Origin of the sequence: Parabacteroides goldsteinii (genome assembly GCF_020091425.1) — a bacterium.
Classification (GTDB): domain Bacteria; phylum Bacteroidota; class Bacteroidia; order Bacteroidales; family Tannerellaceae; genus Parabacteroides; species Parabacteroides goldsteinii.
This window is the reverse complement of record NZ_CP081906.1, coordinates 4,094,673-4,152,343: the sequence shown is the minus strand read 5'-3', so window position 1 is coordinate 4,152,343 and position 57,671 is coordinate 4,094,673. Positions and strand designations below refer to the sequence as shown.

At 41.9% G+C, this 57,671-nt stretch carries 49 protein-coding genes, 4 tRNA genes and 1 pseudogene (2 of these 54 cut by a window edge); 35 read left to right on the top strand and 19 right to left on the bottom strand.

The window, feature by feature from the left end; translation table 11 throughout:
• The 3 genes from K6V26_RS17975 to K6V26_RS17965 form a co-directional block, all read left to right on the top strand.
• Positions 1-3,176: the 3' portion of a DUF6383 domain-containing protein gene (locus K6V26_RS17975; RefSeq protein WP_224263476.1), read on the top strand. 247 nt of this gene lie to the left of the window's left edge; only the last 3,176 of its 3,423 coding nucleotides appear in the window; its start codon lies beyond the left edge, outside the window; its stop codon occupies positions 3,174-3,176.
• Positions 3,177-3,503: 327 nt separating this feature from the next.
• Positions 3,504-3,662 carry a hypothetical protein gene (locus tag K6V26_RS17970; protein ID WP_167754488.1) on the top strand — a complete coding sequence of 53 codons (159 nt, stop codon included), beginning with the start codon at positions 3,504-3,506 and terminating at the stop codon, positions 3,660-3,662.
• A gap of 192 nt (positions 3,663-3,854) precedes the next feature.
• The gene (locus K6V26_RS17965) at positions 3,855-4,202 is read left to right on the top strand and encodes a GNAT family N-acetyltransferase (protein WP_224263475.1); all 348 of its coding nucleotides are present in this window, start codon (positions 3,855-3,857) and stop codon (positions 4,200-4,202) included.
• Between the two features lie 7 nt (positions 4,203-4,209).
• Here K6V26_RS17965 and K6V26_RS17960 read toward each other — a convergent pair whose 3' ends face one another.
• The 3 genes from K6V26_RS17960 to prmC are packed head-to-tail and all read right to left on the bottom strand — an operon-like array spanning position 4,210 to position 6,213.
• Positions 4,210-4,896, bottom strand: coding sequence for a ComF family protein (locus K6V26_RS17960; RefSeq protein ID WP_224263474.1), 687 nt, complete (start codon positions 4,894-4,896; stop codon positions 4,210-4,212).
• Positions 4,880-5,368 carry a regulatory protein RecX gene (locus K6V26_RS17955; RefSeq protein WP_122329318.1) on the bottom strand — a complete coding sequence of 163 codons (489 nt, stop codon included), beginning with the start codon at positions 5,366-5,368 and terminating at the stop codon, positions 4,880-4,882. Before K6V26_RS17955 ends, K6V26_RS17960 begins: the two co-directional genes overlap by 17 nt.
• Entirely contained in the window at positions 5,356-6,213 is an 858-nt protein-coding gene (gene prmC / locus K6V26_RS17950) for a peptide chain release factor N(5)-glutamine methyltransferase (RefSeq protein WP_007654963.1), read from the bottom strand. The genes K6V26_RS17955 and prmC overlap by 13 nt, the downstream gene beginning before the upstream one ends.
• Before the next feature lie 54 nt (positions 6,214-6,267).
• Between prmC and ribD the strand changes: the two genes are divergently transcribed.
• The 9 genes from ribD (at position 6,268) to K6V26_RS17905 (ending at position 15,870) form a co-directional block, all read left to right on the top strand.
• On the top strand, positions 6,268-7,329 hold the full coding sequence (ribD, locus tag K6V26_RS17945) for a bifunctional diaminohydroxyphosphoribosylaminopyrimidine deaminase/5-amino-6-(5-phosphoribosylamino)uracil reductase RibD (RefSeq protein WP_224263473.1): 1,062 nt from the start codon (positions 6,268-6,270) through the stop codon (positions 7,327-7,329).
• A gap of 64 nt (positions 7,330-7,393) precedes the next feature.
• A complete protein-coding gene (locus K6V26_RS17940; RefSeq protein ID WP_224263472.1) occupies positions 7,394-8,824 on the top strand; it encodes a DUF6242 domain-containing protein in 1,431 nt (476 codons plus the stop codon).
• 79 nt (positions 8,825-8,903) lie between these two features.
• Positions 8,904-9,623 carry a type IX secretion system protein PorG gene (gene porG, locus K6V26_RS17935; protein ID WP_224263471.1) on the top strand — a complete coding sequence of 240 codons (720 nt, stop codon included), beginning with the start codon at positions 8,904-8,906 and terminating at the stop codon, positions 9,621-9,623.
• Between the two features lie 8 nt (positions 9,624-9,631).
• Positions 9,632-10,375 (top strand): isoprenyl transferase, encoded by a 744-nt coding sequence (locus K6V26_RS17930; RefSeq protein WP_007654955.1) that lies wholly within the window; start codon positions 9,632-9,634, stop codon positions 10,373-10,375.
• A 14-nt stretch (positions 10,376-10,389) separates the two neighbouring features.
• Positions 10,390-13,062, top strand: coding sequence for an outer membrane protein assembly factor BamA (bamA, locus tag K6V26_RS17925; RefSeq protein ID WP_224263470.1), 2,673 nt, complete (start codon positions 10,390-10,392; stop codon positions 13,060-13,062).
• A 124-nt stretch (positions 13,063-13,186) separates the two neighbouring features.
• Positions 13,187-13,702, top strand: a complete 516-nt coding sequence (locus K6V26_RS17920) for an OmpH family outer membrane protein (protein WP_224263469.1) — start codon at positions 13,187-13,189, stop codon at positions 13,700-13,702.
• Positions 13,703-13,771: 69 nt separating this feature from the next.
• Positions 13,772-14,275 (top strand): OmpH family outer membrane protein, encoded by a 504-nt coding sequence (locus tag K6V26_RS17915; RefSeq protein ID WP_007654948.1) that lies wholly within the window; start codon positions 13,772-13,774, stop codon positions 14,273-14,275.
• 81 nt (positions 14,276-14,356) lie between these two features.
• Positions 14,357-15,190, top strand: a complete 834-nt coding sequence (murI, locus tag K6V26_RS17910) for a glutamate racemase (RefSeq protein ID WP_224263468.1) — start codon at positions 14,357-14,359, stop codon at positions 15,188-15,190.
• A gap of 11 nt (positions 15,191-15,201) precedes the next feature.
• Positions 15,202-15,870, top strand: coding sequence for a M15 family metallopeptidase (locus K6V26_RS17905; protein ID WP_195439417.1), 669 nt, complete (start codon positions 15,202-15,204; stop codon positions 15,868-15,870).
• On the opposite strand, the gene K6V26_RS17900 is transcribed toward K6V26_RS17905, so the two are convergent.
• Together K6V26_RS17900 and K6V26_RS17895 are read right to left on the bottom strand one after the other, a co-directional pair.
• A complete protein-coding gene (locus K6V26_RS17900) occupies positions 15,867-16,235 on the bottom strand; it encodes a YccF domain-containing protein (protein WP_007654943.1) in 369 nt (122 codons plus the stop codon). The genes K6V26_RS17905 and K6V26_RS17900 overlap by 4 nt on opposite strands.
• A 131-nt stretch (positions 16,236-16,366) precedes the next feature.
• Positions 16,367-17,641 carry a peptidoglycan DD-metalloendopeptidase family protein gene (locus K6V26_RS17895; RefSeq protein WP_224263467.1) on the bottom strand — a complete coding sequence of 425 codons (1,275 nt, stop codon included), beginning with the start codon at positions 17,639-17,641 and terminating at the stop codon, positions 16,367-16,369.
• A 186-nt stretch (positions 17,642-17,827) separates the two neighbouring features.
• Here K6V26_RS17895 and K6V26_RS17890 point away from each other — a divergent pair, with 186 nt between their 5' ends.
• From K6V26_RS17890 to K6V26_RS17880, 3 genes are all read left to right on the top strand, one after another.
• Entirely contained in the window at positions 17,828-18,253 is a 426-nt protein-coding gene (locus tag K6V26_RS17890; protein WP_007654939.1) for an META domain-containing protein, read from the top strand.
• A gap of 5 nt (positions 18,254-18,258) precedes the next feature.
• Positions 18,259-18,705 carry an META domain-containing protein gene (locus tag K6V26_RS17885; RefSeq protein ID WP_122329324.1) on the top strand — a complete coding sequence of 149 codons (447 nt, stop codon included), beginning with the start codon at positions 18,259-18,261 and terminating at the stop codon, positions 18,703-18,705.
• Positions 18,706-18,807: 102 nt separating this feature from the next.
• The gene (locus K6V26_RS17880; protein WP_224263466.1) at positions 18,808-19,227 is read left to right on the top strand and encodes a hypothetical protein; all 420 of its coding nucleotides are present in this window, start codon (positions 18,808-18,810) and stop codon (positions 19,225-19,227) included.
• Positions 19,228-19,362: 135 nt separating this feature from the next.
• Here the strand turns inward: K6V26_RS17880 and K6V26_RS17875 are convergent, their stop codons facing one another.
• The 7 genes from K6V26_RS17875 to K6V26_RS17845 form a co-directional block, all read right to left on the bottom strand.
• Complete coding sequence (locus tag K6V26_RS17875; protein ID WP_224263465.1) at positions 19,363-20,010, bottom strand: hypothetical protein; 648 nt, start codon at positions 20,008-20,010, stop codon at positions 19,363-19,365.
• 84 nt (positions 20,011-20,094) lie between these two features.
• Positions 20,095-20,820, bottom strand: a complete 726-nt coding sequence (locus tag K6V26_RS17870) for a DUF5018-related domain-containing protein (protein ID WP_122329326.1) — start codon at positions 20,818-20,820, stop codon at positions 20,095-20,097.
• Positions 20,821-20,855: 35 nt separating this feature from the next.
• Positions 20,856-22,880, bottom strand: coding sequence for a RagB/SusD family nutrient uptake outer membrane protein (locus K6V26_RS17865; RefSeq protein WP_224263464.1), 2,025 nt, complete (start codon positions 22,878-22,880; stop codon positions 20,856-20,858).
• A gap of 27 nt (positions 22,881-22,907) precedes the next feature.
• Positions 22,908-26,204 carry a SusC/RagA family TonB-linked outer membrane protein gene (locus K6V26_RS17860; protein ID WP_224263463.1) on the bottom strand — a complete coding sequence of 1,099 codons (3,297 nt, stop codon included), beginning with the start codon at positions 26,202-26,204 and terminating at the stop codon, positions 22,908-22,910.
• Between the two features lie 136 nt (positions 26,205-26,340).
• The gene (locus K6V26_RS17855) at positions 26,341-27,108 is read right to left on the bottom strand and encodes a DUF4469 domain-containing protein (protein WP_122329328.1); all 768 of its coding nucleotides are present in this window, start codon (positions 27,106-27,108) and stop codon (positions 26,341-26,343) included.
• 405 nt (positions 27,109-27,513) lie between these two features.
• Complete coding sequence (locus K6V26_RS17850) at positions 27,514-29,736, bottom strand: sensor histidine kinase (protein WP_224263462.1); 2,223 nt, start codon at positions 29,734-29,736, stop codon at positions 27,514-27,516.
• A gap of 192 nt (positions 29,737-29,928) precedes the next feature.
• Positions 29,929-31,140, bottom strand: coding sequence for an exo-beta-N-acetylmuramidase NamZ family protein (locus tag K6V26_RS17845; RefSeq protein ID WP_195584227.1), 1,212 nt, complete (start codon positions 31,138-31,140; stop codon positions 29,929-29,931).
• Positions 31,141-31,294: 154 nt separating this feature from the next.
• Between K6V26_RS17845 and K6V26_RS17840 the strand changes: the two genes are divergently transcribed.
• The 3 genes from K6V26_RS17840 (at position 31,295) to K6V26_RS17830 (ending at position 35,011) form a co-directional block, all read left to right on the top strand.
• Positions 31,295-31,477: a hypothetical protein gene (locus K6V26_RS17840; RefSeq protein ID WP_007654920.1), complete on the top strand. Its 183-nt coding sequence runs from the start codon at positions 31,295-31,297 to the stop codon at positions 31,475-31,477.
• Positions 31,478-31,562: 85 nt separating this feature from the next.
• A complete protein-coding gene (locus K6V26_RS17835) occupies positions 31,563-32,105 on the top strand; it encodes an HDIG domain-containing metalloprotein (protein WP_007654918.1) in 543 nt (180 codons plus the stop codon).
• Positions 32,106-32,278: 173 nt separating this feature from the next.
• Entirely contained in the window at positions 32,279-35,011 is a 2,733-nt protein-coding gene (locus tag K6V26_RS17830; protein ID WP_224263461.1) for a putative LPS assembly protein LptD, read from the top strand.
• A 72-nt stretch (positions 35,012-35,083) separates the two neighbouring features.
• Here the strand turns inward: K6V26_RS17830 and K6V26_RS17825 are convergent, their stop codons facing one another.
• Both K6V26_RS17825 and asnA read right to left on the bottom strand, forming a co-directional pair.
• Complete coding sequence (locus K6V26_RS17825) at positions 35,084-35,746, bottom strand: uracil-DNA glycosylase (protein ID WP_007654913.1); 663 nt, start codon at positions 35,744-35,746, stop codon at positions 35,084-35,086.
• Positions 35,747-35,755: 9 nt separating this feature from the next.
• On the bottom strand, positions 35,756-36,793 hold the full coding sequence (gene asnA, locus K6V26_RS17820) for an aspartate--ammonia ligase (protein ID WP_224263460.1): 1,038 nt from the start codon (positions 36,791-36,793) through the stop codon (positions 35,756-35,758).
• Between the two features lie 228 nt (positions 36,794-37,021).
• Between asnA and K6V26_RS17815 the strand changes: the two genes are divergently transcribed.
• The 4 genes and pseudogenes from K6V26_RS17815 to K6V26_RS17800 all read left to right on the top strand — a co-directional run bounded on the left by K6V26_RS17815 (position 37,022) and on the right by K6V26_RS17800 (position 41,579).
• Positions 37,022-37,094 (top strand) — tRNA-Arg (locus K6V26_RS17815).
• 139 nt (positions 37,095-37,233) lie between these two features.
• Positions 37,234-38,499, top strand: coding sequence for a site-specific integrase (locus K6V26_RS17810; RefSeq protein WP_224263459.1), 1,266 nt, complete (start codon positions 37,234-37,236; stop codon positions 38,497-38,499).
• Between the two features lie 128 nt (positions 38,500-38,627).
• A pseudogene (locus K6V26_RS17805) lies at positions 38,628-39,038 on the top strand (tyrosine-type recombinase/integrase); the annotation flags it as partial.
• A gap of 576 nt (positions 39,039-39,614) precedes the next feature.
• Positions 39,615-41,579 carry a hypothetical protein gene (locus K6V26_RS17800; protein WP_048928140.1) on the top strand — a complete coding sequence of 655 codons (1,965 nt, stop codon included), beginning with the start codon at positions 39,615-39,617 and terminating at the stop codon, positions 41,577-41,579.
• Positions 41,580-41,796: 217 nt separating this feature from the next.
• Here the strand turns inward: K6V26_RS17800 and istB are convergent, their stop codons facing one another.
• Together istB and istA are read right to left on the bottom strand one after the other, a co-directional pair.
• On the bottom strand, positions 41,797-42,588 hold the full coding sequence (istB, locus tag K6V26_RS17795; RefSeq protein WP_224263458.1) for an IS21-like element helper ATPase IstB: 792 nt from the start codon (positions 42,586-42,588) through the stop codon (positions 41,797-41,799).
• Entirely contained in the window at positions 42,585-44,117 is a 1,533-nt protein-coding gene (gene istA, locus K6V26_RS17790) for an IS21 family transposase (protein ID WP_224263457.1), read from the bottom strand. The genes istB and istA overlap by 4 nt, the downstream gene beginning before the upstream one ends.
• Before the next feature lie 335 nt (positions 44,118-44,452).
• Between istA and K6V26_RS17785 the strand changes: the two genes are divergently transcribed.
• From K6V26_RS17785 to K6V26_RS17740, 10 genes are all read left to right on the top strand, one after another.
• Positions 44,453-45,469 carry a DUF3871 family protein gene (locus K6V26_RS17785; protein WP_122378705.1) on the top strand — a complete coding sequence of 339 codons (1,017 nt, stop codon included), beginning with the start codon at positions 44,453-44,455 and terminating at the stop codon, positions 45,467-45,469.
• A 116-nt stretch (positions 45,470-45,585) separates the two neighbouring features.
• Positions 45,586-45,876 carry a type II toxin-antitoxin system Phd/YefM family antitoxin gene (locus K6V26_RS17780; protein ID WP_048928142.1) on the top strand — a complete coding sequence of 97 codons (291 nt, stop codon included), beginning with the start codon at positions 45,586-45,588 and terminating at the stop codon, positions 45,874-45,876.
• Positions 45,864-46,139: a Txe/YoeB family addiction module toxin gene (locus tag K6V26_RS17775; protein WP_057329359.1), complete on the top strand. Its 276-nt coding sequence runs from the start codon at positions 45,864-45,866 to the stop codon at positions 46,137-46,139. The genes K6V26_RS17780 and K6V26_RS17775 overlap by 13 nt, the downstream gene beginning before the upstream one ends.
• A gap of 91 nt (positions 46,140-46,230) precedes the next feature.
• A complete protein-coding gene (locus K6V26_RS17770) occupies positions 46,231-46,506 on the top strand; it encodes a hypothetical protein (RefSeq protein WP_081024193.1) in 276 nt (91 codons plus the stop codon).
• Positions 46,507-46,595: 89 nt separating this feature from the next.
• Positions 46,596-47,270 (top strand): recombinase family protein, encoded by a 675-nt coding sequence (locus K6V26_RS17765; protein ID WP_224263456.1) that lies wholly within the window; start codon positions 46,596-46,598, stop codon positions 47,268-47,270.
• A gap of 1,168 nt (positions 47,271-48,438) precedes the next feature.
• A complete protein-coding gene (locus K6V26_RS17760; protein WP_122144012.1) occupies positions 48,439-48,882 on the top strand; it encodes a hypothetical protein in 444 nt (147 codons plus the stop codon).
• Between the two features lie 758 nt (positions 48,883-49,640).
• On the top strand, positions 49,641-50,054 hold the full coding sequence (locus K6V26_RS17755) for a lipocalin-like domain-containing protein (protein ID WP_122144009.1): 414 nt from the start codon (positions 49,641-49,643) through the stop codon (positions 50,052-50,054).
• A gap of 1,696 nt (positions 50,055-51,750) precedes the next feature.
• Positions 51,751-52,191 carry a DoxX family protein gene (locus K6V26_RS17750; protein ID WP_224263455.1) on the top strand — a complete coding sequence of 147 codons (441 nt, stop codon included), beginning with the start codon at positions 51,751-51,753 and terminating at the stop codon, positions 52,189-52,191.
• A 617-nt stretch (positions 52,192-52,808) separates the two neighbouring features.
• Positions 52,809-53,195, top strand: a complete 387-nt coding sequence (locus tag K6V26_RS17745; RefSeq protein WP_010801982.1) for a helix-turn-helix domain-containing protein — start codon at positions 52,809-52,811, stop codon at positions 53,193-53,195.
• Positions 53,196-53,555: 360 nt separating this feature from the next.
• Positions 53,556-53,723 (top strand): hypothetical protein, encoded by a 168-nt coding sequence (locus K6V26_RS17740; protein ID WP_154278419.1) that lies wholly within the window; start codon positions 53,556-53,558, stop codon positions 53,721-53,723.
• A 193-nt stretch (positions 53,724-53,916) separates the two neighbouring features.
• Here the strand turns inward: K6V26_RS17740 and K6V26_RS17735 are convergent.
• The 3 genes from K6V26_RS17735 to K6V26_RS17725 all read right to left on the bottom strand — a co-directional run bounded on the left by K6V26_RS17735 (position 53,917) and on the right by K6V26_RS17725 (position 54,195).
• Positions 53,917-53,991 (bottom strand) — tRNA-Val (locus K6V26_RS17735).
• A gap of 28 nt (positions 53,992-54,019) precedes the next feature.
• A tRNA-Val gene (locus tag K6V26_RS17730) sits at positions 54,020-54,094 on the bottom strand.
• A gap of 26 nt (positions 54,095-54,120) precedes the next feature.
• Positions 54,121-54,195: transfer RNA gene (locus K6V26_RS17725), tRNA-Val, on the bottom strand.
• Positions 54,196-54,432: 237 nt separating this feature from the next.
• Between K6V26_RS17725 and purB the strand changes: the two genes are divergently transcribed.
• The 3 genes from purB to asnS all read left to right on the top strand — a co-directional run.
• A complete protein-coding gene (gene purB, locus K6V26_RS17720) occupies positions 54,433-55,776 on the top strand; it encodes an adenylosuccinate lyase (protein ID WP_007654906.1) in 1,344 nt (447 codons plus the stop codon).
• A 60-nt stretch (positions 55,777-55,836) separates the two neighbouring features.
• Positions 55,837-57,336, top strand: coding sequence for a pseudouridine synthase (locus K6V26_RS17715; protein ID WP_048315132.1), 1,500 nt, complete (start codon positions 55,837-55,839; stop codon positions 57,334-57,336).
• 67 nt (positions 57,337-57,403) lie between these two features.
• On the top strand, positions 57,404-57,671 hold the 5' portion of the coding sequence (asnS, locus tag K6V26_RS17710; protein ID WP_048317948.1) for an asparagine--tRNA ligase. The gene runs 1,139 nt beyond the window's last position; 268 of the gene's 1,407 nt are visible here — the first part of the coding sequence; it begins with the start codon at positions 57,404-57,406; the stop codon falls past the right edge of the window.

Genomic DNA, 57,671 nt, shown 5'->3' with positions numbered 1-57,671 from the left:
ACGATTCTACTCCTATTGCTGATGTCCTGATTCAGGAACGCGATACAAAAACAGGTAAAATCTATTTGCGCGTTGTTGAAAAGAATGAAAACGGTAAGGCTCCTTTAACAGCATCTTTGTGGAAGATCAAATATACGGCTGAAGATGGTGTGAGCGGTGGTAAATTTACGTTTGTAAATAAAGAAACCGGTTATGAATTGTCTTTCGACCAGACTTTGGCTCAAGATGCTAACGTGGAATATCTGAGCAAAGGTATTAACGAATGGAACTGGTATCTGAATAATAATGGTGCTCAGGTAATGGGTTGGACCAAATTGTATTCTGTTTACACAGATCCTGCTGATGCTTCTAAAAAGTTGGTAATGACTTTGAAGAAAGCAACTTCTACTATTGATAACGATGCAATCAATGGTGCATTAAAGAATAATGGTTATGCCGTTAAGACTACTACTAATGCAGATGCAACGGTAACATCATTAGTAGCTGTTCATATTGATGCTCTTCCTTCCAATCCGAATGATGTAGATGGTTTGGAAATCAAACCGGTAGTTGCTGCTCCTTTCTTTATGACTAAAGAAGATTTCAACAATCGTTTGGATGCTGACGGTAAGGGCAACTTCAAATTTACAGTTGAGGAAGAGGATGTGATAGGTGCAGATGTTTTGGAGCAAGAATATGTTGCGGTACAAAGTTTGGTTGCTGATCCGTCTACTACTTTCGGTGTTCCTTATGCGAACTTCAATTTGTCATTCCAGTTGAAGAGTGATCCTACAAAATATTTGCAGATTAGTACTGAACGCTATGAAGAAGATAAACTCCCTAGTGTATCTCCAAGTGTGAAAGTTGTAGCAGATGTAAAACCGGGAACGACTAATAACTTGCTGGCGCGTACAATGTTCCGTGCAACTTATTTCCCGACAAATGACAGTCTGTTTATCGAACCGCTGAATGCCGGTATCATGACAGATGATGAATATAATAGAGGAATTGCGTTTGCATCATGTAAGGCTGCCAATGGATTTACAGTGAAGGGAGAAGAAACTGCCGCAGGTTCTGGTATTCGCTATATTACTTCAGCCAACTCTGTTGTTAATGCTGCTGTAAAAGATTACGACGAAAAATCAGTATCTTTCACAATAACAAAATTAGCAAATGGTAAAAATGTGATCACTGTAGCTCCGGCTTCAAAAGACGGTTTTGCTGTTAAGGCTTCTATCGAACAGAAGTTCTCTTACCTGAAACGTGCGGAATTAACTTACGATAAGCTGAATCAGATTAAGAACAAAGAAGATAAAGAATATATCGTATGTAACTTTGCTGGTAAGATGCAGTGGGATGTTCCGACAGATAATCAGAACTACGACAACATGCCTGCAACTATGTGGACATTCGGGAAGAAAGGTAACGAGCAGGTTATTATCGAGAACCGCGAATTTGATATGGCTAGTGGAGCTTCTGTATTTGATGGACAGCTTTATGTAAAAGATGGTAAATACTTCATTATCGATGAAAATTACACAGGTCTTGCTGACTCTAAATTGAATAATCGTGAAGCTTATACTATCGCTGAAGTTACAGATAAAAATGCTTTGGAAAAAGCAGAACATGGTTACTATAATGCAGGTGGTGACTTGTTGGTTAAGAAATTCACATTCGAATTGAACGACAACTTGGTAAGCGAACACTTCCTGAACGTAGATGATAAGTTCTTTGTTCCTTCTGCAGAACAGAGTAGCAGCTATGAATTTGTTGAAGTAGCTACAGTTCCATTCGGTAATAAGGTTGGTAATCTGCCTGCTTTGTCAAGAAAAGCATACAATGTAAAAGTGTTGGATAATACATTGGTAGACAACGATAAGACTTGGATCTATCAGTTGGTTGAAAGCGGTAGACCGACTTACTACAAGGCTATGACTGAAACTGAAGGTGATGCTGCCGGTTTGGAAAAAGCTGTATTCTTCTTCAAGTCAGATGAAATAATGGGTGAAGATAATACTGAAACTTATGTACTGATCAAGGCAGAAACTGTTAGTGGTACTGCTAACACAGCTGTAAGCCAGGCTTCTTTGGAATCTACAGCCAAATTGGCTTATGATGAGTTGGACAACATCCCTAGTCAGCCTAGCACAACATTTGCTATCGCTCCTCTTGATGTACAGTTGTATCGTGATCTGACAGCTGACAAGACTGTTAAGTTCTTCTTGAAGAGAGGTGCTGCTAACGAATATCTGTATGAAGGAAATGGAAATGAAACATTCGGATTCCTTGGATTAACATCTGAAGGTGTTCACCAGGCTGAAGGTTACAATCCTTCAATGGCTTCATTCAAAGTTTCTGATCATGCTGGAATTATGCCTGAGTTCTTGTTCGCTGTAGATACAGCAACTGTTGCTGATGGTTACTGGTGTGATATTCATGGTTACGAAGTAACAGATCCTTGTGGACATGCTGATCCTTATAAAGGTTATATGACAGGTCGCTTCCTGATCAATATGAAAAATTATGGTAAGGATTACAAATTTGAAAGCTATGATCGTCTGGGCTTCGTAGAAGGTATTTATCAGGATGGTAAACTTTATATCCTGTCTAACGATCCTTTGAAACAAGATGTTACTCTTGCAAGCCTGAAGGTTGCTGAAGAAAAAGGTGGTGTTATCGATCCTGCTAAGTTGGCTAAATTGACTCCTGTAACATTAGACTCACCTTATACATTCTCTTTGCGTCTGATCAACAGAGGTGACGAAGAAAACTTCTTCATCGAATCAGAACGTGCAGCAGCAGGTTCATTCACAGGTGGATGGATTAAAGTACAGAACGGTTGCCCGGTTATTGCACGCCACACTGCAACAACAGGTTCATCTGAAGATCATGAAGGAGATAAAGGTGATATCGACGAAATCATGCGTGATGCTCAGATCTTCACATTGTCTGAAGGTAATGACGTACCTACTTCAAATGATGCAATCGAAGCTGTTTCTGCTGTTAAGGTTGTAACTGTAGAAGGTGGTGTTCAGGTATTGAACGCAGCAGGTAAGACTGTAACAGTTGCTAATGTATTAGGTCAGACTGTAGCTAGTACAGTTGTTTCTTCTGATAACGCTACAATCTCTGCTCCTGCAGGTGTAGTAATCGTTACAGTTGAAGGCGAAGCTGCTGTTAAAGCTATTGTAAAATAAGATTCATATAGGGAGGCGTACTAAGCTGCGTCTCTCTTATAAGAAATATTTATAATCAAAATAATTCTAAATTTACCGCGAGGTGATATCGAACTCCAATTACCCTGTGACAGGCGAACAAGCGGTAAATATTAATACTAAAGTAATGAAATAAAGTTCTTCTGTTCTACCTCTGTGAAGAGTGAAAACAGACACAAACAAAGCCCGACGGAACGATCCGCCGGGCTTTCGTTGGTTAATAAACTTACTTTGTAACTTTAAAAGCGACGTTAATTATTCTATTCCGAAATAAAAGCATTATCTTTGCACCATAATATAGATTATGCTATGGCTAAACCAATTAAAGAAACTCCGGTTTTGACAGGGAAAGATGCTAAACATTTTTCTGAAAAGATTGCCAATATAAAACCAGAGTCTAAAGAGGAAAAGGAAGCTGCAAAAAATGCTTTCGAGAAATTCAAGGCCATTGCTTCATTTACTTTGTAGAAGATAGCTTTTGAAGATTTTAATTTTATACTGCTAAAGGTAGATACAGAGATAAAACCGTTTAAGTGCAAGGATGAGGACTTAAACGGTTTTTTATTGGATGATGCCCGAAAATATTTGGTCGACCTGATGGCGGTAACCTATTTGCTAGAAGATTTATCTACAAATAAAACTGTTGCTTATTTCAGTTGATTGAATGATAAAATATCGTCTGATCCGGAACAAAACTCAGTATGGAATAAGTTGAGCCGACGCATACCTAATCCTAAAAGGCGAAAACATTATCCAGCGGTAAAGATTGGACGATTGGCAGTGTCCCTTGAATATGCGCAACAAGGTTTGGGAAAAGATATTATACGTTTTATCAAATATTTATTCACTCATGGGAATCGGACGGGGTGTCGGTTTATTACAGTGGATGCATATGAGGATGCTATTGTTTTCTATCAAAAGTCAGGTTTTGATTTTATTACTGAGAAGGATAAGAATGACGAAACTCGTTTAATGTTTTATGATTTAAAGCGTTTTGTGAGCGAGTAGTCATTTTTTACGCCATCGCTATCGCCAGCACGCTCACCCGTACTCCCGGGATCGTCAGCAGTGCTTCGGCACATGCTCCGATCGTCGATCCGGTGGTGATGACGTCGTCGATAAGGAGGATGTGTTTTCCTGCCAGAGCTTCGCTGTCGACGACAGAGAAAATATCCTGCATATTCAGCCAACGGTCGTATGTCTGTTTGTGCGTCTGCGTTTCTGTCTCTTTGGTGCGGCGGAGGCTGGTGGTGTCGATCGGGAGTTTCAAAAGGGTGTTGAGGCCGCGGGCGATCCATTCGGACTGGTTGTAGCCGCGCTGTTTTCGCTTCTTGGGATGGAGCGGGACGGGGAGGAGGAGGTCCGGGCGGTCTGACAGGATTTCTTTCTGATACCTCAGGCCGGCCATACGTCCCAGGCGGAAACCGATCTCACGGTTGTCGTGGTATTTCAGGGAATGGATAAGCTGTTGCACATGGCCGCCTTTTTCGTAATGCAGGAAAGCAGCTGCATGGTAAACCGGGACTTTTCCACCGAACAGGTAGGTGGCGGGGTTCTCTTCCAGAAAATTGTGTCCTGTACGGGGCAGGTCGCAAAGACATTTCAGGCAGATATGCTCTTCCCCTCCGACGAGAGGTGTCTGGCACAGCATGCAGAGCTTAGGAAAAAAGAGGTGCAGCAGGTCATTAAAAATCTTCCTCATAATCGTTCCCGTTGAATAATTGTTTCAGACAACGGGATGCTTCCCGGCTTTCAAAGCCACGGCTGGCAGCAAAACGGAGGAGTTTGATGTAGATATCCCGTTCGTCCTTGCCTTTGGTCGATTTCTTTTTCGCCTTCAGCAACGATTGGAGGATATCGGCATATTCTTTTTCGTCTATCCCTTCCAGCGCTTCCGAACGGATGGGGGCAGGGATATTCCTTTTTTGAAGTTCGTATGCGATTTTGATGCGTCCCCATTTGTTGAAGCGCAGTTTGTCGTTCACGAAATAACGGGCGAAACGATGTTCGTCGATGAATTTTTCCTGGAGCAGACGTGCAATGATCCGCTCGCCTTCCTCCTGGGAGAGGCCGGCGGCTTTAATCTTTTTTTGTACATCCTGGATGCAGCGTTCGGCAGTCGAGCAGTAAGCGGCTGCGCGGCGTAGCATTTCGGGTTCGGTTATCTGTTCCATGTCTGTGCCTTTACGAAGCGGTCTTTGCCCGACAGGTCCTGTATCAGTTCCACATTCTTAAATTCCATCATGCGCAGCATATTTACCACGGCTTCGCCCATCTGTGCGTTGATCTCGAAATAGAGGTAGCCTTTCTTTTTCAGTTTCTGTTCGGCAAAGCGGGCGATGTTATTGTAAAACAACAACGGGTTGTCGTCGGGTACGAACAGTGCCAGCGAAGGTTCGTAGTCGAGCACGTTTTTCTCCATTTCCGCTTTTTCCTTCTCCATGACATAGGGAGGGTTGCTGACGATGACATCGAATTCATCTTCTATGGAATCAGCCGTTTTGGATGGCTGGAGAATATCTTTTTCGTAAAAAGTCAGCTGTACGCGGTTGATTCCGGCATTTCTTTTGGCTATTTTCAATGCCTCCGGAGAGATGTCGAGTGCTGAAACCTGTGCTTTCTTCAGTAATCTCCTTAAAGTAATGGCAATGCAGCCGCTACCGGTACCTACGTCCAGAATGTCAATACTCTTTTTGGCATAATCGTGTACGATCAATTCCACCAATTCTTCCGTTTCCGGACGGGGGATCAGCACTGACGGGTTCACTAGAAACTCAAATCCGTAAAAGTCTGTTTTACCGAAAATATATTGGATCGGCTCATATTTTACCAATCGTTCTACGATATTATAAATCTGTGTCTTCTCCTTCTCAGATAATTCTTTATCTTTGCAGAGTAAGAATTGGTGCGGCTGAATATCGCAAACGCGTTCCATTATCAAACGAATGAATGCTTTAATTTCACTTGGCGGATAATAATCTTTGAGCGTATTTTGTATATAGGCGACAGTCCCAGTCATATCAATTTAATTTTAATGCAAAAGTAATGCAAAAACCATTTATAAGCAAAGAAAATGGTCGAGGTTGAGAATAAATATATGGCTCGTTGTATTTCACTAGCCCGTGGCGGAGCGGGCAATGTGGCACCGAATCCGATGGTTGGAGCCGTGATCGTGCATCAGGGTAAAATTATCGGAGAAGGCTATCACCGGAAATATGGCGAAGCGCATGCCGAGGTGAATGCAATCGCTTCGGTTCGTGATGAGTCTTTGTTGAAAGAGGCTACGATATACGTTAGCCTGGAACCCTGTTCGCACTATGGGAAGACACCTCCCTGTGCGGAGTTGATCATAAAAAAGCGGATACCGCGTGTGGTGATCGGGTGTCTGGACCCGTTTCCGGAAGTGTCGGGAAGAGGGGTACGGATGCTGCGTGAAGCAGGTGTGGAAGTGGTAACCGGTGTGATGGAAAAGGAAGCCCGGGAGTTGAACCGGGTGTTTATGACTTTTCAGGAAAAGCGGCGGCCTTACATTTATTTGAAATGGGCGCAGAGTGCGGACGGTTTTATGGACCGCGGGCGGACGGATAATACCTCACCGGCTGTCGTATTGTCTTCACCGGAGACGATGCGCAGGGTGCATTCTTTGCGGGCGAATGTGGCGGCTATCATGGTCGGGACGCAGACGGCTTTCCTGGATAACCCTTCGTTAACGGTACGGCATTGGGCTGGAAACTCACCTGTCAGGGTGGTGCTCGACCGGACTTTACGTATCCCCTCGCATTATCATTTGTTTGACGCAACAGTGAAAACGCTGGTCTTTACCGTCGGAAAAGCGGAAAACCGGGAGAATGTGGAGTACGTCACCCTCGATTTTTCACAGCCTGTCTTGTCGCAGGTGATGCACGAATTGTATATCCGTAAATTAAATTCGTTGATGGTGGAAGGGGGAGCTGTGCTTCTTGAGCATTTTCTGGAGGAGAATTTATGGGATCAGATATTGGTTGAAACAGCCCCTGTCAATCTGGAATCGGGTGTAAAAGCACCGGATTTGAACAGGGTGGCATCTTTGTCGTTAACGGACGTGAAAAAAGTTCAGAACCACGTAATCACTGTTTTTTCACGGAAAAATCAGTGAGCGAAGTAGTTTAACGGAACTAAAATATTATAAATATTAGCCGATATTGGGAATAAAGCAAAAAATGTTTCTACTTTTGTGGCTTTATATGCAACAAACTTATTTTTGGATGAAAAATAGAATAGTACTATTTGTAGCGGGATGTATTGCATTGTTTCTGTCTTCTTGTCTGAATTCAGACGATCAGGAGTATGAGATACCTAAGGATTGTCAGATAACGGCATTCTCTGTGGATCATGATTCAATCCTGGGGGGAAAGTTGGATACAGTGAAGTTTGTGATCGATCAGGTAAACGGACGTATTTTTAACCCGGACTCCTTGCCGTTTGGCACAGAGATCGAGAAAGTTGTTTGTACAGTGTCTGTAGCAACAGGTACCTATACAATCGAAGTGAATCAGGATGCTTTGCCTGACTCTACTTTTTTCTGGAATAGGGAAGACTCTTTGGACTTCTCCAAACCTGTTAAATTTGTAACTGCCGCATACGACGGTATTACAAAGAAAACGTATATCGCTCAGGTAAATGTTCATCAGATGGTGCCTGATTCCATGAGTTGGGAACTGTATGATTCTAGCGTTTTAGGATTCCCGGTAAAAGAACAAAAAGTGGTTACATGGGGTGAAGAGAATAATGAATATTATTATATGTACGCACAGGGAACTGATGCAAGCAAAGGATATTCATTATATAGTTCTTCTGTTTCCGATGCAAAAAGCTGGACGGAAATGACATTGAACGGTCTGCCGGCTGGTGAAGTTCGTCTTTCTCAGATAACTGAGTATGATGACGCTTTATTTGTGCCTACAACCAAAGGGGCGCTCTATCGTTCTGTTAACGGACAGGATTGGACGCTTGTAGATCAAACACCGTCTGTAAATGCTTTGTTGGGAGCAATTAATAACGAAATAGGTTTAGGCCAGACTTCGTTCCTGTCTGCAATTGTAGAAGAGAACGGTACACGGAGTTTTGCTTTTATGGATAAGGATAAGAAATGGACAACCGGTGATGTTGTTCCGGATGAATTCCCAGTAAGCGGTTTTGGTTCTTTGGCTTCTTATTCAAGTAGTAGCAAGCAAAACAGTTTGACAGTGGTTGCCGGAAAAGACAAGAACGGTAAATTGCAGAATTCAGCCTGGGGCACCATGAATGGTAAACAATGGGTTTTACTGACTGATATAGAATCTGATTATTTCGATAAGAGAGAAGGTGTAATGCTTTCTGCTTATGATGATAAGTTCTGCCTGATAGGTGGTATCGGTGAATCGAATAAAGCGTTTAAAGATATTTATTTCTCCATAGACAGAGGTGTGACATGGACATTGTCAGACACGCTGACTGTGATGCCGGAAGATTATAAAGCGAGAGGTTTTGCTTCCGTTTTAGTGGATAAAGAGAATTTTATGCTAATTTTCGGCGGTAAAGAGAATAATAATGCAAATGATCTGGACCAGATCTGGAAAGGCCGTATAAACCGTTTAGGTTTTAAGGATTGAGAAAGTTCGTGGAGGAAAGTATAATTTTAGGAAGAATTTAGCGTTAGAAAAAGAGGTGTAGAACATAACAGCATTGCATATGACTTCAACTTTTTTTCGACGGATTCTTATACTGATACTGATGGCCGGCTCATTTACCGGTCTCCACGCACAGGAATATAAATATGAAATAGGCGGAATGGCCGGTGGCGCTTTCTATATGGGAGATGCCAACAAGAATGCTTTCTTTAAAGGAATGAATCCGGCAGTGGGAGCAGTATTCCGTTATAATGCCAACTTCAGATGGGCTTTCAAAGGCAATCTGATGTGGGGACAGGTTTCAGGCAGCACGGAAGGACTGGAAAATGTTTTTCCGGACAATGCGCAGGCATCGTTCAGCCGTAGCCTGGTAGAACTGGGCGGACAGATGGAGTTTAACTTCTTTCCGTACAGTGATAAATTTGCTTATGCTGGGGCGAAGCGCTTCACTCCTTATGTGTTCCTAGGATTAGGGATTACATATGGAACAGGTAATGAAGCGTTTTTCGGACCGAATATCCCGTTAGGGGTAGGCGTGAAGTACAAGATCAAGAACAGGATTAACCTGGGATGCGAGTTCTCGTTCCGTAAATTGTTCGGAGATAAATTCGATGTTACGAACGGGGATAATGCAATACTGGATAATCCGTATCAGATAAGTGGCAGTTTCTTGAAGAACAAAGATTGGTATTCATTTTTACTGCTATCTGTTACCTGGGACTTCGGTCCGCGTAACAGGCCATGTAATAGTATAAACAGCAACAGTACGTTTAGATACTGAGAAACACTATGTCATTGATAGAGGAAATAGACAAAGATCGCTTGCCGCAACATGTGGCGATTATTATGGATGGAAACGGACGTTGGGCCAAAGCGCAAGGGAAAGACCGGAGCTATGGACACCAGGAGGGCGTTGTTTCCGTGCGTAAAGTGGTAGAGGCGGCAACGACGATTGGACTGAAGTACCTGACAGTGTACACATTTTCGACAGAAAACTGGAACCGGCCTGAAGCGGAGGTGAAAGCGTTGATGAGCCTGCTTGTCTCTGCCATCCATCGTGAAACTCCGGATCTGATGAAAAATAATGTACGTCTGATGGCGATCGGTAATTTGGACCGTCTGCCGGAGGATGCGCATGCAACGTTGCTGGATTGTATTAAACAAACTTCTGCCAATACGGGAACTACCCTGGTATTGGCGCTTAGTTATTCTTCCCGCTGGGAAATAACAGAAGCTGTCAGACAGCTCGCCGTCCAAGTACTGGAAAAGAAAATAAACCCCAACGATATAACCGAGACAGTGGTCTCGGACCACCTGACGACCAAAGGCATTCCCGATCCGGATCTGCTGATTCGAACCGGAGGAGAAAAACGCATCAGTAACTTTCTGCTGTGGCAATGTTCGTATGCGGAGTTCTACTTTACCGATGTTTTTTGGCCGGCATTCAGAGAAGAAGAGTTGTATGAAGCTATATTGTATTACCAGCAACGTGAACGCCGTTTCGGTAAGACAAGTGAGCAATTAATCTTATAAACAATAGCTGTTATATGTACAAAAGAATAGTGCTGTTTTTTATTTTCCTAGGTTTTGCCTGCGGAGCATTTGCCCAGGAAAGTGACACTACCCAGGTTGAAGTACCGGCAGAAGTGCCGGTCATTAATTATTCGTCGACGCCGAAGCGGTATAAGATTGCCGATATTAAGGTGACGGGTATTAAGAATTATGATGATTTCGTGTTAATCGGTTTCTCCGGATTATCGGTAGGTGACGTGGTCACTATCCCCGACGCCGGAGGTGAGATTACAACAGCGGTAAAGCGTTTTTGGAAACACGGATTGTTCTCGGATGTAAAAATCCTGGCAACCAAGATTGAAGGTGACCAAGTTTGGCTGGAAATTCAGTTGAAACAACGTCCCCGTATATCGGAAGTAAATTATCATGGTATCAAGAAAGGAGAGAGGGAAGACCTTGAAGCCAAGTTGGGTTTGAAGAAAGGTTTTCAGGTAACTCCCAACCTGATGGACCGTGCAAAGATCGTTATTCAGAAGTTCTTTGACGGCAAAGGTTTTAAGAATGTAGACGTTGATATTGTACAGCGTGACGACTTGTCGAAAGAAGGCGAGGTGATTGTTGATATTAATATCGATAAGAACGAAAAGACAAAGATCCACCGTATTTACTTCGAAGGTAATGAAGCGCTATCAGCAAGGGACCTGAAGAAGGCGATGAAGAAGACGAATGAAAAGTTCAGTCTTCCGAACGACTGGAAAACCAGTATCCTGGAAGCATTCAGTACAAAGAAGTTTACTACTGAAGAATACGAGAATGATAAAAATAATATTATCGCTAAATACAACGAACACGGTTATCGTGATGCAGTGCTGCTATCGGACAGTGTTGTCAACTTTAATGAAAAGAAAGTCGACATCTACCTGAAGGTTGAAGAAGGTGATAAATATTATCTGAAAGATATCCGTTTCGTGGGTAATACGCAGTATGCATCTGACTTTTTGGAATCAATCCTGGGAATGAAACCGGGAGAGGTGTATAACCAGAAGAAGTTGAATGAACGTTTGACGACAGACGAAGATGCGGTTTCCAATGTGTATTATAATAATGGTTATATCTTCTTCAGTGCCGACCCGGTAGAAGTGGATGTGGATAACGACTCTATCTCTTTGGAAGTACGTATCCAGGAAGGCCCGCAGGCTACCATCAACCGTGTAATCATTAATGGTAACGACCGTTTGTATGAAGATATCGTACGTCGTGAGCTTCGTACCAAGCCAGGTATGTTGTTCAGCCGTGAAGACTTGATGCGTTCCGTTCGTGAAATTGCCCAGATGGGACATTTCGATCCGGAAAATATGGAGCCGAAGCCGATACCTGATCCGGAGAACGGAACAGTGGATATCCAATATAACCTGACATCGAAGGCGAACGACCAGATTGAGTTCTCGGCCGGTTGGGGACAAACAGGTGTGATCGGTAAGTTGAGTCTGAAGTTTACGAACTTCTCCATGAAGAACTTCCTGAATCCGAAAACTTATAAAGGTATTATCCCGCAGGGGGAAGGCCAGACATTGACATTGAGTGGACAAACTAACGGTCGCTACTATCAGGCTTATAGTATTTCATTTATGGACCCGTGGTTCGGCGGAAGACGTCCGAATACTCTTTCTGTAAGTGCTTATTTCTCCAAACAGACTGATATCAGTAGTAACTACTATAATAACAGCATGTCGAATTATTACGGTGGCTATCCTTATTATGGAAATAGCATGTATGGCGGTTACTACGGTAACTATGGCGGTTATTATAATAATAACTATGAATTGGCATACGACCCGGGTAAATCGATTATGATGTTCGGTCTTTCTGCCGGTTATGGTAAGCGTCTGAACTGGCCGGATGACTACTTCCAGTTTATGGCTACATTGAATTATCAGATGTATATCATGCATGACTGGGCATACTTCCTGGTGCAGAACGGTACTTGCCACAATGTAAACCTGGAATTGATGTTGCAGCGTAACTCTATCGACAACCCGTTGTATACTCGTAGCGGTTCGCAGTTCTCTATGTCAGTCAGTGCTACTCCTCCTTATTCTTTATGGGACGGAAAGGACTATGCTAATATGTCGGACGATAATCCTGATAAGTTTAAGTTTATCGAGTATCATAAATGGAAGTTCAAAGCAAAGATCTTCTCTCCGTTGGCTCCGAGAGCGATCAAACGTACACCGGTATTGATGACACGTGTTGAATACGGATTCCTGGGATCTTATAATAAGCACAAACGTTCTCCGTTTGAAACATTCTATATGGGGGGTGACGGTATGAGCGGATACTCCAGTACGTATGCGACTGAAACGATTGGTTTGAGAGGTTACGAAAACGGTAGTATTGCCGGTAATGGTGGATATAACTCTTATGGTTATGCTTACTCTCGTCTGGCAATGGAATTACGTTATCCGTTCCTGTTGGAACCGTCTTCTACGATTTACGGTCTTGTATTTGCTGAAGCAGGTAATGCATGGCGAGATTTGAAGAGCTTTAATCCGTTTGACTTGAAACGTTCTGCCGGTGTTGGTGTACGTATCTTCTTGCCGATGATCGGTTTGATGGGTATCGACTGGGCGTATGGTTTCGACAAGGTGGATGGTGCTCGTAGTGCAGGTGGAAGCAACTTCCACTTCATCATCGGACAGGAGTTCTAATAATAAACAATGGATTAATTTAAAATTAACAATTCATCGTCAAGCGTTAACCATAATTCGTTGGAACAAAGTAAACCCTCTGCTATATTTGCAGTCAGAGAGTGAAACTATAAAAAGAAAGCGTATGAAGAAGATTATTGTTTTGAGTTGTATGATGCTCCTTTGCTCTTTTGCCGGTATGGCACAAAAGTTTGCCTTGATAGATATGGAGTATATACTAAAAAATATTCCGGCTTATGAGATGACGAACGAACAGCTGAGCCAGGTATCGAAGAAGTGGCAGAATGAGGTGGAAGCTATCCAGCAGGAAGCACAAAACATGTATAAGACCTATCAGAGTGATTTGGTATTCCTTTCTGCCGAGATGAAAACGAAGCGTGAAGAGGAGATTGTGAAGAAGGAACAGGAAGCACAGAACCTGAAACGTCAGTATTTCGGACCGGAAGGCGAGTTGTACAAGAAGCGTGAAAGCCTGATGAAACCTATCCAGGATGAAATCTATAATGCCGTAAAGGAGATTTCGGAAGACAAGGGGTATCAACTCGTTGTTGACCGTGCTTCGGCGATGAGTATTATTTTTGCTTCTCCGAAGATAGATATCAGCAATGAAGTGCTGTTAAAGTTAGGATATTCAAAATAAATGCTTACATTTGTGCGCTTTATGCACAAAATAACATGATTGATTAATAACAATAATATTTTATAGAAAATGAAGAAACTGATTATTTTTTTGTTGATGATCCTCCCGTTAGGAGTTTTTGCTCAGGAAGCAAAGGTGGCAATTGTTAATTCGCAGGAAATTATGATGGCTATGCCGGAAATAGCAGCTATGCAGGAAACAATGAAGCAGATGAATGACAAATATGCGGGTGAGATGAAGACGATGGAGGATGAATTCCAAAAGAAATATACAGATTATATCGCTCAGCAGGATTCAATGACTGAAAATATCAAACTGAGAAGAACACAGGAATTGGAAGATATTCGTCAGCGTGTTGAAAACTTTACACAGGTTGCACAACAGGATATGAATAAAAAACAGCAGGAATTGTTGGCTCCGATCCAGGATAAGCTTAGAAATGCTATCAAAGCTGTAGGTGATGAAAAAGGCTATGCTTATATCATCGATAACAATCCTGGTATCGTTCTTTATACCGGCAATGCTGCAATCGATGCTACTCCGTTGGTAAAAGCTAAATTAGGCTTGAAATAATAGATTCTAATTAGAGATATAACAAAGGATGCCTTTCTATGGAGGGCATCCTTTGTTGTATTATATAAAGAAGGAAGAAATATGTTTTCACAAAAAGCAGGACCTATCGGGATTTTTGACTCCGGCTATGGTGGATTGACAGTCTTTGATAAGATCCGCCAGGCAATGCCTGAGTATGACTATATTTATCTGGGCGATAATGCACGTACACCTTATGGACCACGTTCATTTGAGGTGGTTTACCGTTTCACCCGCCAGGCTGTAATGAAATTGTTTTCCGAGGGGTGTCAGTTGGTGATTCTGGCGTGTAATACGGCATCGGCAAAAGCCCTGCGTACCATTCAGCAGCGTGATCTGCCGGACTGGGATCCGGTCCGCCGTGTGTTGGGAGTGATTCGTCCGACGGTGGAAATGATGGATCAGGTCAGCACTACAAAACATATAGGTATTCTGGGGACAGCCGGAACAATATCTTCACATTCCTATTCACTGGAGATTGAGAAAATGTTTCCCCATATCACTGTGACGGGAGAGTCCTGTCCGATGTGGGTTCCATTAGTTGAGAACAATGAGTTCGATTCTCCCGGAGCGGATTATTTTGTACAAAAACATCTGGATCATATTCTGTCGGTCGATCCCCGGATAGATACACTGGTACTGGGATGCACGCATTATCCGCTTTTAATCGGCAAAATCAGACAGTATTTGCCGCAGGGGATAACCGTCTTTGCGCAGGGAGAATACGTGGCAGAGAGCCTGAAAGACTATCTAAACAGGCATCCGGAAATGGACCGCCGACTTACCCGTGGCGGAGAATGCCGTTTCCTGACTACAGAGTCTGCCGCGAAATTCTCGGAAGCAGCCTCAGTCTTCCTGAATGACCCGATAGAAGTGGAGCAGATATCTATTGATTAAAAAAGAATCCGATGAAGTGGCCGAAGCATATATTCCTGTTAGCGGTACTGTTTGTTTGTGCCTGTGCTGATGCGGAAGAACTGGATACCTATCTGCGCAATAAAGGACTGGTCGATATCTCTGCACTGGATTCTACCATTCGTGTACAACTGGTTTATGCAACTCCCGATAATTTTATGGGGGAAGCTGTTTATTCCGGAATCACGCGTGCCTGGCTTCATCCGGATGCCGCCGGGAAACTTATCGCGGCTCAACGGCTATTGAAAAAAGAAAATCCCGACCTTACGCTGGTGGTTTATGATGCGGCCCGCCCAATGTCTGTACAACGTAAAATGTGGGCACTTGTTCGCGGAACCGATAAGGTGAATTATGTCAGCAATCCGGCTAACGGCGGCGGATTGCATAATTATGGAATGGCAGTAGATGTAACTATCCTTGATAAAACAGGCGCTCCCCTTCCTATGGGAACGCCATTCGATTTCTTTGGCGAAGAGGCTCATACGAATAATGAAGAGGCTTTATTGGATGCCGGGAAAATAGATCGCACAGCCTATGATAACCGACGTTTGCTTCGCCGGATCATGAGAAATGCCGGGTTCCGCATCATTCCTTATGAATGGTGGCATTTCAATGCTTGCAGCCGGGCAGAAGCCCGGCAAAGCTATCCTGTTTTGGATTAGTTGATATTCTTACCGAAAGGAGTCAGGGCAAGGGCTGCCATCTTGAAATGTTGTCTTCCCCAGGGGATACCGATGATGGTGATACACAGCAGTAACCCGAATCCCAGGTGTGTCAGGCAGATCCAGAAACCTCCGAGTATGATCCATAGAATGTTCATGATAATGCAGAGGCAACCTCCGGAATTGCCATTATCCGTAACCGTGCTACCAAAAGGCCACAAAGCCAGCAGAGCCAGTTTCAATGTCTGTAGTCCGAATGGAATGCCGATGATCGTAACCATCAGCAGGAGGCTTGAAACCAGATATTCAATACTGGTGATCAGTCCGCCGAATATTAACCAGATGATATTACCTAAAAATTTCATACTTGCGTGATTTATAGTTCCTACAAATGTAGCATAATTCTACTTAAAAGCAATAGTTATCGGAGCTGAAACCGATAGGCACCGCTTCATCCGCGGGTAGGCATCCGTTTGAAACCTTCCTGTCCGGCTATTTATTCCGTTATCAAGAGTGTATCGGCAACTTCTATATGCCGTGTTTGCATGCTGTCCAATTCGGCAAGTACCTGTTGTTTTACGATAGCAAAACTGTCGCGGAATTCCGCTTTGACAGGCAATGAAGGAGGTGCCTCCATGTTCAGGGGATTTATCGGCTGGCCGTTTTTGTGTACACGGAAATCGAGATGAGGACCAGTCGAGAGACCGGTAGAACCCACATAAGCGATCACTTCACCTTGCTGCACATGACTGCCCACCTGTATGCCTTTGGCGAACTTGCTGAGATGCATATAAGTGGTGGTATATACGGAGTTGTGTTTTACTTTCAGGAAATTTCCGCCGCCATTCTGATATCCTTTGGCAATAACGGTTCCGGCTCCGATGCTTTTAACCGGGGTACCGACCGGTGCTGCATAATCAACCCCGTGGTGAGCGCGATAACGTTTCAGAATCGGATGGAAACGGGCATTCGTAAAGCGTGACGTGATACGGAAGATATCCAGCGGGGCTTTCAGGAATGCTTTACGCAAACTGTTCCCGTCCTGGTCGAAGTATTCGAATACGCTGTCCTGGGTAAAGGGGATGGCAACAAAGTCTTTTCCCTGATGAGTAAAGATTGCTCCCTGGATACCGCTTATATTCAGTGCAGTTGTGTCGTCGATATAAGCAATATCATAGAGTACACGGAAAGAATCCCCCTCTTTTACATCATAAAAGTCTATTTGCCAGGCAAAGACATCGGCTATATTGATTGCCAACAACGGGTTTACGCCTTTCGATTGTAATACGTTCCATAAGGAGGAATTGATTGTTCCTTCTACGTACTGGCGTTTTAAAGTAATAGGCTTGTTAAACTCGTAGGCACTGATCGTATCGCCGGTAAAGTCGATCACTGCGTAATCGGTTTTCGATTTGGCAAAAGCAATGTAGCGTATCTGTGCAGTGCTGTCTTGCATGGAGAAGGTATAATAATGCATGCCCGCCTGTAGCTTTGTAGGGGCCAGAACTTCTTTGGACGATCTGCTGATACTGTCAGCCATTAAGGCAGAGAAACCGAGGTTAGAGAAGATTGCAGCCGGATTATCACCGTTTTTCATCTTATACTCTTTCAGGTCGAGTGTATCGATGCAGATACCGTATTGATATACGCGTTGGAGGCTGTCGATCCATTCGCTGTCAACTTCTTCTTCGCATTGTTTAGGGGTGTTTTTGCAGGAGATACCTACTATGAACAGTAAAATCAAAATAGGTGCAATGCCTGATCTCTTCATTATATCCTCATTTATAGTTTGTTCGTCGGGTACAAACTTACGGAAAATAATGTAAAGCATCAGGCGCATGGAAGTAGCGTAGAAGGGAAGATTTGTTAATATTGACTAAATTGAATATCTTTGGGGAACAATTTGGACGGATTTGGCGTCTTATCCTTGTAAGTGATATAACAAATAGTATAGATTATGAAAAGAGTGATTTTTTATGTATTGATGCTCCCGATGGTACTTGGGATGATGATTTCTTGTTCTGAAGCCAAAACAGACGCAAAGAAACTGGAAGGTAAATGGAATGTGGTGGAAGTAAAAGGCGAAAAGATTCTGAAAGAAGGACTGCCCTATATGGAATTCGATATGGCTCAGAATAAATTGCATGGCAATGCCGGTTGTAATATGTTCAATACAACCATTACATTAGATGCCAACGATGTTTCTTCGATCACTATTGCACCGGGTGCTGCTACAATGATGGCTTGTCCGGACATGGCAACGGAAGATGCGATCATGAAAGCGATGGGTGATGTGAAAGCGGTTAAAGCCGGTAATTCTGAAAGCGAAATGGCCCTGGTAGACCAGGACGGCAACGTATTGCTTGTTTTATCTAAAAATTAAACCGTATGAAGAAGTATTTATATCTCTGCCTGGCAGTTGTGGGGATAGCCGTATTTGCTTCCTGTAAATCACAAAAAGCTGTGGTGGCTTCCTATTCAGACCTGAATGGCGAATGGAGTGTAGTGGAACTGAACGGTAAGAAACTTGATCCGGCAGACAGCAAACAGCTTATTGTCATTGATGTTGCCCGTAACCATTTGTCAGGCAATGCCGGTTGTAACCGGATGAATGGCAATATCGAATATTCGGAAGCCCGGAAAAACATCATTAAGTTTCCGCAAGTCGCCACAACGCGCATGGCGTGTCCTGATCTGAAAGGCGAGCAGGAGTTTCTGGAAGCTCTGAATAAAGTCGTTCGTTTTGAAGCGGAAGGAAATGTAAAGCCCGTGAATACGATTGCTTTTTACGGGACCGATAATGGAAAGCTGATGGTTATCGAAAAGAAGAAATAGTTTGACAACAGGAATGGCAGTTAATTGGGATTAAACGAGTTGTTGTGTAAAGGGAATATATTATCTTTATGATAGATATTAATCTTTTAATACAATTACGTTATGAAAGCTATTTTGACTTTTTTAGTGGCTTTATTGCCATTGTGTGGATTTGCAAATCCTGTTGAAGCTGAACCTTTAGATGTTATTCTTTCTAATTCTTTGTCTCCGGGAATGCATGATGTAAATTATCCTATGCAATATGATGGGAGAGATATTAATGTTCGTGTTATTTGGGAAGTTGGAAATGATGGTCAAATTTATCAAGCACTAGGAGGAGTTGCCGGTGATTATTTGTTTACAGCAAAAGATGAATGTACTTTAGATGCATCAGGAATAGTGTATTTGACGGTATATTTAAACGATACAAAGAATAAAAAGAAAATAGTGATAACAGGTTCTGTTGACGCAAATGATCTCTATTCTGTACATTTTGAAATCATAGATCATGGTAGTGGTGTTTGGCCATGGCCATTTGAGTAGAGTATAAAAGTAAAAGAGGTGGCTGTTGAAGGACCACCTCTTTTGGGGTTAAAATTGAACATTCCTGTTTGTCGTTTTTTACTTCGCCAATAGTATAAAACCAGTATGTTCTTAAAACCACCAATGTTTCTTCTTTTATTTTTCAATAGTAAAGGCGTGATTGCAAAGCTGTACTACTTGTTCGATAGAATTGAAATCAACTTTGCTTTCATCGATGTATTTCTTTAGTTCTTCTTTTTGTTTAGGAAATAGTTTCAGGAATTGTTTTTCAGTGGTGAATCTTTTAAGGCGTTTATTTTTTTCGATATAGAACCTATGATTAATGTTTGTTACGGTTATGTTTTCGGTGTCTAAAGAAGAACTACCAGTACCAGAATGAAGGTTGGATATGACTCCCACCGAGGCAGTTTCTGTTTTTCCTCCATAAGGTAAATTTTTTGTTTTTCGAGCGTAACCATTATATTGAACTAATATTTTAGGATCAATTTGCAAGACTTCAGCCATTTCATCTCCTGTTATTGGAAGAAAAGCCCGGTCGCCGACTTTAACGGAAATAACAAGTTCCGGATCGGAAAATTCTTTTTTCTTTTTATCCTTATCTATAAAAATGAAATTACTTTCAAGTAAATTATAATTAATAGGTACTTGGAAAGCTCTTCCGTCTTTATAATGTACGATGGCTTCTGTAAATTCAGGGAAAAGGAAGGTTGATTGATTGTTTTGCGAAAAGCATTCAATGGAGCTAAAACAAACGATTAATATGGTTACAAATTGTTTTATCATATATTCATTATTAAATTATTCACAATAAAAACAGATGGAGATGGCCTACAAATAGCCATCCCCATTTGTTTACTCAACCGGCAACTATTTTAATAATTGTACGCGGACTTCATATAATCGTCTGGCCGGTTCTCCTTCCGGACGTCTGGTGATATTAACAACCATATAACGTTGCGGCTTTGAGAAATCTCCCGGTTTTCCCAGTTCCGGAGCATCGCCTACTCTTTCTACTTCACAAGCTTTGCTGTTATTCAATAAAAGAGCTACTGATAACTTCGTTGGGTCTACAGGTATACTTGCTTCTTGATATTGACCTTCATTATCGCCCGGGGTACTAAATTTAATATCTTCTCCTTGAAACTCCGATTCCACGAAAACGTGTCCTTTGTTGGGTGTTTTATATGTTGCTCTAGCTGTTGCAAAAACATTGATTACATATAATTTGCCATCAGGTGCACTTGCTTCGTCTTCGGTAGTCAGTTTGTTTTGCACCATAATTTTTTCTCCGGGCTTGATTACCTCTCCCAAAATAGTTACATCAGATCCGGTATTATTGATGTATTCGGTGTTTGATCTGTAATCAAGCCCGATGTTGCTTACCAATAACATATTATCTACCCACTGTTTGTAATTAACCTGATAAACTTTATGGGTGAAGATTTCGCGAGTTTCAACTTTACATAAGTTGGTGCTTAACGAAACGTCTTCATATACATCTGCCGGAACTTCATCATAAACCAGCCCTTTTTGACAACTGGTGAAAAGTGCAGTTCCTAAGATTGTTATAAATAATTTACTAGCTAATTTCATTCTTGTTTTTATTTTATGTGTTTATAAAAAAATGATTACCATCCCGGGTTTTGTACCAGTGCTTTTTCTGATTCCAAAACGGTTTGTGTAAATGGCAATTTGTAATAATTCCCCTTATCAAATACTTTATTGTAACGGTCGTAGTCGAAACGGCGTGTTTCCACACGTGGTGTAAAGTATTTAGGATCGCTTTTAGGTGCAGGATAACCGTTTTCGCCTACTTTTTCACTTTCTATTCCTTTTCTGAAGATTAACATTCCCTTCGGACCCCGGTTCAATTCTTCGATAGTTGTTTTACCTTCGGCTTCACTCCAGCGAAGCAAATCGTAATAACGATGTCCCGGAACTTCGTATGCAAATTCGATACGGCGTTGCAGTTTGTATTCTTCCCATAAATCATGTCCTACAACAGATGAATCGAAATTGTCCAAACCAGCACGTCTGCGTATTTGATTGATTGCATCTTCTGCTTCGCTTGTTTTGTTCAGTTTGATAGCGGCTTCAGCATAGTTCATAAGTACTTCGGCATAGCGAACCATGAAGTAGTAGGCATTGCGTTGCTCTGTCTCCAATGTCCCGTCTTCTTTGAAAATACCTTGAATGTATTTGGCCGGATAATAACTTGTGATGGTGTTGGATGAAGCATATTTAACTGGCTTAGACAGGTTTTCGGAGTCTCTGAAACCAGTATGCAGAGCACTGTATTTTTCAGATTGGGTTGGCTCTGACAGGTCGATCCATGTACCGATTAAATACATTTCTTTTTCAACGCCGGCATAATAAGAACCATCATATAAAACAGTTGCATAGAATCGTTCATCGCGGTTTTCATACATCTTGCCGTAATTTTCCGTTTCTGCTTTGTAGTTACCATCGGCATCGACAGAACCGTTCATGTCTACGGTAGCTTGTTTGGTTTTCCACCATTGTTTCCATTTGCCGTCGGCATCGTCTTTTTGGTAGTAGCAGTCAACTAAATCTTGTGTGGGATACGTTGATCCGCGAACACCCCAATCTTTGTTGAAATCATTTGTACTTCCGTAATACTTGCCGACAGGGGCATGGCAAGATGCCACATTAAAACCGGTGCGGTTGTCTTTGTTGAACATAACAGGCCAGATAGACTCGGAAGAGGTATAGCCGTCACTGCTATTGAACAGTTTGGCATAGCTTTCATCCAGTTTATATTTGCCAATGACACTCTTGGCCGCATCGTATGCTATTTGATAATAGTGTGACGAGCCTTTTTCAAAGCGATATATTGCTTTCGATTCTTCTGAACCGCTCAGGTTCTCATATAAATTGCTTTTGGCCGCATCTGCAGCACATGCTGCATATAGGGCTACACGTGATTTGATCGTCTGTACGGCATCGGCGTTCACCAATCCGAGTTGAGGTGTTTCCTCTGTTTTGCTGAAATATTCAAGTGATTTGTCGAAGTCGGCAAGTACTTTGTCGAACAACTCTTCACGGGTGATCCTAGGCAACATTGTTTCATCGAAAACATTCATAACCCTGTCTATATAAGGAACGCCACCCCAATATTGTTCCAATTCAAAGTACAACCAGCCTCTAAAGAAGTGACATTCGGCTAAAAGCTGGTTCATGACGGATTCCTGGATAGATGGTACTGTCGGGATACGCTCGATACCTAAATTAGTCGCACGGATCTTTTTGTATTGGTCACCCCAAGGACCGGAAAAACCATCTATACCGTTCAACGCATCGTAAGTTCTTTGATAAAAACTGTTTTGGCGATAACTTGTCCAGTCGGTTTCATCATTTCCGATGGCATTGTCAGACCATTGTTCAGAGGTAAAATACTGGTTTGCGGTAACCGGAGCCCAAGTATAAAACTTATAGACGTATGCGCGTGACAATTGGGCGTTTGTCCAGAAGTCATCTTCAAATACTTTGTCTGTAGGTTCTACTCCTAACGGGTCGCAGGCTGTTAATCCTACAGAAGCCATAGCAACACATAGAACGGATGTCTTTGTGATGAATCTTGCTATTTTATTTTTTGATAACAGGCTGAGGCCTGTTTTGTCAATTAATCTCATAATTAAATATTTATCAGTTGTTTTTGATTATAAAGTAACTGTTACACCGAATGTGTAAGAACGCTGGGTCGGATATGCTCCGAGTTTACCGCTGCTACCCCAGATACTTTCGGTTGGAATATATTCAGGGTCTGCCATGTTCTTTAACGGATAGTTTTTGTTTACCCAAGTGAATGCGTTTGTTACAACGAAACTCAAGTCTAAGCCTTTGATGTAAGATACGTTTTTCAATACGTCACGTTTCAAGTCATAACGAATGCTGATGTTCTTCAGTTTCAGGTAAGAAGCATCATATACCCAACGATCGATAAAGGTTGAACCATACGAGTTGTTTCCGCCATTGTTAGGCAATGGAAGTGTTGCGTCGAGATTCGGATTGCCTGGCGTGTAGCTGGTGTTGAGCAGGTATTTGGCGTATTGCCACAAATACCCCTGCTGGCTTCTTAACGGAGACGGCATTGAACCGGTAACATTGGCAGCTCCCTGGAAGAATAATTCAACATCCAATCCTTTCCAGCCACCACCGAGAGTGACACCGTAAAGAGTAAGCGGGGTTGTGCCGGGTTTGTTTACCCAATATCTGTCACCGTTGTCAATTATACCGTCGCCATTGCGGTCTGCGATTTGCATCGTACCGAGTGCATAACTCTTGTTGTAGGTGTTGCTGTTACCATTGTCTAAAACAGCGTTATACAGTTGTTCATATGAACCGAATAGACCGGTATTAATCATTGTACTGCCATAAACATTCTGCATAGCTCTTAATCCCAAGCTGTTTAATTTAGGATAATACCAGTTTGTGCTTTCTGATTCATGACGGGTAACGCGTTCGTCCCAGTAAGAATAAGTAACACCTAAACGATAGTTGAAGTCACCGATTTTATCTCTCCAATTCAAAGAGAACTCAATACCACCTTTACGGCTTGTTTCGAATGGAGCGTTTATTTTTGGTGTATTGGGCATACCTAAAATAGGGGTATAAACCAATTTTTCATTCATGTTCATGGCTTTACCATGATTCATGTATAAATAGGTGTCGAACGATCCGCTTAAACGGTTCTTTAACAAGTCGAAATCGATACCACCACTCAATTGGCGAGAACGTGACCATGACAAATCGCTGGCTACATTTGATTCAATCCAAGCAGCATTGCTACCCATATTTGCCCCAAGCAGGATCGTACCGTCTTGTTTGTATTGGTTCATAAAGCTGAAAGGACTACCGATTTCTCCACCCACGATACCGTAGCTCAAACGCAACTTAAGCATGTTGAAGATATCCGGATTGAGGATGTCTTTGATAAAGTTTTCTTCTGTCATCACCCAACCGGCTGATGCTGCCTGGAAGAATCCCCAACGTTTATCCGGACTGTAGCTCAAAGACGCATTATAGTTTGCGCTATATTGCAGCAAGTATTTGCCGGCATAATCGTAAGTGACACGGCCTACCCAGGAAGAAGAACCCCATTTCTCTTCGCCACCACCTGAACCATTATAGGTTGTTCCGGCTCCGATTTGGGGAACGAATGTGGTCGGGTATCCTTTCATGGTGATGTTGGTGTAATTGGTATTTCTCACCTGGCTTTGGTAAGTAATCATACCGCTTACGGAGTGTTTGCCGAAAGAACGGCTATAGTCTGCCTGGTAAATACCGGTAGTCAATAAATAGTTGTTCCATTTCTGGTAAACACTGGCATCTTGTGCGTTAAAATTATTAGGCATTGTAGCTGCCGGGCTGGAATAAACATTTTCCTGCGGGTGGCTGAACTTTTTATTCATGCTGTAGCTGGTACTGAAGTTTACGCTGGCACCTACGGATAAACCTTCAACCCAAGGCAAATTCCATTTCAAACCCATGTTGGCCTGCAAACGATAATCGTATACATTGTCAAATCCGGTACGGAGCAAGGCGGCCGGAGAATTGTTTCTTTCCAAGCCGGTACTCCAGCGTTCAGGTTTGTTTAGCATTTCTCCGCCTTCGAATAATGCTTTGTTGAATACATTGTCTCCTTCCGCCGGACGTTCTTTAGTTGAAACGATACCATTCAAGTTTAACGTGAACTTCAGGCTCTTGTCGTTCAGCAAAGCTGCTTCTGAGTTTAACAAAGCATTAATCTGCTCGTATCCGTAGGTGTCACTGATACCTTTTTGGTTCAGGTAGCCTAAACTTGAATAATATTTTACACGATCACCACCACCGCGCACGCTCAAGTTGGTTTGGTACATGGGTTGTACATGGTCGAAAAACTCCCATGGATCGTATGTCTGGTAATAGTCTTCAATGTTGCCTCCTTGCGTGGTGAAAGGATCGAACAAATTGTTGATGTCTTGCATGCTATATCCCATGCTGTATCTTTCGTTGACCAGATTCATGATCTCCTCGCGGCTTTTTCCTTGCTGGTTCAGATACCCCATGTAATATTTTGACATTTCCGTGTTGTTGTATTTAGGGTTCTCTTCGAAGTTGGCAGCATACAAATCGTTCATGGTCCGAGCGTAATCGTATGTGTTCATACCTTTGGAACGATAAGAAGGAGTCATGACGGATATCTTTTGGTTGAATGTGATATCCAGTTGTCCGGCAACACCTTTTTTAGTGGCAATAACTACAACACCGTCTTCGGCACGCGGACCGTAGATAGCGGTAGCAGATGCGTCTTTTAAGATAGTCATTGTTGCAATGTCGTCCGGACGTAAGCGGTTGAAGAAGATTTCTCCCTGTTCGGTTTCCATTACAACGTCGTCGATCACGTACAAAATTTTGTCACCACCACGGATCCAGATTTTGGTCGTTTCACCCGGTGCTCCGGAACCGGACTGGGTGGTAACACCTGTTACACGACCTCCCAAACCGTCACTGATAGATGTTACGGGCAGTTTGGCGATCGATTCCATTTTTACGGTAACAGCTGATGCTGTTAATGTTTTTGCTTTTTGGATACCACCATAACCGGTAATCACTACTTCTTCCAGAGCTTGTGAATCTTCTTGGAGTTTGATAGTCAAGTTAGATAGCCCTGTATACTTGATCTCCTGGGTGGTGTAACCTACAAACGAAATTTGGATAGTAGCTCCGTTTTTGACTCCTTCCAAGACTACTTTACCGTCTAAGTCGGTAACATTACCATTAGTTGTCCCTTTTACAACTACGGATGCTCCGGTAACAGGACCGAATTCATCCTCTACAATAACCGTCACTTTCCCGTTTTGCTGGGAAATGTTCACACTCGGTCTAATGGGTGTTGTGTCGGCTTTTATGCTCTCAGGAGAACATAATATGCCTGCAAACAGCATTAAACCAATTGGTTTGAAGTTTTTTAGCATAATGTGCGTTTTTAGTTTAATATTAATATGTTATAGGTAAAAAAACTCTCTGATGTTGTTTTGGTATTTTTCCATTCGTTGGAACAGTACTCTTCCTGCTATCGGAAAAGCACTGTTCCGATCACCGGAAAAAGAATTATTCAATTTCCGGTCTGTCGCTTCCTCCGACTGTCAGTATGTAAGGGAAACGGTTACGACGGGGTTCGTTTAATAAAATCTTAGCATTTCCGCTGGCTTGAGTTGCTATTTCCAGATAGTAAGTACCGGCAGCCAAAGGCGGAATGATAAAAGAAAAATAGGATGGATCGTTGCGTAGCAGTGAAGCTACCGGAACTTTTGTTTCTGTATCGTCTGTTGTAGAAACGAAATAGAAACCAACATCCTTGCCTTCTTCACCAGCGATTTTCACGCGGTTCCCTTTACCATTCAAGCCTCCGCCCGGGGTGATCTGGTTGTTTTCGCTACCTGTTGTTACGTCTGTGACGGTTGTTATGACGGGTAATCCTTCGGCTGTGCCGGAAATGATTACGGTGATATTTCCCAGATCTTTTTTCATTTCAACCAGGGGTACGCTACGAAGAACCACATTGTTTTTCGCTGGGTCGAATTTTGCATCCGGACCGATAAACGGACCATCGACACCCAAGGAGTTTGTAACGAAGCCAAATTCAACTGTAGAGGCATTGTAAAGTTCGATTTTTGCCTGTTCTTTCAAATCATTGTAGGCACTCTCTAATTCAGAAGCAGTGAATTTACTGTTTGCAGATGTTAGCTGGCAAAGGTCTTTAATAGTACGTTTTGCTTGGTAAATCACATTGCAAGTGAAATCGTCTTCGCGTTCAGTCAACTCGTTAGGAGTTAATTTTCCTGTAATACTGCGCATTTTGGGTTCTGTAGCTGCCATATTGATATTAGTTTTAATTAGTTCTTGGAGAACTAAGTACTTTTATGGTTTTTATTTGCTTTCGAAGTGGATTGAAGGTCCAAAAATGAAGTTTGATATGAATTTGCATGTACTTATAGAGATGAAATGTTAATTGGTTTAGTTAAAAAAACGATATTTCAAATAAATATTATTGTTATTTAAAATTAATCCATACTTTTGCGAGATAAAACAACCTTAGTTCTCCAAGGACTAAGGTTGTTTTGTTTTATAATTCAAATTATTCAAAGAGTCTTGTTGGATTGTTTTTTATTGGGTAAAATATTGCGTTGTGTTTATTTATATAAATAATGTTGTGGTTGTTGTGATTTTTTATATAGTAGAATAAGGATAGTCGATCAAAGAAGTGGATCGGCTATTTTTGTATTATAGCCTGGAAGTACGAACCGGTATCTTTAATGTGAACCGGCTGCCCTTGCCCTCTTCCGAGGTGATCAGGATATCCCCGTCCAGGCGTTCGGCAATTGTTTTGCAGATGGCAAGGCCCAACCCTGTTCCTTGGGCAAATTCATCCTGTTTGTAGAAACGTTCGAATACTTTTTCGAGGGCCTCTTTGGCGATTCCGATGCCGGTGTCTTCTACATAAATATAAACATATCCCTCTTTTTCTTTGTATTCATATCCCAGTTTGATATATCCTTTCCTGGTGAACTTAACTGCATTGTTGATAAAGTTCGTGATCACCTGAGTAAACCTGAAACGGTCGACGTGGACGTCGATACTCAACGACGGTATATCCTTGGTAAACTGAATATGGGGAGGTATGAGCAGATGATGGGTCTGGTAGACTTCATCGATCAGTTCGTTTAACCTGCATGTCTCAAAGCTGAATGTCATCCGGCCGGATTCAATGCGTGACAGTTCCAGAATATCATTGATCAGTTTCAAAAGCAGGTTGCAGTTTTTATTGATCGTATCTTTAAATAACTCTTTTTCCTCTGCGGTGATGTCTTCTTCTTCTTGTAGCAGATTCGAAAAACCAACGATGGCGTTCAATGGTGTCCGTATCTCATGGCTCATATTAGCCAGGAAGGCCGATTTCATTTTGTTGGCCTCTTCCGCTTTTTCCTGTAGCACCTTCAGTCTTTCTTCTTTTTCTTTAAATGCCTGGATATTCAGGCATAAACCTATAACTGTCTGTTCCGGATCCGTTTTGTCTTCTCCCTGGTTGTAACGAAGTTCCCACCAACAATAACCTTTCCCGTTGAAATTGAAACGGCATTGTATCGTCGTTTCTTCCCAGATTCCGGAATAGATATCCTGGATATGGCTGCGCAGGTGTCCCTGGTCATCCGGATGCGTGATAGACAGCAGTTCGGTAAGAGATATTTTGCGGGGAGCCATTTGATTTGCCGTAAAGAAGTCATTTTCAAAAATGAATAATTCGTTTTCCAACTTCCAGGCATATGTATTTCCACCCTCCAGCGCCAGTCTCAGGAACCGTTTCTCTTTGAACAAATTGGTTTGTATCTGTTTCTTACGTTTGAACTCCCTTCTATACATCAGGGTCAACTGTGAGATGACGTATATGATCAGCAACAGGAATAGAGCACATGTGATGATCATTGCCTTATGATAACGCTCGTAGAACGGGAGGTTATAGATAACGCTGCCCTCCGGCAAATCATTTCTACTGAGATTAAAACGTACCATTTCATTCCAGTCGAAAGCATATATTTTCGGGCTTTCAGTGATGGTATAATTTGTTGTCAGGGCACCGTTCAGAATTTCAGCTGTTCTTTCAGCTACAATGTCCGTTTGTATATCCAGGGTGGTAAAATATCCGCCGGTAATACCTTTATCATCGTTAAACCCATTATTGATAACAGTGAAATTGGGAACATTGGCCAGGCGGCCTATAGTTAGTACATCAAAATCGAGGATGATTTGCAAACATGCTGTGTATGGTTTGTTCTGGAAAATCGAGAGCAAGCCTTTGGCGGAAAGGTATGCTGTTTCAGTTGTGTATAAAACTGATTTATCGGGTTTACCCGGTAGAAGATCTTCGGGGTATTCATTTCTTTTTTGGTGATAGAGACCGATCCGCAATGCCCTGTCTGTCCCTTTTACCTCTTCCTGAATGGTCCTGAACGATTCCCGACTCATGAAACGGGCATTTTTGAAGAACAGGATCTTGGAAGGGCCATATAATTTCTCAATGAGTTCAATCGTTTTTAGGTAATTGGGTTTGTCCCAGAAACCGGTGACGTTCGGATGCTGTTCCAGTAAATCCCAGTTGGGGAAGTTTACTCCCGAAAACACCACAGGTTTGTTTTTCCCCAGCGGATGGTTGCATGCCATCAATGTATAAGTAGCCTGATCGTCGTTTGACAGGATAATATCGGGATCCCAATTCCGGATTGAGTCTAAATAATGGAACATTCGCTCATTCTCTTCCTTTTCATTATAACGCTCGCAATCCAGATAGAATGTTTTGATATTTGTTAGAATATTCTTTTTCTCCAGTTTCCCGGCAATCATGTCGCCGAATTGGGAGTAAGTGATAAGATCCTCCGTATAGGACTGGAGAATAAGTACTTTATATGGAGTATTGCCGGTAGCAGCCTCCATATTTCTTCCTGTTCCCAAAGAAATCAGAAGAAATAATAGCAATATGTGCCCAAAGCGTTCCAAAGAATTGTATCCTGTTATTGCCCTTGTAGTTATTTTCCTATTACAACAAACAGTGTTATATCCGACAATTACCAGAGATAACACTGTTTATATTAATACTATGTTATGCGGGAACAAAGATAATTAAAAGACTAGCAAAATCAACGGTTATCGATTCTTTATTGTTTTTTGTGGATAATCCGGGTATAATAAATACTTTTTTCGCATTTGTTTATATTTATCCAGTTCCGGTTGCCAGCTCTCACGTATTTCCTCTTCTGTCAGTCCTCTGACAATCTGGTAACGGAGTTCTTTGGTGCCGGCCAGCAGGTCGAACCATTGCGGACGGGAGAAAAAGAAAGCCTGTTCGTTTCCCGCCTTATTATAGAAATCCAGGAAAAAGCGCAGTGTTAATCCTCCCTCGAAAGGATATTCCCGGAGGTCGATGCCGTAGCATTCCTTGTCTTTTTGCAAAGGATTCGTATCGAAGCCCGGCAATGAAACAGGAGTGAATGCGAAATCGCCGTATTTCCGGTCCGGGTATCCGATCACCTGGAACGGATAGTAAGTACCGCGTCCGACACTGACGTTGGTTGCCTCGAAAAAGCATAACGACGGATATAGGCGGATCGACTGGTCGTTTGGCAGGTTAGGCGAAGGCTTGACCGGCAGCCAGTACGGATCGCCATGTTTCCAGTTTTCCATTTTAACGATATGCAGTTTGCAACTGTCCGGAGAGCTTTTCAACCAGCCTTCACTGTTGATCATCCAGGCCAGTTCGCCGACCGTCAGGCCGTGCAATAGTGGGATCGGATCGACACCGACAAACGATTCAAAACCTTTCTGACGGATCGGGCCGTCCACAAAATCATTGGGATTCGGACGGTCGAGTACGATAAACTCGACACCGTTTTCCGCACATGCTTCCATGACATAATGCATGGTACTTATATACGTATAGAAACGGGCTCCCACATCCTGAATATCGAATACGATAACGTCCAGTCCGTTCAACTGTTCGGCTGTCGGTTTTTTGTTTTTGCCGTAAATGGATACGATGGGAATGCCGGTTTTCAGGTCGCGGCTGTCTTTTACTTCTTCTCCGGCATCGGCTGTTCCCCGGAAACCATGTTCGGGTGCAAAAACCTTTTTCACTTGAATGCCTTTTTCAACCAGGGCATCCAGTAAATGTTTCTGTTGTTTTTCCAGAATAGAAGTCTGGTTGATAACCAGTCCCACTTGTTTGTCTTTCAGCAAGCGGGTAATCACATCCATACGCTCGGCACCTAAAACCAAAGGCCCCTGAGTTGTTGCGGCTTGTAATCCGGGCATGAGCAATATGCCGATAAACCAAAGTGTAAGCCTGAAAACTGTTTTCATAATCCGTTTCCTACTGTTTATTATCTGCAAAAGTAGCAAATGTTCGTCTCTTTAAAGCAACGAAAGGATTAAATGTGTTTCTATTTAACATGTTTGCCTTGAACCATCATACTTGATTTCGTGTTGATTTAATATAAACAAAAAGAATAATCATATGACAACAAAACTTCCAAAGATCAAAGAAAAAGCGAAAACCGAAGCATTAGTGTTGGATCACAAAGAAGATCGGTATCCGGTACAACAGGTAGCAACAGACGGGGAAGTAACAAAAAAAGAGGTGAAAGACGCCGTCAAAGAAATCAACCCCGACCTGAATAGCCTCGGAAGCAGAGGATAGCATTTTATCAGCCGTATACTGGATAGCCAATATAAAATATCTGTATCTTCGCAACCGGATTAACTTAAAACAAGGTATGGATAAAATGAATCCTATTGATATTATCTCAAAATATTATCCGGCAGAATCGGATGCTTATCATATATTGGTTACCCATAGCCGGAGTGTTGCCGACAAAGCATTGAACCTGGCCCGGATGCATCCGGAAATGAATCTGGACATTCCGTTCATAGAAGAAGCCGCCATGCTGCATGATATAGGCATTTTCCTGTGTAATGCTCCGGAGATCGGCTGTTTTGGGGATGCCGAATACATCTGTCACGGCTATCTGGGAGCCGACCTGATGCGTAAAGAAGGCTTTCCCCGCCACGCATTGGTTTGCGAACGGCATACTGGGACCGGTATAACCCGTGAAATGATAGAGGAGCGGCATCTTCCGCTTCCTTCACGTGTAATGGTGCCGGTTTCACTGGAAGAACAGCTGATCTGTTTTGCCGATAAGTTTTACAGCAAGACAAAACTGGATAAGGAAAAGTCCGTTGAGAAGGTAAAACAGGGCCTTTCAAAGTACGGAGAAGATACTGTAATACGTTTTGATAACTGGTGTAAACTCTTTTTAGGGGAATAAAAGCTATAGGGCTCATTAATTTATTATACATTTGCACGCTGTAACGATTCAGTTGACAGTTGATAGTTGACTGTTGACAGTTGGCGATTGGCAATTAGGATAATCTTAATTTTCAATTTTCAATTTTCAATCTTCAATTATCAGTTGTCAACTGTCAACTGTCAACTTAATTAATGAGACACAGAGGCTTATTTATCCTTTTATATTTTCTCGCAGGGGCTTTGATGATGTATTCGCAGGAGCTGGTTGCCCCGCGTGATACCGTATTGCCAGTCAATGGGGATACGATAGCGCTGGCAGCCACTGATAGTACAGTCCTTGTATCCGACTCTACCAAGAACAATAAGGTCGGTCTCGATGCACCGGTTGTTTACCAGGCGAAAGACTCTATGGTAATGACTGCCGGCAACTGGGCGTATCTCTATGGCGAAGGGGATGTAAAATATCAACAGATCGGATTACAGGCTGAAAATATAGAGATGAGCTTGGACAGCAGTCTGGTGTTTGCCAAGTTCGGTCTCGACTCTATCGGTGAAGAGTTCGGTTACCCGTTGTTTAAGGATGGTGATCAGGAGTACGAATCGAAAACGATGCGTTATAACTTCAATACCAAGAAAGGGTATATTACCGATGTGATCACCCAACAGGGAGAGGGTTTCGTAACTGCCGGTCGTACAAAGAAAATGGACGACGATGTACTGAATATGGTGGGCGGAAAATATACCACCTGCGACGAGCATGATCACCCTCACTTTTATATCCAGATGACCAAGGCGAAGGTCCGTCCTAAAAAGAATATCGTGACCGGTCCGGTCTATATGGTGATCGAGGATGTACCGTTATATCCGATCGGTCTACCTTTCTGCTTCTTCCCGTTTTCCAGTACTTATTCTTCCGGTGTGATTATGCCGACCTATACCGATGACTCCCAGCGGGGATTTGGTTTGCGCGATGGAGGATATTACTTTGCATTGAGCGATTATATCGATTTGGCGGTGACAGGTGAGATCTATACAAAAGGTTCCTGGGGGCTTCAGGCGCAGTCTTCTTATAAAAAGAGGTATCTTTTTTCGGGTAACTTCAATGCGGCTTACCAGGTCAGCAGGTATGGCGATAAGGGGCTCGACGACTATAGTCTGTCGAAAGACTTCCGGTTGAACTGGACGCACAGCCAGGACCCGAAAGCGAATCCGTACCGAACTTTTTCTGCCAGTGTCAATTTTGCTACCACCAGTTTCGACCGTAACAGCGCGATGGGTATTTATAACCCGAATACGACAAACAATACAAAAGGTTCCAGTATCAATATCACGCAGCGTTTTCCGAACAATCCGTTGACGCTTTCGGCAACCATGAACGTGAACCAGAATTCCAAAGACTCCATGATCTCCGTGACATTGCCTGATCTGACTATTACGCTGAGCCGTATATTCCCGTTCAAGCGTAAGAATCCGGTGGGAAAGGAACGGTGGTATGAAAAGATCTCCATGAGTTATTCGGGATATTTCAAGAATAGCATCACAACGAAGGAAAACCAGTTGTTTAAGTCGAATATCATAAAGGACTGGAAGAACTCGATGGATCATAGTATTCCGGTCAGTGCCACATTTACGGCATTCAAGTATATCAATATATCTCCGTCTTTCAATTACAAGGAAAGCTGGTATACCAGTAAGATCACCAAGCAGTTCGATCCGCACCTGAATACTTTGGTAAATCGCGATACTACTTACGGATTCTATCGTATTTACAACTACAGTGCGTCGTTATCAGCTTCGACTACGTTGTATGGTTTTTACAAGCCGCTTCCTTTCCTGGGAGATAAAGTGGAGATGATCCGCCATCGTTTCGAACCATCTGTCAGCATTAGTGCCGCTCCTGACTTTGGCGGTAGTATCTTTGGTTTTTATGATCATTATCAGTACATAGATGCAAATGGCGATCCTATCGATTATGTTTATTCTCCTTTCGCCCACAACGGGTCTATCCCGAGTGGAAAGCAGGGTAGTTTGAACTTTTCGCTGGATAATAACGTAGAAATGAAAATTAAGTCGGATAAAGATACTACCGGCTTTAAAAAGATCAGCCTGATCGATAAGTTATCCTTGGGGATGAGTTATAATATGGCAGCGGACTCTTTCAAATGGAGTGACCTCTCTGTCGGATTGCGTTTGAAGTTCTCAAAGAGTTATACGTTGAATCTGAACGGACAATTCGATACTTATACCTATGGTGCGGATAAAAACGGAAAGCCGATAAGACTGGATATCCCCCGTTGGAAAGCCGGCAAAGGTATCGGACGTCTGCGTTCAACAGGAACCAGCTTCTCCTATACTTTCAACAACGATACGTTCAAGAAGTGGTTCGGAGGTAAAACGGATAGTAATATCCCGGAAGAGAATGCAGGAGACGGCGAATTGGAAAATCTGACAGCCGAGAATGCGGATGGTGAGAATGCGGATGCGGAAGGAACTCAGGAAGGTGGCCGTTTGCGTGGCAAGAAGAAAGATACCGGAGAGTATGATTCGGATGGTTATCTGGTTTCGAAAATCCCCTGGAGCCTTTCTTTCAATTACAGTATGCAGTTACGCTATGGCGATTTCGATCCGAACCGCTTGGAGTATAAGTATAAGCTGACCCATGCACTGAGCTTTAACGGAAATATCCAGCCGACAAAGAACTGGAGTTTTAACTTCAATGCCACTTACGACGTCGAGAACAAAAAGATTTCGTTTATGACCTGTAATATAACCCGTAACCTGCACTGTTTCCAGATGTCGGCAAGTATCGTTCCGGTGGGAGCGTATAAGTCGTACACATTCTCTGTAGCAGTAAGTTCTTCCCTGTTGAAAGACTTGAAGTATAACCAGAGCAGCAGCGTTCGTTCAGGTCAGGACTGGTATTGATCTCATAGAAAAGACATAAAGAAAGGGCGATGAATATAATATATTTTCACCGCCCTTTCTTTATCTTGGTATTTACCATTCTATAGGAGTCTGTCCTGTGGCTATCAGATAATCGTTTGTCTTACTGAAATGCTTGTTCCCGAAGAATCCGCGGTAGGCGGAGAGGGGGGAAGGATGCGCTGATTTGAGTATCATATTGCGCGAAGCATCGATAAAAGCACCTTTGCGCTGTGCATATGAACCCCACAGTATATAAACAATGTGGCTGCGCTCTTCTGTCAGTTTGTGGATTACCGCATCTGTAAATGCTTCCCATCCCCGGTTCTGGTGCGAACCGGCCTGATGTGCACGGACCGTCAGTGTCGCATTCAATAATAAAACACCCTGGTCTGCCCAACGCAGCAGATTCCCGCTTTTAGGCATAGGCGTACCCAGGTCGCTTTCTATCTCTTTAAAGATGTTGATCAGGGATGGAGGATAAGGAGTCCCGTCCTGAACAGAGAAACAAAGCCCGTGAGCCTGTCCCGGTTCGTGGTAAGGATCTTGCCCCAGTATGACTACTTTTACTTTATCAAAAGGACAATGCTCGAAAGCATTAAAGATGTATGGTCCCGGAGGATAGACTGTTCCGTGACTGTATTCCTGTTTTACGAAGTTGATTAACTCTTTGAAATAATCTTTTTCAAATTCGGGGGCTAACCGTTCTTTCCAGCTTTGTTCGATCTTTACGTCCATAATTGAAAGTTAAATTAATAGCATTCCGGCAGCACGGGCTTCCTGACGCATTTCTTCCGGCCAGATGCTTGCCTGGATTTCTCCGATATGAGCTTTTCGCAGATAAAACATGCATAAACGGCTTTGTCCGATACCGCCGCCGATGCTTTGGGGCAGTTCGCCGCTCAAGAGACGTTTGTGGAAGTATAGTTCTTTCTTTTCTTCCGCATTACAAGTCTTTAGCTGGCGTAGCAGTGCTTCTTTATCCACACGGATACCCATAGAGGATAATTCCAGCGAGCGGTTCAGTACGTCGTCCCAGACAAGCAGGTCGCCGTTTAGTCCGACCTGTCCGTTTTCAGCGACAGTCGACCAGTCGTCGTAGTCCGGAGCACGTCCGTCATGTTTCTGTCCATTGCTCAGTTGGCATCCGATGCCGATGATGAATACGGCTCCGTATTCCTTGGCAATAGCGTCTTCCCGTTCTTTCGGTGTAAAGGTAGGATATTTTTGTAATAAATCCTCGGAATGTATGAAATGAATCTGCTGGGGGAGAGACGGCCTTATCTGCGGGAACATTTCGTAGACCAGGTATTCCGTACGTACCATAGCGGCGTATATACGGCGCACAATCTCTTTCAGAAATTCAATATTGCGTTCTTTAGGGCTCATAACACGTTCCCAGTCCCACTGGTCAACGTATAAGGAATGCAGGTTCCCCAGTTCTTCATCCGAACGGATAGCATTCATATCGGTATAAATACCATAACCCTCTTCTATATTATAGTCTGCTAAAGTGAGGCGTTTCCACTTAGCCAGCGAGTGGACGATCTCTGCTTTTGAATCGTCCAGGTCCTTGATAGGAAAAGTAACAGCCCGTTCGGTTCCGTTCAGGTCATCGTTGATTCCCATACCTTTCAGAACGAACAAAGGAGCCGTGACACGACGCAGGCGTAATTCGGAAGATAAGTTTTGCTGGAAAAAGTCTTTGATTTTCTTGATACCCATTTCTGTTTGAGACAGGTTAAGCAAAGCCTTATATCCCGCAGGTTTAATTAGATAGCTCATATACTTGTTGTGCTTTGTGTTTGTTAAATATGCGTGGCAAAGATAATGATTAATGGCAAAATAGCAATATAGCAGCCCTTTTTATTTGCAAAATGGCAGTATATCCGCTAAAGAGAGTTGCAAAATATCAGAAGTTATGTTTTTCGGCAGAAAAAAGAAAGAATATGAAAACTCATCCTCAATACATTTGCTTTCCTCCGATATTATATTTACTTTTGCCCCGTCTTTGGCCTGGTAGCTTAGTGAATAGAGCGTCAGATTCCGGTTCTGAAGGTCGTGGGTTTGACTCCCACCCGGGTCACAAAAAATCCTTGGTAATCAATTGATTACTGAGGATTTTTTCTTTTTATGACTCTTTGATAAGGCTCCAATTCTGTGCAGATTCTACTAATATAGCTTAGTTGTTGACCTATTGTTGACCCCTAAATTGTAGAATTAAAATGTTGACAATCAAGGCAGAAGTCCAAAGGGACAAACAGAGAAATGACGGAAGTTACAATGTGAAGATTCGTTTTACTTATGAGAGAAAGGTTAGAAGGCTGTCTTCAAGTCTGTTCGTAACAGCTAAAGATCTTACTAAGTCCTTATCCTTTAAAGATGGTACTCCCATCAAAAGGGAGATTGATGATCTGGTTCGTTATTATCAGGACAAGTGTGCTCACTTTCAAATAGAATCGAAGTGTTACACTTTAGATGAAATTATTAATTGTTTAGACGAGGAACGTGAGAGGAATAGGAGTGTAGATTTTATTCAGTTTGCTAGAGAGTGGATTGCAAATACAGAAGTTAAAGGAGTAAAGAACTACAAAAGTGCTGTGAATGCCCTAATTCGTTATGTCAATAAAGAACATCTGAATGTGAATGATATTACTGTAACCTTCTTAAATGGATTCATTAAATTTTTAAATAAAGAGAGGGAGGCTAGAATCGAGGTATTACGTTGTTCTGGTAAACGAATACCTTCTAACAGATCAGCTTCTCTTTATATAAGTAGTGTTAGGCATTTGTTTAATGAGGCTAAGAGGTTTTATAATGATTATGACAGGAATATCATCCTCATACCTAATTCTCCTTTTGAAAATTTTAAAGTACCAAAGCAAGAAGTTACACGTAAGAGAGCTATTACCCCTGTTTTATTAAAGAAGATATGGGAATTGCCCTATAGGTACACGGTTAAAGGTAATGAGGCGATTTGCCGTTATAATTTAGCGAAAGATTGTTTTATGCTTTCATTTTGTTTAATAGGAATGAATTCCGTGGACTTATTTAATGCTGCTACAAGGATTGAAGATACAATAGTTTACAATAGAACGAAGACAAAGGCACGTAGAGATGATGATGCTAAGATGATGGTTGATATTCCTATAATTATTAGATCTATAGTAAATAAATATAGTGATTGTACTGGCAAACGACTATTCAATTTTTATTTAAACTATGCGGATGAATCAACTTTTAATAAAGCCATCAATTGTGGGTTGAAGGAATTGGGGAAGGAATTAGGTGTTGAAGATTTGGAATTTTATGCAGCCCGTCACTCTTGGGCTACTATAGCCCTGAATAAGGTAGGCATAGATAAATATACTGTGCATGCAGCGTTGAATCATCTTGATGAAAGCATGAAGGTTACAGATATCTACATCGAGCGTGACTTCGTAAATGAAAATAAAGCTAATTTGAAAGTGATAGAATATGTTTTGGGTTGATGGATAAGGTAAATCCCCACTTGCAGTAATGTAGGTGGGGATAACTTGTCTATCTTTGTTGTCCTAACGTTTATATTAATGGAATTAACAGAAGATAAATTAGAATACATTGCTTTCGTTGCAAGAAGAATATTGTTGATGGCAGATTGATTTACACCAGACATAAGACCGGTAAGTTAATCAAAGCTCCCTTGCAACCGCAGGCCGTGGATCTGATCGAGAAATACAGTATCAAAGACAATACTTACCTGTTCCCTATTCTATCTAATTTTCACAAGACTGAATTGCAAAGAGCGAACAGGGTACATAAGGTAATCTCCAAGGTGAACGAACGCTTGAAAGAGATTGGCAAGGCATTGGATATTCCAATTGACCTTACGACCTATGTCGCACGCCACAGTTAAGCAACCGTAATGAAAAGGGCTGGTGTGCCTACCTCAATCATTCGTGAGTTGATGGGGCATAGTTCAGAAAGCGTAACTCAAATCTATCTGGATAGCTTCGACAATGAACAGATGGACGAGGCGATGAGGAATTAGCTCTAAATTATCATGGATTAGCTTGCTTATCTCGAAATTCTTCATACATTTGCCCCAATCTTACAAACGAGGTAAGGGAAAAGGATTAAGAACAAGGAATAATCTCCTGTTCATCACATGGCCTACGTGACAGTGCAGTATCAAAAACGATACCAAGAAAGATGGCCTTCTACAAGAAGCCTAACAGCAATAATTCTACCATAGGTAGCGGCTTCTGCAACTAAGTTACCGGGATATACTTCCCGCACTTACGTTAGACATATTACTCTTGCATCTTTATACATGGATGTAATGTGTCTATTTGTAACTATAACTTAGTCGCAGGAGCTTTTTTTGTCTTCAATCCAATTGTTAAACATTCAAACTTCGATTAAATGAACAAGAAGTTTCTGTTTTCCCGGACAATTGGCATGAGCTACCTATCGGGACTTACCAGCAAGGTAAGAGTAATCCGGCTCGCAGAGTTAATAACAATATATGCGTCTGCATCCCCAATTCCGGGAGAGGTACGAAATCCGTACCGACCATATATAAGCGATTTTACTCAAGTTTCTTACCCATTAATCCCGTCTTGCCATGAGTGAACAGAATGGATTTAAAGGGTTGGAGGTTGTCGAACTGAACATTTCCAAAGGCGAATACCTGTCAGAAGCCTTAAAAAGACAAGGCTACCCCATGCTGCCGAGCAATGCCATTATTAATAAGGTAATGACAGGTACGGGAGCTACTTACATGGAATTGAACGCGAAGTTAAGTCCAAGAAACTCTATCGTGATTGAGCCGTTCAAATCTTCGGTGGAGAACAAGGTACTGACCTTTAATGAAGCTCAAGGGGTGTTCAAAGAAGTGACCGTCAAGAAACTGATCGCTTACCTCAAGAACCCCAACATCAAGTACAAAAAGATCATAACCACCCCCGAAGGGTTTCAGAGCAAAGTCTTGAAGGTGGCAAAGGACTTGGGCTTGAATATTTATAAGGAGTTCTTCTGCCTGTTCGATGAATCCGAGCACTTGACAGAAGATACAGGCTATCGTAGAAGCATATCCGCCCCAATGAAGGAGTTCTTCAAATTCGAGGGAAAGGCTGTCGTGTCTGCCACTCCGTTAAAGCCGAGCAAGTACACCTTAACACTGTTCTTGCGTCACCAATTCAAGTGGGTAGAAATTAAGCCCGACTATGACTATCGGGAGGATATGACTTTGATAACAACCCGTAGCTTTTACAGTCGGGTGAAGCAGGAAGTAAAAAGGCTGTTGGATAACGGTTCTCCCCATGTGTGCATCTTCTATAAGACAACAGAGGGAATCTGTAGCATCGTGGAATCATTGCTGCATGACGGAATAATAAAAGAGGACGACTACAAGGTCTTCTGCTCAAAGGACAGTGCCGACAAGCTAAAGAGCCGCTTCTTGGAACATAGTACGGATAAGCTGGAACTTCCTCTAAGAAGGGTGAATCTGTTTACATCGAGGTTCTTCCCGTCAATAGACATCAATCTGAAAGAACTTTGCGATGTGCTGATACTGTCGAACTACGATCATGTGAAGCACACCCTAATCAATCCGTTCACCGAAGCCATCCAGTGTCAAGGCAGATTTAGGCATGTGTTCCCCAACGGGAAGAGATATAACTCTCTTACGGTTATAGCTTCAATTCCTAACGAGCTTGAAGTTAAACCCGAAGAAGAAATATATAAAGACATCGAGGCGAGAATCAAATGTTACCGAGCCATTCAGCAGGAAGGGATAAAAGCTGATGATCCCACATATTATGATAAGGAATTAAAACGGCTACGGCTGAATGAGGTCTTAAATTCCGAGCGGAACGGATTTGACAGGTTCTCCATAGAGCAACTATTACTTGACGAGCAGGTGAAAGGATATTATCTCTCACCCAATGCACTTAGACAGGCATACGAAGATACAGGATATTTCAATGTGGACTTCCAACCCGAAGATGAAGCGGTCGGTGAAGATGACATTTACAGAATTAAAGCCGCTAAAGCGAAGGATAAATACCAGCTTATTGTATCCACATTAGAAGCGACAAAAGACAATGCCGAGGCGATACGGTTCGTCCGGGCACAATGCGTGGAGGAAGAATGGCTTATCAACGCCTTCTTCAAGTTAGGGAAGGAGGTTATCGAACAACAACAGTACGGTAAGACTGCGATCAAGAAACTATTGAAACAGACCGAGGAGGAAGAAGCCCTACAACGAAGATTCAGCCCGGAGTTTCTTCATGATATGATCAGAGAGTTCGAGTCAGAAACAGGTAACGATTTATATATTCCCGTAAAGAATGTGCTTGACAGGATTGGATACCTGTTGGACTGTTACGGAATAACCTACTCCCGATATGGAGACGGCAAGAAAGATGCAATGTGCAAGTTGTCCGAAGCTCTCATCAAGGAATATTTCGATCCGAGGCGTAGTAACCGGGAGGGTGAGGCCAAGGTCAAGTTTGTTCGGTTTAAAGAGGAGTTGTTTAAACGGAAGGACTGTGAGGAACATATAATACCTAATGTTCTCCCCGGTTGATCCCACCCCTCATTTACTCCCCCCATGCTTGCCAGAAGGAAAATCAAAATTCAGACAGGCATGGGGGTACACCATCAATCACAAATAAAATTATACTCACCAACCAACTCCCCAATTGTAATAAGCAAATTTTAAATCGTCATTTTTCGGTAAAGTTAAATCACCATCTAATAATAGAGACTATCAGTTTATACTATTGATTACATTTTAATGTCGGTCATCTTTGGCTGGGGGTACCCCCAGCCAAAGATGTGTCTTTTTCCTCTTCAAAAATGGATTTTCGGTTTCCCATCCGGTAGCTTTGCCCGGTGAGTTTTATGACCTCGCAGTGATATAACAGCCTGTCCAGTATTGCTGAAGCCAGCACTTCGTCATCCAGCGTTTTGGCCCATTCGGTGGGTGCCTTGTTCGTGGTAATTATCAGTGAGGCTTTCTCGTGAAGCGTGTTGATCAGATTGAAGAATCCTGCGGCATCCTCTTTTTTCACCGGGAAGAGCATTATGTCATCGATGGCTACCAAGTCGGCTTTGAGCAGACGGTTGTATGCGCTCATGGCCGAAGGCATCAGCGTTTTCATCTTGATGGTGTTTATGACATCCTCCATCGTGACCATATACGCCTTGTATCCCTGCCCCACAGCTTCGTACACAAGTCCTGCGGCGATAAAGGTCTTACCTGTTCCGGAAGGTCCCATGAGTATCAGGTTGTAATTCTGTTCGAGCCACCCCAGCCGGCGCAGTTCACGCAATCTTGGTGCGGTTATACCTTGCGAGTAGTTGTGGTCGAAAAGGTCGAGGTCGTGTCTTGCCGGCAAGGCCGCCGCTTTCAGCCGCCGTTGGAAGTCCTTGCTGTCTCTTTCCTGAACCTCGCGGGAGAGTAGGTCATGCAGGAACTCGACATGGTTTTTTCCCTGCTCCTGCGCCAGATGAGCTTCTGATTCCAGCAGGCGTGGCAGAGCGTACAGGCGCAGACGCGAGCACAGGTTTTTGATTTGTTCGTTTGTTATCATACGAAAAGGGTGTTAAAGGTGGATATGTCTGTTTTCTCGGGGATCATGGCGGATGTATCAGCCCCGGGAACCGGCTCGGTTTCCGTCCGGACCTCAATGGGGGGTTCTCCTTTACGGATCCTGAGGGTCTCGGCTACCTCCATCAGGCTGCATCCGTTGAAGACACCTGCTTTAAGGCACTCGTCAAAAGCTTCGGTAAGCGTGATGTCCGAGTATGCCGCGTGGCGCCGGACTATAAACTGGAGGTTGTCGCGGTAATTACGGGCCTTATGCACACGTAGTTGTAATAAATATGTATCAATCACCGTGCTTGCGGGAAGTTCTTTGCGTACAAAAGCCTCATAATCATCCAGCGAGGCTTCGCGGTCACGCCGGTGGGAGGTATTGCTTACCAGACGCCCCTTATCTCCGCTTATTTTGTGAACGGCAAGGGTTTTGCCTGTCTCATGGCTGTAGATATATAGCCGGCCTTCTTTTTCTTCGATATAGACCAGCGTCTGATGGCCGTGGTAGGTGCCTGTGGGAACGCTGTAATAATTGCCCCGGTAGGTTATCACGTTGTCCTTTCGCACGTGATGCGGCAAGAGGGTTTCGCAAGGAACAGTCGGGACTCCCTTATAAGGCATGAGGTGTCCTTTTTCCGTCTCAAACTCCTCAGACGGGACACGACGTATGCCGTGATGTTCCGTGCCGTTGGCCGTGCGTTCCAACCAGCCAAGGACTTCCTTGTTGAGCAGGTCCATGTCAACCAACTCGCGGCCGCGAAGGAAGTTGTATTTCACATATTTGACGACATTCTCTATCTTACCTTTGCTCTGGGGATCGGATTTGCGACAGAACACGGGTTCAAAGCCATGTTCACGGACAAGGGTGCGGAAAACGCGGGTAAGCACCAGGTCACCAAGGTTTTCATTGACAAGAAACACCTTGTCCTGGTCATAAACTATTTTTCGGGGTACTCCCCCGAAGAACTCGAAAGCCAGTTCATGGGCATAAACAGCAAGAGCGGTGGTAAACGGTGTACGGCTAAAGTAGACGAACTTATACCTGCTGCGGCTCAGACACATCGCAAAGAAATACACTTTTAAAGACTGTCCCTGAAGTGTCTTCATCCACCGTTCACCGAAGTCGCATTGGGCGTATTCGCCATAGGGAGTCTCGGGTTGCTTCTCGTAGGGGCGGTAACTCTTTTCAAACTCCTTGGGAAGATGGTGCGTTAAACGCAACCGGTTGACGAAGTTGAAGACCGTTTTGGGGGTTACGCAGGGAAGATCCGAAAAATGCTCTTTCAAGCGGTCATGGAGTTGCGGAGCGGACAAAAAAGGCCACTTGCGCAACTCATTGACTACATAAGATTCATAGCCGTCAAGTTTATGACCGTAATGACGGTCATAGCTCTGGCTGGAAATGAACTCTTCTTCTGTCATGGACAGATACTTGGCCACCGTTTGACGGTGAAGACCTAAGGATTGACCTATTTGTGTCTTATTTAGGCCATCTGAAAATAATTCGTTAACTTTGTACCACATCAGATACTTCTTTAATTGGGAAGTCTCGGTCATAGCATTGTAATTAGTAGTTCGCACCACAAAATTACAATGCTATTTTTTTTAGAATCATGTCGATTTTACTTTTCCGATTTTTGACGAGACAAAGTTACCGATTACACCAATCTCCAACTGAGCGAATCTGTAAAAGGTAACACTAAATAGCCCTATATGTAAAATATCCTAATGATATAACACTTATAGTCATTTAGCAAGTAGTAATGAAGTCCTAAATTGTAAACTGAGCGATCCGTTTCATTTAGGACTTCATTCACATACTTGCCAATCAATCAATAATCACTTAATTCAATTACATTATGAGTACATTACAGATCATGCCGTTTGAGGCAAGAGAGAGAAGGTTTCAGAGTTTACAATCAGCAGCGGAGGAAGCTACTTTGCTAGTGCCCAAGCACAAGAATGTCCTACACTTCATTGAGAGTAACACGCAGGAAGCAACCATCAATCACCTAAAGAACGATTGCATTGTTCCAGTCTTCAGCAAGGATAACGAGCTTACTGTTTCACACGCTGCATTCATTGAGACAGTAGGTGAAGCAGTCCAGAATTTCTTTAGCGGTGAACGGATTGAACAACCAGACATTCGTGTGTCCCATATTATTAAAGGTAGAGTACCATCTGCCATTCATAAGCCAGCAAGCCAATTACAGGATAGTGATCGTACGATCTACTACGAGCGTTGCGCATTCGCTTATGAAGTTCCATCCATTCAGCAGATCGTTGAAGGGAATAAGCTCAATCTTACTGTTACAGGTGTGCGGGCCTTCAACAGAGAGAACCTATATTCACGTAAGACAGTGGAAAGGTTCAGCATTGGAATTGGATTCAAGAACCTTGTTTGCTGTAACCTCTGTCTGTTCACAGACGGATTGAAGAACGATATTAGGGTTAGTGATACGACCCAGCTATTCAAAGAAGCGTTAGAGTTGTTCCAGCAGTACAACCCAAGTCGCCACCTTCAACTCATGCGTGAGTTTGGTAATCATTCACTTACACAGCACCAATTCGCACAGATATTGGGTAAAATGCGATTATATCAAAGTCTACCTTCTATCAACCAGCGTAAACTTCCACCCATGTTAATGACGGATAGTCAGATTAACCAAGTGGCAAGGGCTTATGTGAATGATGAAAATTTCTACGGATATGGCAGGGAATTATCGATGTGGCGGTTCTACAACTTACTTACAGGAAGTAACAAATCAAGCTATATTGATACTTATTTGGACAGAGCGTTAAACGCTACTGATATTGCACAAGGCATAACATCAGCACTGCAAGGTGATGATGCTTATAGATGGTTTATTGATTGAGAGAGGAAGGGGCATCTATTTACTTAGGTGTCCTTCCTTTTGTCTAATAATTAACTAATTAAACTTGCAAGTACGTAAATAAGTACATATATTTGCAGTAAATAAAAGGAGGACTTATGAGAACAGCTAATTATACTGATTTAAGAGCAAATCTTAAAGGTTATATTGACTCTGTAATTGATGATTGTGAAACTGTAATCGTCAACCGTGGTAAGGGAAGCGGAGTAGTGATGATTTCCCTTGATGAATACAATTCATTAAAGGAGACAGAATATATCATGTCGTCACCTGACACAATGGGCGCTATTCGTAAAGGAGAGGAAGATATTAAGAATGGTAATGCCATCGCCCAGAATGAAGGAGAAAGCATTGATGATTTCTTAAATCGGGTAGCATGTACAGAATAATATTGTCAGACCAAGCACGTAAGGATTATCAATACTTCTTACGAAGTGGCAATACAGCTATCATAGATAAAATTAAAGCTTTATTGAATGATATAGCTGAACACCCTTATGCTGGGATTGGAAAACCTGAACCTCTTAAATATGAGTTGGCAGGTAAATGGTCAAGACGGATTAATTCAGAGCACCGTCTCATTTACTCTGTACATGACGATATGATAGAGGTCTCCATCTTCTCAATGAGACACCATTACTCCAAGAAGTAGTACCACTACATACAATTTACTAATTGAAAGGGCATCTATTAAGTTAGGTGTCCTTTCTTTATATCTACTAACTATTTAAAGATTACATCTTATGAATACCAAAGACATTGATAATGCGATTAATCACATTATATCATTACAGGAAAAGCTATCCACCTGTGAGAACAATCTCCAATACATCAAGCGGTTGCAAGCATTGAAATACTGGCTGCATAAGTTTGACAGTTTATTGGATAGAACCAGCAGACTAAATGGTGAATATGCAGCGATACATGAAAGTTACTTCCATGCCTGTGCTGGATTTTCATTCTATGACAGGGTTTATCATTCCATCTTATCATACCAATATGGAGATAGACCGTTCTAATTCAGTTGGGCATCCTCATTTGGGTGTCCAACTTACATAAGCTGAACGAACATTCAGCGTTTGTAACCCACTATTAATAAATGTAAATCATGAAGACATACATAGCATATTTAAGGCAATCCACCATGAAGCAACAGCTATCAGGTTTAGGTGTGGAAGCCCAAAGAGAAATCATACATAACCGTGTAAAGAATAAACCCATACTTGCTGAATACATTGAAACGGAGAGCGGCAAGAAGTCTAACAGACCTCAACTTCTCGCAGCTTTGGCAATGTGCAGGAAGACTAACTCTGTTCTGATTGTCGCTAAACTGGATAGGTTGTCAAGGAACGTAGCATTTACATCTAAACTTCTGGAATCAGATGTTGAGATTATCTTCTGCGACTTTCCACAAGCTAATAGGCTAATCCTACATATTATATCATCCATCGCAGAATACGAAGCGGGGTTAATTAGTCAGAGAACCAAGCAATCATTACAGGCTAAGAAAGCAAGAGGAATCAAGTTAGGAAAGTCTGATAACTTGATGAACAAGTTTGAGCAAGCTATCTACAATAGCTCCCGTACCAATAAGGCTAAAGCTGAAAACAATCCCAATAATATGAGGGCAATCGCATTGCTACGGTCACTGTCAATGCAGGGTAAGTCACTCTCTGAAATGACTGACTTGTTGAATGAGCAAGGCTTCGTAACATCTAAGGGTTGCCAATTCCAGATAACCCAAGTTAAGAGGTTACTTGTCAGAGTAGGGTTAATGTCGTGAAATCACTTTGAAAGGCAGGACAAATTTAAAGTAAGGTTAGCTTTATATACCCCAATCTAAGTTTGTTCTACCCTAAATTTCAAACGGAGAAGTAAGCATCTACACCTTATATATATGGTACATCTAAAATATTAAGTTGAGAAGCATCTAAAATCAATTCTTCACAGTTTGGCATTTCAGCCCTATACTATATAGTCAATTACACCAATTCCAAGAATCCATATACATCTAAAGTCTTAAAACTTATGTCGAAGATAGCCCATTGTAAATCACCAACAATATGTTGACATGATGATGAAAATTCAAGGCGGGTATGGAAGTTGAGAATTTGACTCTTATATGGGGAGAGTAAGATTTCATACCTGTCCCAGATATATGACTTTAGGCTTATCTCTGATTTTTAATGAACAATAGTTCTTGCCAATTCAAACGATTTAGTAACTTTGCATTGTAATCCTTCACTCCTAAAGCGTTAGGTCACTGAACGGAGGACATTATAAGTTAACAGAGCGTACTGAAATTAACCCATTGTGAAACTGGACATTTCTATGATTGGAGTTAATGAGCAAGAGCGCTCACGTCAATGTTATATACCTATCTCATAAGGTAGTCTATATATCGTTTGGCGTGGGCTATTGTTTATTATCCAATCAGGGCAGTCCAGAACTCTTAGAAATAAGAGTGCCTCACAATGGTAATATTCAATAGTTTCCACGCCTTCTTTGTGTTTAATAGCTTACTGAAGGGAACAGGTAAGTAACTTTAAATTTAACCTTATGGGGTTGTTCACACTAGTAGACAGGATTTCCTTACTCCGTGATTGTAGAGCCATTATGAAGCTGATGGTGAAATTGCAAAGGTGTCCTAAGCCAGACAAGGCGGAACTGTGTCTTGAAGTAGAAAGAAGGTTACAGACCTTATCAAGTAAAGGGGCTAAGATGCCAGATGCGGCATTTACTATTATCATACCTATTCAAGGCAGGGATAATAACCTATTTTCTTTCATGCAAGTGGTGAAGGAAGAACTATATTCATTCAAGAATTAACAATTAGTCAAAGTTAAACAGACGTGGCAACAATTAAATGTTGTAGTTCCTCACGTTCTTACATTTAATAGCTTACCAGAGGGAATAGGTGAGCATGATTTTAATATCTAAAAAGAAATATTATGTTTGAATACTACTACATTACAATCGTAAAAGAGAACGCGAAGCTAGCTATTAAGATGAAGATTTTGACATATCAAGGAGAAAGATATGTAGAGACCTCACGTTTAAGACCTAATTTACCCAACATCAACCAAGAGGCAGCTACTACAATAAGTGAATTTTATAATGACATTGATTTCCAAGTTGCAAGAATTAACTCCCAAGATTGGGCATTGGATGCTACTAGCTTTGATGATGCATTATATCATGCGATAGATAATCACATTAGAATACATAATCGTTTATTTGTTAACGACTTATTAGCATATATAGATGTTAATTTTCATATCTTAGAAGCTTGCAACGCCTTTAATGAAGAGCAATTAAGAAACATATACTCTATTAGAAAAAATAAAGCTACAAATAAATACTTAAAATACATAATACATACGATTGATAAATAATAAATGTTCAAAACACCTTATACATATCAACAATGTTTATCCACATATCTTATATGGATAGCATCCTGCATAGATAAAGAACAGAAGGATTACTATCAAGAGTGTACAAGTTTTGAAATTTGGTACGATAGGCATAGGGGAAATAGAATTCAGATAATCTTCTTTAAGAACCATGAAGATTATCTTTATATACTGGAACATTCAACATTTGCATGGAGAGTTGACGTACACTATCAATTCTGTAGAATATATCGTTATCCTTTAGGATGTACGAGAGAACAAATTATTGATATAATAATTAAAGCGATTATCAATATTTACAAGAACGGAGATATCCCTAAAACAATATAAATTAATTAATAATATACAATGAATAATTTAGATTTATTCTGGAATTGGTTCAATGCAGACTGTGAAGACATGAGCATTCAATATACCCAGACGGAGCAACAGACCAATAATAATATCTTGATAAAGATAGTACCTACAACAATGTCAAGTGGTTTATATCAGCTCAATCTATTTCTTAAAAGTGATAGAGTTCCATTTGCAGTTAAATGCTATGGGCATCACGAGTACATTGAATCTTTACTAAATACAACATCTACATTTAGACGATATTATGGAATTCCTATACTTTCTATCACGGTAGATTCCGATGAATATCTAAGAGAACTAACTATTACTTTTTAGACTGGTGAATTAACGACAGTTGAAATTAAGTAAATTATAGATGCATATAGTTAAAATTTAAAAGAATGAGAACATTTAGAATTTTAGCAGCCCTTATGATGGCTGTTGTGTGTGTGGGTCTATCATCTTGTAGCAAGGATGATGATGAGAAAATTGGTTCAACGGATAATATAGTTGGAGTTTGGACTATCACTTCTGATGAAGGATGGGAACTTCATGAGGGTGAAAAAGATGAATGGAAAGATGAAGATTCAGACCACTTTCTTAAGTTTTATAAAGATGGTACTGGAACTCATGCGGATGACCAAGAGTTTAATCCGTTCACATGGTACATAGACAATAATATTTTGACTCTCAATCCTACAACATCATATTATGATGAAGAGGTTTGGACTATAAAATCATTAAATGCTAATACATTAGTACTTGAAATGTCTGGTACAGACTTCTACAACAAACTGACTTGTAAAAAGAAATAAAGTTTAGACATTACAAAGAAGGCTGCATTGATTACTCTTTGCAGCCTTTCTTAATTAATCTCACACAAACATCTTAGGTTGAGAGCTAATCAGATATACTAATTGACTAACTGATTAATTACTACAAATTTAGTCAATTCAAAGTAGTCCACCAAACTAAATATCATACGATATTAAGCTAAATCAGACTGTCTGACAGAGGATTAGATTGAAGACATAGAATTGAACCAACCGGTGTGAAGTGGGCTGTTAATGGCTAAATGGCATGAGGTGCAGAATTACTAAATATTAGTTCATATATGGGATGAATGGATTTCATACCTCTTTAAAGAATGGTGTTTGAGAGAACTCTTATGCAGTTTCTTATACTCTCTCTTCACTATTACAGTAATACAGACCAAAGATTAATACACTATGCAAGATTTCACAACCAGACTTGAAGATACTTCTTACGAATTAATGCTATTTACATATGACACGATCTGAATTACCTAACAATTCACTCAAGACAGATTCTCTAACCCCTAATGCTCCGTTTCATTATGTCGTAGCTGGAAGCCAAGGTATTATGTTAGCAGCAGCTACAATGCTACTCCTATATATCATTATAGTTGTGGTAGGATTGATATGTGGTTTGGGATGGGGAAGTTTACTCTTGCCAATTCTTGTTTACCATCTACTATTAGGTATCGCTGTGGCTGCGTTATGGACTTATAATAAGCTCATTTCATAGTGTGTGAATTAGAGTATCCTACATATTAATCTCTACTTGTACAGTCTAATTTACATTGGTTGATTTCGTTATGAGTGGAATATTTAGTAAATTTGCATCATAGTTCAATGTTGACCTATAGTTGACCTCTGAACTTATATAGAGATAATTAAAGTGTTGATAACAAGGTAGCTTAGTTGAATAGAGCGTCAGATTCCGGTTCTGAAGGTCGAGGGTTTGAATCCCTCCCGGGTCACAACAAAAAAGCGATGTCGTATGATGTCGCTTTTTTTGTTTAAATACTTCTCGTTTACTTTCTCTTTGAAAATAATATAATTGACAAAATGAAGTGATATTGGTCTGTTGCAGAGTAAAATGGTTTTATTTGGCCGTTTTTTATGACGAGCGTACTGCTTTGGATCGGTATTGTAGAAGAGTGTTGAATACATAATTTAACAATGGTGTTGAGGCATGCGCGTTTTTCTGTTTGTTTTAAATAATTTGGGGGTTCGTTTAAAACGAGTTTTTTTTCATTTTAAATGAGATGGGGATTTATTTAGAGCAAGATTTTTGTTAATAAGTGTTGATTCTGGCTTTTTCAGAAGCTGTTTTGCGTGGGAAAAGTATGTTGAACAACATTTTTATTTTCTGTAGCAGGGTAAACAGGCGCAGGTTTTGAATTGGCATATTTGTGATGTTTTCGATTGATGCGGGTCCTATTGTTCTATATTCTTACTTGTATGTTTCATAATGATGTTTTATGCTGTTTAAGTGTGATCAACTGTTATTCATTAAGTCGCCGAGAAGTGCGTGAATTATAACGGGTATTGGGTTGGGATCGTACATCTCTTTCTGGGGTGGGGTGAGTTGACAATTTGATATTTAGTTTTACTTTCGTTTGGGGTGTTAAGCAGGATTGAATGAACTTTTCATTTTTTCTTTTGTTTTATATATAAGTTATTAATTAAGATAAAACAAAATACTATGTTGGCGATATACAGATTTTTGTTTCCGTCGAAGCCTGACGGAATTACTATTTCCTTGTTATTATTGGCGTTGCGCATCCTCTTCGGTGGCTTATTATTGAGTCATGGTATCCAGAAATGGAATAATTATGCGGAGATGTCTGCTGTTTTTCCTGATCCGCTGGGAGTGGGGAGTAATGTGTCGTTGGGGCTTGCTATCTTTGGTGAACTTGCCTGCTCGATCGGATTTATTTTTGGCGCATTATATCGTCTGGCAATGATACCGATGATATTTACTATGTGTATGGCTTTTTTTGTTATCCACGGGAGTGATCCTTTTGCGGTGAAAGAGCTGGCCTTTGTTTATCTGGTGGTATTTATATTAATGTATATTACCGGTCCTGGTAAATTTTCGATTGACCGATTGATATCGATACCGTTATCGAAGAAGAGAAGGTAAAAATCAGGTGTCGCAGAGTAGGGTTACGATCCCTTGTTTTGCCGGATAGGTACTATTAATAGACTACATTCTTTTGTGTCTATGTTTATTTGGATTATGGTATTCTGTGTGATCCATCCTTCAAGGAGCCGATCGCACGGATAAGTTTTACTGCAATAATCGATATAATGAATAAGTTCCATTGTATCGTCGAGGAAAAGAAATGCCCCTTTGCACATTTTGTTGGAATCGAATAAGCAAGTCAGTGTCGAAGACTCAAACCGGACTTCCAAGCTGGTTTCTTTTTGGGCATTAAATATATAATGGTTTTCATTCTGTTCTCTGTTAAGAAAGATCGTTTTTACAAAACTAAGGGGTTTGTTGATTGCGAGGCATCCCAGGGTTATTTGCTCTGCATAATTCCTATTGTTTTTTTGAGTCATTTTATTGTCTGTTTAATGAATGATAGGCAAAGGAATAAAATGTAGACGGGATGATTCATCAGGTAAGCTGATTTCTTATTAAATGTGGTAGTAATATTATTCGGAGTCTTATCGGCGGATATTATTCTATTAAATAAAATATTATCAGGATTAATACTTACTTTTGCATTAGGTAAATCATATACAATAATTAATATGGAGGCAACAGTAAAGAAAAGTAATCATGGAGCGAATGTTCGTCGTTGGAGGGAATGGCGAAATGTTAATCAGGATGTGCTTGCAGAACAGATAGGTGTTTCACAGGCTACTTTGTCCGGTTATGAGAAAAGGGATAAATTGGAAATAGAAATACTGGAAAAGATTGCTAAAGCTTTAAATATTCCTGTTGAGGCCATTACCGAAATGGAAGATGGAACTTCTATTAATATTGTTGCAAATACATTTGATAATCAATCATCCGCTGTCAATTGGTGTCCAACCTTTAATCCCATTGATAAAATAGTGGAACTTTATGATAAACTTCTGGAAGCAGAAAAAGAAAAGGTTGCTATGTTGCAGGAGGTTTTAAGGGATAAGAGATGATTGATATAGGTATTATAGATTAGGGACATTATATTTAAACTGCTCAGTTATTATCAGTTTTGAATGTTACTTTTCTCTTGAAAGAAAAGTAACCAAAAGTTCAAGGCTCAACCGGCTTCACTGCTCCGGTGAAAGACTCCACTCGAAAATCCGAAACTCGCTACGCTCAAACAACGGATTTTCTTAACCGTTCCGTCTTTCACCTACGCGGACGTTCACCCGCTTAGGCCTTTCCAAGGAAGCTATGCTTCCTCTTAGGATGGCCGACACCGATACTTATAAAACAAAAACTTTCGGATTTAACAGGTAGTATCAGCAATCCCAAGAGAACGCAAAGCGTTCTATGAAAGGCCTCAGCTGATGAGCGTTAAACGAAGCATCCGTAGAGAGCGCCCGGAGGCTGTGCTGTTTGAGCGCAGCGAGTTCACAGACGATAGCGAACGGAGGATGCGAAGTAGCGAAGCAGGTGTAGCCTTGATCTTTTGCCTACTTTTCCATCAAGGGAAAAGTAGGTTCAATTATTTCTAGATTTGAATGTATTAGTGTCTGATAAGCCTGTAAGTTATTGAAGTATTGTTGGGTAGGTGAAAAACACATGAATCTTTGTTGTCATCGAGAAATTTTGGTTAGTATTCTTGGATTAATTAAGCAGATGCGTCTATAGCTGAATTATATAGAATAAAAAAAAGACTTACAATTACTTGCAAGTCTTTTTTTTTAGTGGGCGTTGACGGATTCGAACCGCCGACCCTCTGCTTGTAAGGCAGATGCTCTGAACCAGCTGAGCTAAACGCCCGAATTGAAATCAAATTGGTATAAATGAGTGGGCGTTGACGGATTCGAACCGCCGACCCTCTGCTTGTAAGGCAGATGCTCTGAACCAGCTGAGCTAAACGCCCAAGTTGAAATCAATTGGTATGAAAGGTGGGCGTTGACGGATTCGAACCGCCGACCCTCTGCTTGTAAGGCAGATGCTCTGAACCAGCTGAGCTAAACGCCCTTTCATTACTTCAGTAAATTTTGTATGCCTTATCTCTCTAAAGCGCTGCAAAGATACGGCTTTTTTTATTACCTCCAAACATTTCAGCAAAAAAGTCGAAAAAAAATTCATTACTACCATTTAATCTGAAGAAATGTAGTAACTTTGCGTCTCTATATTATTAATGTATATAAGTATTCGATATCATTGGTATATCGCCCGGACACTCAGGGATATAGGTGTATAAACTAAATGAGTATGGTATTTTCAACACTAACTGCCATATCGCCCGTAGATGGTCGATATAGAAATAAAGCCGAAAACCTGGCGGCTTACTTCTCAGAATATGCACTTATCAAGTATAGAGTGCAAGTCGAAATAGAGTATTTTATTACTCTGGCTGAGTATCTTCCACAGCTGAATAATCTGGCTACAGTGGAAAACAAAGAAGCGTTGCGTAAAATTTACAAGGAATTTAGTCTGGAGGACGCAACCCGTATTAAGGAGATCGAGAGCGTAACCAACCATGATGTAAAGGCCGTTGAATATTTTATCAAAGAAAAATTCGATCTGCTGGCTTTGCAGGATTACAAGGAGTTTATCCATTTCGGATTGACATCGCAGGATATTAATAATACTTCGGTACCATTGTCTATAAAAGATGCTTTGAACGAAGTTTATTATCCGGGCATCCAGGAAGTGATCGACATGCTGAAAAAGTATGCGGAAGAATGGAGCAATGTTTCCATGCTGGCAAAAACACACGGACAGCCTGCTTCTCCGACCCGTCTGGGTAAAGAGATCATGGTGTTTGTGTATCGCCTGGAACAGCAGGTCGCTTTATTAAAAGCTATTCCCGTATCTGCCAAGTTCGGTGGTGCGACAGGTAATTTTAATGCGCATCATGTGGCTTATCCGCAATATGACTGGAAGGCTTTCGGAAATAAGTTTGTGAATGAAGTGCTGGGCCTGAGCCGTGAGGAATGGACTACACAGATTTCCAATTATGATAATCTGGCTGCCATTTTCGATGGTTTGAAACGTGTTAATACAATTTTGATAGACCTGAACCGTGACTTCTGGCAGTATATCTCTATGGAGTATTTCAAGCAGAAGATCAAAGCGGGCGAAGTAGGTTCGTCGGCAATGCCTCATAAGGTGAACCCGATCGACTTTGAAAATGCAGAAGGTAATCTGGGTATGGCTAATGCAATCCTGGAACACCTGGCTACCAAATTGCCGATCTCCCGTCTACAGCGGGATTTGACAGACTCTACCGTGTTGCGCAATGTCGGTGTACCTTTGGCACACATCGAAATCGCATTCAAGAGCTTAACAAAAGGGCTGGGTAAATTGTTATTGAATGAGAATGCCCTGTACCGGGATCTGGACAATTGCTGGGCTGTCGTTGCCGAAGGTATCCAGACGATCTTGCGTCGTGAAGGTTATCCGAAGCCCTACGAAGCCTTGAAAGCCTTAACCCGGACAAATGAGGGAATCACTGAAAAATCAATCAGTGACTTTATCGGAACGCTGCAGGTCAGTGATGCAGTTAAAGCTGAATTAAAGGCGATTACGCCGCATAATTATACAGGTATTTAGTGTGAAAATAAACGTAACCGTGAGGTTACCAATTAGTTAATTATTTATTAATTTACAACAATGAGCACAGAAGAAAGAGAAGAATCTCAACCGCGTCCTAGAAAGGTGATACCAAGTATCAGACGGGAAAACACAGATCAGGAAGGTGAAAGAAGACCTTACAATCAAGGTTACAACAGACCTGAGGGAAACAACTATGAACGGAGACCATATGACCGTCCGAGCCGGGATGACCGCGGCGGTTATAATTCTTACGGGGATAACCGCTCTTCTTACGGAGATCGTCCGAGCCGTCCTCGTACGTATGACAACCGCGAAGGTGGTGGTTATAACAGCAGACCATCTTATAACAACCGTGGCGGTTATGGAAATAATCGCGAGGGTGGTTACGGTAACAATCGTGAAGGTGGTTACAACTCAAATCGCGAAGGTGGCTACAACAGCCGTCCTTCTTATGGCAACAATCGCCCCTCTTACGGCAACAATGACCGTTCGTATGGTGGTGGCGGTTCTTACAACCGTCCTTCTCGTCCTAACTATGACGAAAGACCAAGCAGACCTTATACTCCTTCGCAGGAAGGTGCTGCTGCTGGTGACGGCATGAAGAAAAGAAGACCGAGAGTGGGTGATACTCGCGTAAATTCGTATGACTCTCGTGATAATCGGGGTGGCGGCAGACCTTCGTACGGTAATAATAACCGTGGCGGTGGTTATGGCAATAACAGCGGATACGGTAACAGACGTCCGGGTGGCCAGCAACGCCGTACAAACGATTACAACCCGAATGCCAAGTACAACTTCCAGAAACAGTTGAAGTATAAAGAAGTACTGGCTGACCCTAACGAACCGATCCGTCTGAACAAGTTCTTGTCGAATGCAGGTGTTTGTTCACGTCGTGAAGCTGACGAATTTATCACAGCCGGTGCTGTGAAAGTAAATGATGTAGTGGTTACTGAACTGGGTACGAAGATTACCCGCCAGGATAAGGTAGAATTCAACGACAAACCGGTACAGATCGAAAGCAAGGTCTATATCGTGTTGAATAAGCCGAAAAACTGTGTAACTACTTCCGACGATCCTCAGGAACGTCTTACCGTTATGGATCTGGTGAAGAATGCTTGCCAGGAACGTATTTATCCGGTAGGCCGCCTCGACCGTAACACAACCGGTGTATTGCTTCTTACTAATGATGGCGACCTGGCTTCCAAGCTGACTCACCCGTCATTCAAGAAGAAGAAGATCTACCACGTATGGTTGGATAAGAATGTATCTATCGAAGACATGGAAAAGATTGCTAACGGACTGGAGCTGGAAGACGGCGAAATCCATGCAGATGCAATCAGCTATGCAAGCGAAGACGACAAGAGCCAGGTGGGTATCGAAATCCACTCGGGACGTAACCGTATCGTTCGCCGTATCTTCGAATCATTGGGATATCATGTGACGAAACTGGATCGTGTATATTTTGCCGGACTTACAAAAAGAAACCTGGGAAGAGGAAAATGGCGTTATCTGAACGAACGTGAAGTGAACGCGCTCCGAATGGGTGCTTTTGAATAATACAAAGATTAGCCGGTTGACAATACCGGCTATCTTGTTTTGATTATCTAAGAATAAACATATAAACATGGAAACAATTACTAGAACAAAAATTGTAGATGTACTGAAAAGCGAAGCTTACGGTACAACCGTTAACGTGAAGGGATGGGTTCGTACCCGTCGTGGTAGTAAACAGGTTAGCTTTATCGCGCTGAATGACGGTTCTACAATCAATAATGTTCAGATCGTTGTGGATGTGGAAAAATTGGGTGAAGAATACCTTAAACCGATTACGACCGGTGCTTGTATCAGTGTGAACGGTGAATTGGTTAAATCTCTGGGACAAGGTCAGAATG

What these genes read in the sequence shown, in the direction of transcription:
- K6V26_RS17870 (WP_122329326.1), bottom strand. Translation starts at nt 20,820, where the DNA reads ATGAAATTAGCTAGTAAATTATTTATAACAATCTTAGGAACTGCACTT.
- K6V26_RS17830 (WP_224263461.1), top strand. Translation starts at nt 32,279, where the DNA reads ATGAGACACAGAGGCTTATTTATCCTTTTATATTTTCTCGCAGGGGCT.
- murI (WP_224263468.1), top strand. Translation starts at nt 14,357, where the DNA reads ATGTTTTCACAAAAAGCAGGACCTATCGGGATTTTTGACTCCGGCTAT.
- porG (WP_224263471.1), top strand. Translation starts at nt 8,904, where the DNA reads ATGACTTCAACTTTTTTTCGACGGATTCTTATACTGATACTGATGGCC.
- K6V26_RS17715 (WP_048315132.1), top strand. Translation starts at nt 55,837, where the DNA reads ATGAGCACAGAAGAAAGAGAAGAATCTCAACCGCGTCCTAGAAAGGTG.
- K6V26_RS17970 (WP_167754488.1), top strand. Translation starts at nt 3,504, where the DNA reads ATGGCTAAACCAATTAAAGAAACTCCGGTTTTGACAGGGAAAGATGCT.
- K6V26_RS17855 (WP_122329328.1), bottom strand. Translation starts at nt 27,108, where the DNA reads ATGGCAGCTACAGAACCCAAAATGCGCAGTATTACAGGAAAATTAACT.
- K6V26_RS17835 (WP_007654918.1), top strand. Translation starts at nt 31,563, where the DNA reads ATGAATCCTATTGATATTATCTCAAAATATTATCCGGCAGAATCGGAT.
- istB (WP_224263458.1), bottom strand. Translation starts at nt 42,588, where the DNA reads ATGATAACAAACGAACAAATCAAAAACCTGTGCTCGCGTCTGCGCCTG.
- K6V26_RS17915 (WP_007654948.1), top strand. Translation starts at nt 13,772, where the DNA reads ATGAAGAAACTGATTATTTTTTTGTTGATGATCCTCCCGTTAGGAGTT.
- K6V26_RS17960 (WP_224263474.1), bottom strand. Translation starts at nt 4,896, where the DNA reads ATGAGGAAGATTTTTAATGACCTGCTGCACCTCTTTTTTCCTAAGCTC.
- K6V26_RS17800 (WP_048928140.1), top strand. Translation starts at nt 39,615, where the DNA reads ATGAGTGAACAGAATGGATTTAAAGGGTTGGAGGTTGTCGAACTGAAC.
- bamA (WP_224263470.1), top strand. Translation starts at nt 10,390, where the DNA reads ATGTACAAAAGAATAGTGCTGTTTTTTATTTTCCTAGGTTTTGCCTGC.
- prmC (WP_007654963.1), bottom strand. Translation starts at nt 6,213, where the DNA reads ATGACTGGGACTGTCGCCTATATACAAAATACGCTCAAAGATTATTAT.
- ribD (WP_224263473.1), top strand. Translation starts at nt 6,268, where the DNA reads ATGGTCGAGGTTGAGAATAAATATATGGCTCGTTGTATTTCACTAGCC.
- K6V26_RS17810 (WP_224263459.1), top strand. Translation starts at nt 37,234, where the DNA reads ATGTTGACAATCAAGGCAGAAGTCCAAAGGGACAAACAGAGAAATGAC.
- K6V26_RS17900 (WP_007654943.1), bottom strand. Translation starts at nt 16,235, where the DNA reads ATGAAATTTTTAGGTAATATCATCTGGTTAATATTCGGCGGACTGATC.
- K6V26_RS17955 (WP_122329318.1), bottom strand. Translation starts at nt 5,368, where the DNA reads ATGGAACAGATAACCGAACCCGAAATGCTACGCCGCGCAGCCGCTTAC.
- K6V26_RS17780 (WP_048928142.1), top strand. Translation starts at nt 45,586, where the DNA reads ATGAGAACAGCTAATTATACTGATTTAAGAGCAAATCTTAAAGGTTAT.
- K6V26_RS17785 (WP_122378705.1), top strand. Translation starts at nt 44,453, where the DNA reads ATGAGTACATTACAGATCATGCCGTTTGAGGCAAGAGAGAGAAGGTTT.
- asnA (WP_224263460.1), bottom strand. Translation starts at nt 36,793, where the DNA reads ATGAGCTATCTAATTAAACCTGCGGGATATAAGGCTTTGCTTAACCTG.
- K6V26_RS17885 (WP_122329324.1), top strand. Translation starts at nt 18,259, where the DNA reads ATGAAGAAGTATTTATATCTCTGCCTGGCAGTTGTGGGGATAGCCGTA.
- K6V26_RS17755 (WP_122144009.1), top strand. Translation starts at nt 49,641, where the DNA reads ATGAGAACATTTAGAATTTTAGCAGCCCTTATGATGGCTGTTGTGTGT.
- K6V26_RS17865 (WP_224263464.1), bottom strand. Translation starts at nt 22,880, where the DNA reads ATGAGATTAATTGACAAAACAGGCCTCAGCCTGTTATCAAAAAATAAA.
- K6V26_RS17845 (WP_195584227.1), bottom strand. Translation starts at nt 31,140, where the DNA reads ATGAAAACAGTTTTCAGGCTTACACTTTGGTTTATCGGCATATTGCTC.
- K6V26_RS17775 (WP_057329359.1), top strand. Translation starts at nt 45,864, where the DNA reads ATGTACAGAATAATATTGTCAGACCAAGCACGTAAGGATTATCAATAC.
- K6V26_RS17750 (WP_224263455.1), top strand. Translation starts at nt 51,751, where the DNA reads ATGTTGGCGATATACAGATTTTTGTTTCCGTCGAAGCCTGACGGAATT.
- K6V26_RS17875 (WP_224263465.1), bottom strand. Translation starts at nt 20,010, where the DNA reads ATGATAAAACAATTTGTAACCATATTAATCGTTTGTTTTAGCTCCATT.
- K6V26_RS17920 (WP_224263469.1), top strand. Translation starts at nt 13,187, where the DNA reads ATGAAGAAGATTATTGTTTTGAGTTGTATGATGCTCCTTTGCTCTTTT.
- K6V26_RS17930 (WP_007654955.1), top strand. Translation starts at nt 9,632, where the DNA reads ATGTCATTGATAGAGGAAATAGACAAAGATCGCTTGCCGCAACATGTG.
- istA (WP_224263457.1), bottom strand. Translation starts at nt 44,117, where the DNA reads ATGTGGTACAAAGTTAACGAATTATTTTCAGATGGCCTAAATAAGACA.
- K6V26_RS17740 (WP_154278419.1), top strand. Translation starts at nt 53,556, where the DNA reads ATGAGCGTTAAACGAAGCATCCGTAGAGAGCGCCCGGAGGCTGTGCTG.
- K6V26_RS17940 (WP_224263472.1), top strand. Translation starts at nt 7,394, where the DNA reads ATGTTTCTACTTTTGTGGCTTTATATGCAACAAACTTATTTTTGGATG.
- K6V26_RS17765 (WP_224263456.1), top strand. Translation starts at nt 46,596, where the DNA reads ATGAAGACATACATAGCATATTTAAGGCAATCCACCATGAAGCAACAG.
- K6V26_RS17770 (WP_081024193.1), top strand. Translation starts at nt 46,231, where the DNA reads ATGAATACCAAAGACATTGATAATGCGATTAATCACATTATATCATTA.
- K6V26_RS17760 (WP_122144012.1), top strand. Translation starts at nt 48,439, where the DNA reads ATGTTTGAATACTACTACATTACAATCGTAAAAGAGAACGCGAAGCTA.
- K6V26_RS17860 (WP_224263463.1), bottom strand. Translation starts at nt 26,204, where the DNA reads ATGCTAAAAAACTTCAAACCAATTGGTTTAATGCTGTTTGCAGGCATA.
- K6V26_RS17840 (WP_007654920.1), top strand. Translation starts at nt 31,295, where the DNA reads ATGACAACAAAACTTCCAAAGATCAAAGAAAAAGCGAAAACCGAAGCA.
- K6V26_RS17880 (WP_224263466.1), top strand. Translation starts at nt 18,808, where the DNA reads ATGAAAGCTATTTTGACTTTTTTAGTGGCTTTATTGCCATTGTGTGGA.
- K6V26_RS17895 (WP_224263467.1), bottom strand. Translation starts at nt 17,641, where the DNA reads ATGAAGAGATCAGGCATTGCACCTATTTTGATTTTACTGTTCATAGTA.
- K6V26_RS17745 (WP_010801982.1), top strand. Translation starts at nt 52,809, where the DNA reads ATGGAGGCAACAGTAAAGAAAAGTAATCATGGAGCGAATGTTCGTCGT.
- K6V26_RS17825 (WP_007654913.1), bottom strand. Translation starts at nt 35,746, where the DNA reads ATGGACGTAAAGATCGAACAAAGCTGGAAAGAACGGTTAGCCCCCGAA.
- K6V26_RS17890 (WP_007654939.1), top strand. Translation starts at nt 17,828, where the DNA reads ATGAAAAGAGTGATTTTTTATGTATTGATGCTCCCGATGGTACTTGGG.
- purB (WP_007654906.1), top strand. Translation starts at nt 54,433, where the DNA reads ATGGTATTTTCAACACTAACTGCCATATCGCCCGTAGATGGTCGATAT.
- K6V26_RS17905 (WP_195439417.1), top strand. Translation starts at nt 15,202, where the DNA reads ATGAAGTGGCCGAAGCATATATTCCTGTTAGCGGTACTGTTTGTTTGT.